The sequence below is a fragment of the Pacificibacter sp. AS14 genome (assembly GCF_038899935.1).
Lineage (GTDB): Bacteria > Pseudomonadota > Alphaproteobacteria > Rhodobacterales > Rhodobacteraceae > Celeribacter.
The window spans coordinates 1-57,074 of the sequence record NZ_JBBMQI010000008.1 but is presented as its reverse complement, the minus strand read 5'-3'; the positions used below and the strand labels follow the sequence as shown (position 1 = coordinate 57,074).

Here is a 57,074-nt window from a genome sequence, read left to right as displayed (position 1 = left end):
AAGACTGTGCGCCCGCTGCCAATGCGGCTTTTTCGATGCGACGACGGATCACGTAAAGCTCGCGCTCGAATGTTTCTTCATCCACGCCTTTAGAGTTCGAAATCAAAATTTGTTCGATTTCAGGACGTGTCAAATTGGCTTTTTCACCCAAACAATCAACGCTCACAGGGACGTGACGCCAACCGTAGATGTAGTAGCCCATCCGCAGAACTTCGGATTCAATGATCGTGCGGCATGTTTCTTGAGCACCAAAATCAGTGCGCGGCAAGAAAATTTGCCCAACAGCGATCATTTCATCTGTGCGAGGCTTGTGCCCTGTGCGCTTCACTTGGTCATAGAAAAACGAAACTGGGATTTGCACATGAATACCAGCGCCATCACCTGTCTTGCCATCAGCATCAACAGCACCACGGTGCCAGATTGCTTTCAGAGCAGAAATACCATTTTCAACAACTTTGCGAGATTTTGATCCGTCGATTGAAACAACAAGACCAACCCCACAAGAGGAGTGCTCATCTTCTTCGCGGAAGAGAGAGTTTTGCGCCATCCATTCGCGTTTTGCTTCTTCGCGAGCGACCCAGCTTTCATCAAATTTTGTCATATCGGAACCCTTTCATATCAGTGGCACTATGGCCATTGGGTCAGAGCGATTGCTCTTTAAGACTTCAGATTGGATCGATGGGGCGGCGTTATGCCCGACGGAAATTTGGCAAAAGCGAGCGAAATATCGCTCCTGAGCCAATTGCTGTCTTATCCTCTTCGACCCGTTAAGATTTATTCGGCTGCAATACTTGCAGCGGCATTGACCTGTTCGACAATGGCGTCAGCTGCTTCGCGCCCATCACGGATCGCCCAAACAACCAAAGACGCGCCACGCTGAATATCACCGCAAGCATAAACGCCCGGCAATTTGGTTTCATGCGTTTTGAAGTCGGCCAAAACTGTACCCCAACGCGTGACTTCCAAACCGTCAGCATTCCACAATTTTGGAAGCTCTTCTGGCTCGAATCCAAGCGCCTTGATCACGATATCTGCACCTTCGACATAATCGGCACCCTCGATCACTTCGGGCGATTGACGACCTGAAGCATCCGGTGCGCCCAAACGCATCTTTTGCACCATAACGCCAGTGACAGGATTGCCAGCAAAGCCTTTGGGCGCGGCAAGCCAGACGAATTCTACGCCTTCTTCTTCGGCGTTTTGTGTCTCGCGTTGCGAACCAGGCATATTAGCACGGTCACGGCGGTACAAACATTTCACCGATGTGGCGCCTTGACGGATCGCAGTACGCACACAGTCCATCGCCGTATCACCACCGCCGATCACCACGACTTTTTTGCCCTTGGCGTTCAATTCACCACTGTCAAATTCAGCAACAGTGTCACCAAATGAAACTTTGTTTGACGCTGTCAGGTAGTCTAGCGCAGCAACGATACCGTCAGAACCAGCCCCCGGCCCTTGAAGATCGCGAGACTTGTAAACACCTGTTGCGATCAAAACCGCGTCATGCTTTTCGCGCAGAGCCTCAAAAGAGATGTCTTCGCCAACATTGCAGTTCAAAACAAACTCAACGCCTGAGTCTTTCAACTGATCGATGCGACGCATCACCACGTCTTTTTCAAGCTTGAAGCTTGGGATGCCGTAGGTCAGCAAACCACCAGCGCGATCAGAGCGTTCATATACAGTGACCTGAAGACCAGCGCGACGCAAACGATCCGCTGCGGCGACGCCACCTGGACCAGACCCGATGATGCCAACGGATTCAGTGCGTTCGGTATGCGGCTTGATGGTCTCAACCCAACCGTTTTCCCAAGCTGTATCTGTGATGTATTTTTCAACAGCGCCAATCGTGACTGTTCCGTGGCCAGACTGCTCAATCACACAGTTGCCTTCGCACAGACGATCCTGTGGACAGATGCGACCACAGATCTCAGGAAACGCATTGGTTTCTTGTGAAATTTCGTACGCTTCTTTCAAACGCCCACTTGCTGTCAAACGCAACCAGTCAGGGATGTTGTTGTGAAGCGGACAATGCGATTGGCAATATGGCACACCACACTGCGAACAGCGGGACGCCTGCTCTTCGGCTTTCGCCGAAATGAAGTCACCGTAGATTTCCAAGAAATCTTCCTTACGGTCGCCTGCGTCGCGTTTTTCGGGCATATCCCGTCCAACGTTCACAAATTTGAGCATAGGCTCCTTGGCCATAACGCAATATCTCCGTAGGTTTGAAATTGAATTTGTATGCTGTTTACAAAGAACTGGCACAAAAGAAAAGTCATAAGTACTGTCCTATATGTTGTTTCCTGTCAGAAATTTCTCCATTTCAACTATAATTTCCCAACAATAATGTCAGTGCGGTTGACGTAAATTGAAGCTTCTTATTGAGTTTAAAAGAGTTTATCATTTTTTCGACAGCGCACCAAGGACAGCATTATGAGCATCTACTACTTACTTCTCGTCGCGTTAATTCAAGGTCTTACAGAGTTTTTACCCGTTTCATCCTCTGGTCACTTGATTCTATTGCCCTACTTCGTTGGAATCGATGACCAAGGCCAAGCCATCGATGTGGCCGTTCACATCGGCACCTTAGGCGCAGTCGTCGCTTATTTCTGGGCAGACGTCAAAGTCGGCCTCATGGGCATTCCCCGCATGCTTACCGGAAAAATTGACACACCAGGAGCAAAGCTTGCCTTCCTTTTGCTCATCGCTACGATCCCTGTGATCGTTCTCGGATTGATCCTCAACGTTACGGGCCTATCGGATGCCATGCGATCTATCCGTGTGATCGGCTGGACGATGCTCATTTTCGGCATCGTTTTGTATTGGTTCGACCAAAAAGGCCCTACCCACAAAACAGACACAGATTGGTCGATCAAAGACGCAATCATTCTTGGCCTCTGGCAAGCGGTCGCTCTAATCCCAGGAACATCACGCTCGGGCATCACCATCACCGGCGCGCGCGCTCTAGGATACACTCGTGAAGATGGCGCAAAAATTGCCATGTTAATGTCGATCCCAACCATTTTGGCCTCAGGCATTTTGCTCGGCGCTGAGGTTGCTGGTGAAGCTGACTGGGAGCTGATGAAATATGCAGGCATCGGCGCGGCATTCGCTTTCATCGCGGCCTTGGGAGCGCTTGCGTTGATGATGCGACTTTTACGGTCTGTGAGCTTCACACCCTATGTGATTTACCGCGCCATTCTTGGCGTCGTACTTTTGGTTATCTCTTACAGCGCATAAATATCTAAAACCGCACAAAAAAAGCGCGCCCAAAAATTGGAGCGCGCTTTTTTGTTTTTTAGTCAAACTCTTTAGGTTTTATGCAGATTTTTCGCACTGTCACGGATATCAGCATATTGCCCCGTATCTCGGTAAACCCAAAGATACTCAGGTAAAATGGCGTCCATCGTGGTTGGCGTAATACCCAAATCTGCAAAGCTTTTTGCCTCAGGCGACACAACACAGTCATTGGCGAGGTTCTTGACCTGATCACGCGTCAGAACTTTGTTGTGGAAAAGTCCCAACGTCATAGTCTGCGCAAAGCCAAAGCCCATCGCCATGAGATCGCCAACAAAGAACGGCAAATCAACAACAAGACGACGGCGCTGAATAAGGCCGAGCATTTTGTGGATCAAACCTTTGAGCGTATCCACTTCAGGGCCGCCCAACTCATAAATGCCTGCAGGCGCAACACCCAACACGCCTTTGACAGCTGCTTGCGCCACATCATCGACGTAAACGGGCTGGAACTTTGATTCTCCGCCAACCAAAGGCAAAACAGGTCCGAATTTGGTCATCTCGGCAAAGCGATTGAAGAAATCATCTTCGACACCGAAGACAACCGAAGGTCGCAAAATCACCGCAGACGGGAAGGAAGCAAGCACAGCCTGTTCACCTTCGGCTTTGGTTTTTGCATATTCACTTGTCGACGCAAGATCTGCGCCAATCGCTGACAAGTGAACCAAGTTGCCAACACCTTCTTCAGCAGCGATGCGCGCGATGCGCGATGCGCCGTCGGTTTGAACCGCTGCAAAAGAGTTTTTACCCTTTTCAGTCAAAACACCCACGCAGTTCACAACTGCATCTGCGCCCTGCATCGCGGCGCGCACTGAAGCATCATCGCGAATATTGCACAGAATAGGATCGACCTGACCGACCGCCCCATAAGGTTTTACGTGAAGCGCCTCGTTAGGGCGACGAACAGCAACGCGAACGCGCCATCCTTCTTTTGCCATACGCCGTGCGATATACCGCCCGACAAAGCCAGCTCCACCATAGATGGTGACCAATTTCGTCATCTGCATCTCCAATGCCATTTTCTATGTTTTTCTTAGCTTTTCATGATCAAATGAACAAGACGCTATAATCACCAATGAAATGCACCGAATCTGCGTTGACAGCCCCGCAACACCTCTTTACATCGCCACCTTGCGACACCTGCCCAGGTGGCGGAATTGGTAGACGCGCTAGCTTCAGGTGCTAGTATTGGCAACGATGTGGAGGTTCGAGTCCTCTCCTGGGCACCAAACACCCCCTAAATATTCACGCTTCCTTAGTTTAGAGATGCGAAACTGTCCGCACAGTCCCTTGGTTAAACTTGCCCGCATGTCGACAAGTGCTTATGTCAGATATCAAACGCAAAACTGCGCAAGGGGCCTGACGTGACAAATTTCCTATACAAAAACGATTTGCCCGATGATCTTGACCTTGGACCGATGGTGGCCATCGATTGTGAAACCATGGGCCTCAATCCCCATCGCGACCGTTTATGTCTGGTTCAGATGTCTAGCGGCGACGGACATGCACATATGATCCAAATCGCCCCAGGTCAAACTGAGGCCCCCAATCTGTGCAAGATGTTAGCAGATCCTAAGGTATTGAAACTCTTTCACTATGGCCGCTTTGACATCGCAGCCATGTTTAATGCTTTTGGAACGCTGGCAGAGCCCGTTTACTGCACCAAGATCGCGTCAAAACTTGTGCGAACCTATACAGATCGGCATGGATTAAAAAATCTGTTGGATCAATTGATCAAGGTAGACATTTCGAAACATCAGCAAATGAGCGACTGGGGCGCACGCGATCTGAGCAAAGCCCAGCTCGACTATGCAGCCTCAGATGTTTTGTACCTTCACAAACTACGCGACAGATTGAACGAGATGTTGGTGCGTGAGGGCCGCATGGCGCTGGCCCAATCTTGTTACGATTTTCTTCCCACCCGCGCACTGTTAGATCTCGAAGGCTGGCCTGACGTCGATATTTTCTCCCACTAGCGGCCCGCAAAGATATTTTCTATGCCCGACCACCCGAAGACGCCAAGGAAACACTCCCAATGACACAATCTCAAACATTCCTATCAGTTGGAAAACGTGTGATTCGTCGCGAAGCAGACGCGCTTGTGACGCTGGCGGACACGCTGGGAGACAGCTTTGTTGCCGCGACAACTTTGATTTTGGGTGCCAAAGGGCGCACCATCGTCACCGGCATGGGAAAATCAGGGCACATCGCGCGCAAAATCGCCGCCACATTTGCTTCGACAGGAACGCCTGCGCATTTCGTTCACCCTGCTGAAGCAAGCCACGGGGACCTTGGGATGATTGGCAAGGATGATGTTGTCTTGGTGCTGTCGAATTCTGGGGAGACGCCGGAACTTGCCGACTTGATCGCCTTTACACGTCGTTTTCAAATTCCGATGATCGGGGTCGCCTCCAAGCCTGATAGCTCTCTCATTCGAGCAAGTGATGTGCCGCTCATTTTGCCCGCGGCCGAAGAAGCCTGCGATCAAGGTATTGTTCCGACCACCTCGACAACTATGACGCTGGCGCTTGGGGACGCGATCGCAATCGCGCTCATGGATCACCGCAGCTTTACGGCCGACAACTTTCGTATGCTTCATCCTGGGGGCAAGCTCGGCGCGCGCCTAACAAAAGCCAGTGACCTTATGAATAAGGATATGCCCCTTGTCACAGCTGACACAGCGATGCGGGCGACGCTTGATGTCATCTCAGCCAAGGGTTTCGGCGTTGTAGGTGTTTTGGGTGACGACGGGCAACTCGCGGGGATAATCACAGACGGCGATTTGCGCCGCAACATCGATGGGCTGCTGTCCAAAACGGCAGGCGACATTATGACAGCTAATCCCATGACAATAGCCGCTGATGCGCTAGCGGAAAAAGCACTTGCGCGCATGGACGAACGCTCGATCACTTGCCTGTTTGTGCGAAATTCCGCCGAAGACGGTAGGCCTTGTGGTATTCTAAAAATTCAAGACTGCCTTCGCGCAGGCATTGTGTAAGAAAGCATTATGGCCCGTTTTGGCAATTTACACTCTCGCCTTGTTGCGCGCGCAAAAATATTTTTGCCTTTGGCTAGCCTTGCGATTTTGGCGACGCTTTTTCTGTTCTCTCGCAGCTCAGACACCTTCTCAGATATTCCTTACGCACGCGTCGAAATAGAATCTCTGGCCCGTGAACAAAGGCTTGATGGGCCAACTTTTGCTACTGTTACCGACGATGGCGCACAATTGGAAATTTCAGCGACAACAGTGCGTCCAGATCCGTCGAATCAAGATGTTGTCAACTCGACGCAAATACACGCCGAACTGAAAATGCCAGACCAAAGCGCGGTGTCCATGTTGGCAAATGATGTGGTTATTGACGGGCCAAGCCGTATCGCAGAATTGTCAGGTGGGGTGAGCCTTGAGACAACAACTGGATATTTGATCACAACAGACCGCATTGCAGCCAAACTGAACATGTCGAAAATTGAAAGCCCCGGTGCGGTGGTAGGGCAAGCCCCAGCTGGCGAAATCTCGGCTGGATCTATGGAAATTTCACAAGACACCGATACTGGTGACTATGTTCTGGTTTTCAAAAATCGCGTTAAGCTGATATACCAACCATAATCAAAATTTGGGGACCATCGTGCAGTTATTCAAATCAATTTCGATCTCGGCCTTTGTCGCAGTTGGGCTGACATTTTTTCATGCTTCTGCCTTTGCACAGGGCGCTCAAATCGCGTTTGGCGGCTTAAAGCATGACAGCTCCCAGCCCGTCGAAATCACGTCTGATCAACTCAGTGTCGATCAATCAACGGGCAAAGCAATATTTTCCGGTGATGTATTGATTGGCCAAGGATCTTTGCGTCTTACAGCCACAACAGTCGAAGTGATTTACGACACGAAAGATACAAGCCAAATATCGCAGCTGGTTGCCACAGGCGGCGTGACATTTGTCAATGGTGGCGAGGCGATAGAGGCCAAGCAGGCCGTTTATGACATCAAATCAGCTTCTGTCACATTAACGGGTGACGTCATATTGACCCAAGGCCAGAATGCTCTGTCAGGACAGCGCATGGTGGTAGATCTGGCCACAGGCACCGGTCAAATCGAAGGGCGCGTAAAAACGATCCTTCAACCTGGGACACAGTAATGACTGATACTCCGGAACTGGGCTTGCGCGTGCGTAATTTACGCAAAGGCTACCGCAAACGCACTGTCATCAGAGATGTATCTCTTGATCTCAATCGCGGTGAGGTGGTCGCCTTGCTTGGGCCAAACGGGTCAGGCAAAACCACTTGCTTTTATTCGATCGCTGGCTTGGTCACACCTGAGGCGGGCGAAGTGGTCGTCGACGGACTCGATATTGCGATGCTGCCTATGTACCGGCGGGCGAAACTCGGCATCGGATACTTGCCCCAAGAAGCGTCTATCTTTCGCGGCCTGTGCGTTGAGGACAACATCCTTGCGATTCTAGAAATTTCAGAAAGCGACCCTTTGATTCGCCGTGAACGGCTAGAAGAATTGCTCAGTGAATTTTCAATTGGGCACCTGCGCCGCGCTCCTTCAATTGCTCTGTCGGGTGGGGAACGACGTCGTGTCGAAATCGCGCGTTGTCTGGCCGCAAACCCCTTTTATGTCTTGCTCGATGAACCTTTCGCGGGTGTCGATCCTATCGCCGTTGGAGAGATTCGCGGCCTTGTGTCTGATCTAAAAAATCGCGGCATCGGCGTGCTTGTAACTGACCATAACGTTCAGGAAACATTAGGCATTATTGATCGAGCTTATATCTTGCACGATGGCCAAGTTTTGATGTCAGGCACAACACGCGAAATCGTCGAAGACGAAACAGTGCGCCGAGTCTATTTGGGCGAAAACTTTCGATTTTGATAACCGTCGCTTCAGCTTGTGGTTGACATGCCCCCCCTTTGTGCAGCCAAATACCCTTGATGCATAACCATCGTTTCACAAAATGTGGGGCGGCCTGTTGGGGCCTAGACCACGCCGACGTATCCCCAATCGCAAGATTGGGACACCAGAAACGTTTGGGCATCAAACCCCGCAATTCACAAAATCCAAAGGATCCACATTGCCGTACTTTGTGTGCGACGCGTGGCTCTAAATAACGAAAAGGAGATATCATGCGGTACCAAATTAGCGGAAAGCAAATCGACATCGGTGAGGCCCTTCAAACCCATGTCAAAACGGAACTTGGCGTTGTCGTCGACAAATACGCAGAACGCCCGACCGATGCGACCGTGGTTTTTTCAAAGAGCGGTGCAGAATTTAACTGCGAAACAGTGGTTCATCTCTCAACAGGCCTTACCGCACAAGCCAATGCGCATACGCACGATATTTATGCGGCTTTTGACCAATGCGCTGAAAAAATGGAAAAACAGCTGCGCCGCTACAAGCGCCGCTTGAAAGATCATCACTCCCATCGGTCCGAACCGGTTGAACTTGCAGGCGCTTCATCGTATATCCTCGCCGCAACGGAGCACGAAGAGGATCAAGAACCTGATTCCTTGCAGCCGATGATCATTGCTGAAATGGAAACTCACATCCCGACATTGTCGGTTGGTGAGGCAGTCATGCAAATGGAGCTTGCGGGCGCACCTGTCGTGGTGTTCCACAAAGAAGGAAAGACCGGAGTGAACGTCGTATACCGCCGCCCAGATGGGAATATCGGCTGGATCGACCCCAACAACGCGAATTGAGGATCTTGGCCCGCCTCGTGCGATAGCCGAGGCGGGTAAATATAATATGGAACTTTCTGAACTTTTGAAGCCACAGGCCGTCAAGGTCTTTGCCAAATTGACTAGTAAGAAACGCCTTTTCCAAGATCTTGGAGAAATTGCATCTGCTTGCTATGGCTTAGAGATAAATTCAGCGGTTAATGCGCTTCAGGAGCGTGAAAATCTTGGACCCACAGGTGTTGGCGATGGGGTCGCCCTACCTCACGCTCGCATTGAAGGCTTGGACCGCGTTGTCGGTGCGTTTTTGCGCCTTGATACGCCACTGGATTTCGATGCGGTGGACCGCCAGCCTGTTGATCTGATATTTGCTCTGTTTGCTCCAGCCGAGTCTGGTGTAGATCACCTGAAAGCGCTGGCGCTTGTTTCGCGTACGATGCGCAACGCCGCTACTTGCACGAAGTTACGCTCGAATACTGACGCGGCCACTCTACATGCAATTTTGACCTCTGGCCCCACCACTAAGGCAGCCTAGGCCAAAGGTTCAGCGCCAATTTTTAAATCCGAAAATCATGTAGTCTTTTTGATAGGCGGCGCGCACAGCTGCTTCAACATCTGCGTCATAGATTTCAACCAACGCAAATGGAGCATCTTCAACTGAATTTGTTGAAATCGATTTTGTATCACCAAGCAACCTAGGCAGTTCTTGTGCCAATTCGTCCTCTCGGAAAACATAGTCCGGCAAAGCAAACTCCGCAAAGCCATTGATGACTTCCGATTGCGAAGCCCAACCGCCATCAACGCGAATGGAAGTTTGCCCCCCGAGATTACCTTTCACGAAATTTGCAAATTTTATAAAGCTTTCGCGGTGGGTTTCGAGGGATATGTTTGGTCCATCAGCGGGCAACGACAGTTTATACGTGGTGCGCAGCTGATCTCGAATTTCGCCAAAAGTGTCTTCAGTCACGTTTGCGATATACTTGCAGAATGTACGGTGCAGTCGAACCACAGGGTGAGTCACAACCGTAAAGCTGCGATGGCCCTTGTTATTGCGCTTCCAATTCCTCAACGTTTTTTGGCTGAAACCCTCGATGAGGCCTTGATCGCCACCCAAAGACGCCAACCATTTTTTGAGCGCACCTTCAGGCCCGCCGCGCACAGGAAGATACAAAATCGGTGCCGCCTTTGACGCGACGAATGTGGGAACAGCTGGCCCGCGACGCGGCTCAAAGTTAGGTGTATTTGCCAAATTAAAGTGATCGACCGACGACAATGCGCTGACCATCTCTGGATAGTTCACAACCTTGTCTTCAAGGCCGGACGGGTTTTGAACCTTGGTCTTTTGCACCGTCTTTAATCGCAGCTCATTGACACCCAAATACTTAGCCAACCCATTGAGAACATCTATATCTTGAACATCTTCATAAGAGATATAGAACGCTGTCTGTCCGCTGACTTGAAGGCTTCGCAAAATCTTCTTTTGAAACGCTTTCACAGCATCAAGCATTTCTTCGAATTCCGCTGGATCAAATTTGATTTTCGCAGTGCGAGCATCTTTCAGATCACCCAAACGCCATTGACCCGTTGCCCCCGCAATTTTGCGCGACACATAGCTTTCAAGCGGGTTTCGTGTCAAAATGATCTTGGCGCAACGCGGATCATTGATGATAGTATCAAACATACGCGGGTCATGATCGTGAAAATAGCGAAATCCATCAAGTCCGTCTGACTTGTTTTTCAGCTTTTCCAAAAGTTTCAAAGGGTCCGCTTCGCGTTTATCCACCGTGATTCCATCGAAGTCTTTGTTGCTCGGTTTACCAACAAAATGCGGGTTATAGATCTCCCCCCAGCACTTAAGGCCTGAGTAGGAGTTCACATTTTCTTCTAGAAAATTGGAACCCGTCCGCATTTCGGCAAAAATTACAAAGTAGTCATAACTCTGAGGCATATTCTATTTCACCAAGTAAGGTTTTTTGCGTTCATATGGCGCATTTTCAACTTCAGGTTCCATCGGGAAGTCTCCCATGAGGTGCGGGTGCATACCCTGATTTTTCAAATTTTGAAGAAACTGCCCAAAACCCGTCAAATCGCGCATCCGTGGTGCTTCCGTCAAACGGCGTACATTACGCGGCCCAATTTCATCAATGATGGCTTGCAAAGGCTCCATGCGACTGTCAATAAAATCTGCCATTGTCCAAATGCGAACACGCGCCTTGACGTGTTGTGACCGCAAAATATCCAGATGCTCAGCTTCAACTTTTTGCAGACGCGCGGCTTCTTTGCGGATGTCCGAAAAATTTCGATTTGATCGAAATAACGTGACAGCCCATGCGCCAGAAATCACCGAAATCTGCGCATTGGGATCCGTCGCAATCAACCAATTGATCTCTTGATTATCACGCGGCCCAAACATAAAGCATTGTCGTTCGCCTCGTGTATTCCAAATTATATTGGTCAAAAAACCGCAAGGGTTATAATCACGCAGTGCCGCGTGATTTGACAATGCGCCAGAAAATACTTTTTGATCGCCTGAGAATTCCACCCCTTCGGGGGCGAACAGATGTCCATGCACCCGCGCACTCACGGCTTGTGAGAGCCATTGATCAAAGTTTTCAAACAGGTCCGAAAACCCTTCAAAAACTGAATACGGGGCTGACGTCTTCCCTTTGCCACGACCATGAGCCGGCTGACGACTTTGCATATACAAACCGTCACGCCCCATGACTCGGCGCTCGACCGCTTTTGAAAAAATGCGATCAATCTTACCAGGGTTAGGCTCTGCGCCTTGCATCGGATTGGTGTGGGTATTCAAAAACGTGTTGTACAGACGATCTGCCTTGCTCCAAATTTTGCGCGCCACAAAGCAATCGGACCGTCGCAAAAGCTGCAAATGATCGTCGTAGAAGATGTGCGGTTTACCCTGATAGTCGAATTTCGACAGCGTCAAAGATCGGCTTTCTATGTTGTTAGAATACAACCGAACAAGCGTCTGATAGTAGCTCTCATCAGGTATCCACACCTTTTTAAAATAGGCGTCGTAGACCTTGCGATCAGGGTCTTCAAGTATAGCAGACAAGGTTTGGCGCGTCAGACACCACCATTGAGAGCCCAAATGCGGAATAAGACCATCAGGAATTTGGCGCTCAAACCTCAATCGCCGCTGCAAAGACACGTAGCGGTCAAACAATTTTCGCTGGCGTTTCCAAGAGAACGGAAAGCGCAAAGTAAAGCGTTCAGCGTCTAGGCCGCCCACGGTCCAAGGCACGTCTTCTGTGGTGACGCTTTCGATGAAATTGGTCATGGGGCGCGACGCCAAATATTGTACAAGGTCATTGACCGGGCGCAGCGGCAAGCAAGACCCAGATGACAGATACACGTGGCGCACACTGGGGAAGCTCTCAAGCATCAGCTCGGAAGCATCCTGTGAAGCCGCAACCAGTGACCACGTGCCCCATTCGCAGGCATGACGTTTGGAAAATTTTACGTTGGTCAAATCAGACAGGCTATCAACGAACGGCAGATAGGTGGCCTTTGGCACGCGCTTGTCGACATGGATTACAACAGGGCATCCGTGATCGGAAAGATGGCGCGCAACCTCTTCAGCACGATGAAGCGCCTCGTGAACCAGCATCACAAACCCGACGCTCATGCCCAATTCCCTTTTGACATGAGGCCCAAAATTTCAAGTTGCCGCCAGTTGATATACTTCTCTGACCAATTACACCACAGCTCAGGATCGTCCTTAATTCTGTTATGGTATGCCAAATATTCGCGACTGCCAGCATAGTGCTGACGCCTTTGCATTTCTTCTTCGGTCTTTTGAACAAAGGTATTCAGGAACTTGGTGTGCAACAATGCGCCTGACGCCATCTCACCGCCGGCAGTCTCATACACATAATTCAAACGACGCGGCAAAAGCATGTGAGTGGAGTGCATATAGACGTAATCTTTATGCCACTTCACCAAAGGAATTTTGTTCAACGAGGGTGCGTTGTAAGGGTCGTCATTGAAAAACAATCGTGCACGTGGACCGCCTTGAATCCACAGGTTGTGAAACTCGTGATTTGCCGAAAGCATGTAGTTGCCGCTGTCGAACCACTGGGCAATTTCCATCGGGTCCTGACCGGCTTGGTAAGGTTCCGCATCAATTGGCCCCTTGGGGTACATGTCGATCAGCATCGCTGAGAATGATTTAATACCTGAACTGTCCAGCCAATCGGTCAATGCAGGAATGGGGCGCGTATCGCAAAACGGAAAGACAAAAAGTTCGTCGACATCCACCGTCAACGTCCAATGATTGTGACAGTATTTGCGCGCGATCCAATTCATCCAATGAACGCCGAACAGAGAGTTTCGATAGCTGGCCATTGTGTGCCAAACCGAGACATCATCTGCGTCCATCAGGTATTCGCGCGATCCATCATCGCTGTCATTATCAACAAACAAGAAATGTTTCACGCCAAGGTCACGATAATACTTCATGAAGTATGGCAAGCGAATGCGCTCGTTACGCAAAGTACAGACCAACAAAACATCATCTTTTTCGATGCGGTTTGTGTGGTTTTGAATGCAGCTTAACTGACGACTTTTTCGAAAGGCGCGAATAAGCCGCTGTTTGCGGCGAAGCCTAAGGCGATATTGCTTTAGTCGACTCACTTCTGCCCTTTTCCAAATCGTAGAGGTTATGCTCGCGCTCTTGTACCGCACAGGTCTTAAAATCTACTGTTCACTTACAAGTGGCATCGTTGTAAACAGGCAGAAGTCTAAGCTGGCAGTCCTTCTTTTGTCTAATTAAATAGGGGGTTATTCCGTTTTCGTAAACAATGCATTACTGAATTGGAAACAAATCTGCGGGGAAATTTGACTATTCCCAATCACCACGCGCCAAAAGACCGCTCTCTTCCAACCCTCGCCAACCACTGTAAGGCTGAGACGTATCGTTCCATAGGACAGGGTCCGACAGAATTTGATCGTAATACGTGTTGTAGTCCTGCGGATGGGTGAAATGCTCTTTGCGCACCGCTTCTGCGGTAGACTGCCTCAAGGCTTCATCTAAAAATTTTGCATGCAGCAACACGCCCGTCGGTAAATTGTGACGCGCATCAAACCCGATGTTCAGCCGCGTCGGCAACACGACGTGGGTCGAACTGGCATAGACATAGCGCCAATTCCATTTGATCAAGGGCGTTTTGTGCATATGCGGCGCAAGCTCAGGCGCGTCTTTGAAAAACTGACGCTTTCTAGGGCCACCACGAATGGAAATATTCCGATATTTTGGCTGCAGTTCCCAATCATAACCTTGGGCATCATAATAGCCCAAGGCGTCAGTGAACGGAGTTCCCACCGTATATTTAGCCTCAGACAGTCGCGTTTTAGGGTACAGGTCCAGCATCAAGGCAGAAAAAACACGTACGCCCCGCGCGTCCAGCCAATCGGTGAGATCACGCAAACTTCGGCTGTCGTGATGTGGAATTATCAGCGCCTCATCTGCATCAAGCGTGGCGCACCAATGACCGCGCCCATAGCGCATTTGCAGCCACGTGAGCCAATCCATCCCAAATCGTGATGCACGATAACTCTTGGGCGTCGCCCAAAGCGAAACATCGTTTTGGGACTTTAAATAGCCAGTGGTGCCGTCATCGCTCGCGTTGTCTACGATCAAAAAATGAGACACACCAAGCGCCCTGTGGTGCTTTAAAAAATAAGGCAACCGCACGCTTTCATTGCGCACGGTTGCAAAACACAGAATATCATCTGACTGAATGTTTTGGGTTCGGTCGACGACAGACGTCAACTCACGGCGTTTTAGCATCGCACGCAAAAGCAACCTGCGATGCTTGAGCCGCAATTTGTATTTGCGCCAAGCCTCCCGTAAAACACTCATCTGATCGTGTGGTTACTTGTCATAATGACCAGTTTGATGCCAATTCCACGCGTCTTCAATCATAGTTTTCATATTTGACCGCTCAGGCGTCCACCCAAGTTCGGTCACAGCGCGTTCTGAGCCAGACACCAGCTTGGTGCAATCGCCTGGACGACGATCACCTTCAACATGTGGCACTTCTTTGTTTGTGACAGCCCGCGACTCGTCGAGAACCTCACGCACAGAAAAGCCCTTGCCTGTGCCCAAGTTGAACAAACGACTGCCTTTGGCGTCTTGAAGCCATTTCAGCCCCAAAACATGCGCATCGACTAAATCGCACACATGCACATAGTCACGAATGCAGGTGCCATCAGGCGTATCATAATCTGTGCCGAAAATTGTCAGCGCAGCGCGTTTGCCTGCAATTGCATCCAGCATAAGCGGGATGAGATGCGTTTCTGGCTGATGGAATTCACCCACTTCGCCGTCAGGGTCACAGCCCGCAACATTGAAGTAGCGAAAGATCACGCTCTTCAAACCATGTGATTGCTCAAAGTTCGCCAAGATATCTTCGATGGCACGCTTGGACGCCCCATAAGAATTGATCGGCAGTTGCACAGAGTCTTCGTTCAAAACGACGTTGTCTTGGTCGCCATAGGTTGCGCAGGTGGATGAAAATACAAAATTCAAACAACCCGCATCTGCGGCAGCCTCGATCAACTGCAATGACCCTATGACGTTGTTACGCCAGTATTTTCCAGGGTCTTTCATGCTTTCGCCGACTTGACTAAAGGCGGCGAAATGCATCACAGCAATCGGTTTATGTTTGGCAAAAACTTCATCCAAGCGCGCGCGATCCAACAAATCGCCTTGCTCGAATGGGCCAAACTTTACAGCCTCTTCCCAGCCTGTCGACAGGTTGTCAAAAGTTACCGGAACATATCCTGCCGCACGCAATGCTTTGCACGCGTGCGACCCAATATAGCCGGCACCACCGGTCACAAGTACATTTTTTGTCATTTTAACTCTTACTGTGCTGCTGCGCGTGTCGCGGATAGCTCATCAAGGTATTCTTGCAGCTCTTCGCGAAGTTCTGGGCGTGACAACCCAAAGGAAATCGCCGCCTGAAGGTAACCCGCCTTAGAACCACAATCAAACCGCTGACCGGCGAACCGGTAACCAAAGACGTCGCGGCCAGCTGTGATTTCATCCGCAATCGCATCAGTCAGCTGAATTTCTCCACCCGCACCTTGCTTCATGTGATGCAAGTTTTTCATCACGTCAGGGGACAAAATGTAGCGACCAATGACCGCCAAGTTGGAGGGCTCAGTGCCAGGAGCAGGTTTCTCAACCATACCTTTCACTGACACGGTTGCACCCATATCCTCTTTAACATCCAAAACGCCGTAAGAGCTTACTTTGCTTGCGGGGACTTCCATGGCAGCAACCATTGAGCCACCCGTTTCCTGATAAGCTTCAACCATTTGCTGAAGGCATGGTGTTTCTGCTGCGATCACGTCATCAGGCAAGATCACCGCGAAAGGTTCCCGTGGACTCAAAAGGCGACGAGCACACCAGACAGCATGACCAAGACCAAGCGCTTTGTGCTGGCGAATATACGCAATAGCACCGCTTTCCATGTTGGTGCCTTTGAGCACCTCAAGCATGTCAGTCTTACCCTTTTTGCGAAGCTCTTGCTCAAGCACGGGTGAGTGGTCGAAATAATCTTCAAGAGCGCCTTTGCCACGCGAGGTCACAAAGATAAATTCTTTAATGCCTGCAGCGCGCGCCTCATCAATAGCATACTGGATCAAAGGGCGGTCAACGAGCGTCATGATCTCTTTGGGGATCGACTTCGTCGCCGGAAGGAAACGTGTTCCCAAGCCTGCAACAGGGAAAATTGCCTTCGTAACCTTACGTGTCATCTTTACTCCTTCGTCCTCAACCAAGAGGATTATCAATATTTTTTGGTTTGCTAACTCTACGTCTACGACGAGCGTTCGTCAGCACCCGTGGGGTAGTTTGGCTGATTTATGGCACAGTTTTGCAACGCTGCTTAATAAGTATTCATATCTTTAGTAAACGTGCTAAAAATCATGTCGTTAGATTAATTAATGTGCATTTCATTCATCATTTTTTCTAGGCGCGGAACATCCTCAGGATTGTTCAGTTCCCAAAACTGTCTACCACGCGCCTCGACTTCAACGCAAAGAACAGGCCTGTCTCGCTCCAAAAATCTCAACTGCTCCAAACCCTCAAGAGTTTCAAGCGGTCCCGCTGTCCATTTCGGATAGTCTCCTAGGGCGGAAGGCCGATAGGCATAGACTCCTACATGATGGAACACTGGAGTTGCCTCATCATCAGAAAACACTTGCGTCGTAAAAGGCACGACTTCTTTTGAGAAGTAGAGCGCCTGTTTGTCGGCACCAAATACGGCAGTGGTGCCGCCGACTCGCCCGTCACGCCGATCCGCCAAAAAACCGTTCAAAGCGCGGCCATCGCAGCGCAAGACTGGCGTTGCGACTTCGGCAATCGGGTGCGCTTTCAATCCAGCGATCAGATCTTCGACAAACCAAGCTGGCGTTAAAGGCGCATCACCTTGCAAATTGACGACAATATCATACTGCCCCCCAAGGTTTTCCAAAGCTTCTGCGCAGCGCTCGGTACCATTTGCGCAAGATTCTGAAGTCATAACAACTTCAGCTCCAAACGCTTCGGACGCCGCGCGAATACGGTCGTCATCTGTTGCGACAACAACTTTATCCACGCCAGACACCGACATCGCAGCGTCCCAGCTGCGATGAATCAAAGATTTTTTAACGCCGGATGCGCCCGTCAACTCGACGAGCGGCTTTCCTGGGTATCGTGTCGATGCAAAGCGAGCCGGAATAACAAGAAGAACTGACATTAAGCCGTCTTCAGGTCTACGCCGGGCGCATAAGCAATAAAGAATGGGTTGGCATAGTCTTCTTTGCCGTACGTCAGTGGTTCATGATTGTCGAAACGCACGACATGACCGCCAGCACCCGACAAAACAGCATGTCCGGCTGCTGTGTCCCATTCCATCGTGCGCCCAACGCGTGGGTACAAATCAGCCTCGCCTGTCGCGACCAAACAGAATTTCAAAGACGATCCCGCAGACTTGCTGTCTTTGACATTGTATTTATTGATGTAATCTTCAGTCGCCTGATCGCGGTGCGATTTGGAGGCAACAATGAGCAGGCCTGCATTGTCAGGCTTAGATACTGAGATTTTGTTCAGCGTGCCAATAGTGTCTTTCGCAAAAGGCCCCACTTCTTCATAGGATTGCCCGTCCGCGCCCGTGATGAACAAGCGATCTTTGGCTGGCGCATAAACAACACCACGTGTTGGGACGCCGTTTTCAACGAAGGCGATATTCACCGTGAAATCACCGCGGCGATTGATGAACTCTTTGGTACCGTCGAGCGGATCAACAATGAGAAACGTGTCGGCCGACAGACTGTGCGAGTCGGCTTGCTCTTCGGTAATGAGTGTCACGTCAGGAAACGCAGCGCGCAAGCCCGCAGAGATAGACGCGTCAGCCGCCTCATCAGCGATAGTGACAGGGCTATCATCTGATTTAGATTTCACTTCAAAATCATCGGAGTTGTAAATCTCCATGATCTTGTCTCCGGCTTCGAGTGCAAGTTTACGCATGAGAGGGGTAAGTTTTTCGAAATCCAAGGTCTGTCTCCTGATAAATTGTGCTGCGCATATCGAACACGCGCGCACATTGATAACTTTCACTTACGGCTTTATGCTATGTCACTAAAGGAACAGCAAGAATTCACTGCTACTCTGATGTGAAAGCTGTCACAGGATTTTTGGCCATGTTTCACTATTCTCAACAACAAAGCGGCTTAGCTGCAGCCAATACGATTTTGAAACTCGTTTTTCATAATACCGTACGCCACGTCAGAAAGTCACACGGAAACCCACTTTTGGGTCTAGTTATCAACATGTTACAAACACTTATACTGGTATTGGTTTTTGTGTTTATGTACTCAGTTCTAGGCCTGCGCGGCAACGCAATTCGTGGAGATTTCGTCCTGTACATCATGACAGGAATTTTTCTATTTTTGACGCATAATAAGGCACTCAGTGATGTTGCTGGCTCAGAATCTGCCACATCACCCATGATGCAGCACGCGCCAATGAACACAGCTATCGCCATCACGTCGGCCGCATTGAGTTCTCTTTACACCCAAGTCCTATCCGTCGTCGTCATTTTGACCGCCTATTCTTTGGGCTGGGGCACTGTTTCATTCCAATATCTGCCCGGCGCATTTATGATGATGTTGATCGCTTGGTTTTCAGGCGTAGCACTCGGTATGGTTTTGCTGGCTCTGCGCCCGTGGTTTCCGCAGTTCACAAAAATCGTACAAACAATATATTCGCGCGCAAACATGATCACGTCAGGCAAAATGTTTGTCGCCAATCAAATGCCCGGATACATTTTGGCAATGTTTTCTTGGAACCCACTCTTTCATTGTATCGACCAAGCGCGCGGTTTCACTTTTATCAATTACTCTCCGCATTACAGCTCGGTGATGTACCCGGTTATTTTTTCGCTCATCTTTATGACTGTCGGCTTGCTCGCTGAATTTTTCACTCGCAGTCGCGCATCTGCAAGTTGGGGCGCAGATCGCTGATCGCGGGTTTGATCCAGCAACATAGATGTAGAAAAAGTGCAATGTGATCCAAGCGTGTCACTCAAGAGTTCATAGATATTTTCGCTAATATTTCGGCCGTTCGGACAATTTCATCAATTATTTTACGATGAATCGACGTTTACACCCCCTGTAAGACAAATTTTCGTGCTGTTCGGCCTCACGACAACTTGCAGGGGCCAAATCGTCTCCCTATATACGCCGAGAAGCATTGATCGGGCTTACCCGATTTAAACCATGGGATTGACTAAGAGTGCCTTCGGGGCTCGGCGTCATAACATCGCCTAGAAGAGGATTTTGAGCATGGCCAAAGTCATTGGTATTGATCTCGGGACTACCAACTCCTGTGTCGCTATTATGGATGGTTCGCAACCGCGCGTCATCGAAAACGCCGAAGGTGCACGGACAACTCCGTCCATCGTCGGTTTCACCGAAACTGAACGTCTCGTCGGTCAAGCCGCGAAACGTCAAGCGGTGACAAACCCAGACAACACAGTTTTTGCTGTGAAACGCCTTATCGGTCGTCGCGATGACGACAAACATTTGGCGAAAGACAAAAAGAACCTCCCTTACGCAGTTGTCGATGGCGGCAACGGTGACGCATGGGTTGAGGTTCGCGGCGAGAAATACTCTCCGTCACAAATCTCTGCCTTTATCTTGGGCAAGATGAAAGAAACCGCTGAGTCGTACCTCGGTGAAGAAGTCACTCAGGCCGTTATCACAGTGCCTGCTTACTTCAACGATGCTCAGCGCCAAGCGACTAAAGACGCCGGCAAAATCGCTGGCCTCGAAGTCTTGCGTATCATCAACGAGCCAACAGCTGCGGCTTTGGCCTACGGTCTTGATAAACAAGAAACCAAAACCATCGCGGTCTACGACCTCGGCGGCGGTACATTCGACGTAACCATCTTGGAACTCGGCGATGGCGTGTTTGAAGTTCAATCCACCAACGGCGACACGTTCTTGGGCGGTGAAGATTTTGACATGCGTATCGTGAACTACCTCGCGGACGAGTTCAAAAAAGAAAACGGCGTCGATCTCAAAAAAGACAAAATGGCGCTTCAGCGTCTCAAAGAAGCTGCTGAGAAAGCAAAAATCGAACTTTCTTCCAGCCAGCAAACTGAGATCAACCAACCGTTTATCTCTATGGATCCAAACGGCGGTCAACCGCTGCACTTGGTGATGAAACTCACACGCGCGAAACTTGAAAGCCTTGTGAACGACTTGATCAAGAACTCGATCAAACCTTGCCAAGCGGCGCTCAAAGATGCTGGCCTGTCCACATCTGACATCGACGAGATTGTTCTCGTTGGTGGTATGACACGCATGCCTAAAGTTATCGAAGAAGTGACAAAGTTCTTCGGCAAAGAGCCTAACAAAGGCGTGAACCCTGATGAAGTTGTTGCCATGGGCGCAGCTATTCAGGCTGGCGTTTTGCAAGGCGACGTTAAAGACGTTCTGCTGCTTGACGTGACACCACTTTCTATCGGTATCGAAACTTTGGGCGGTGTCTTCACGCGCTTGATCGATCGCAACACAACGATTCCGACCAAGAAATCTCAGGTCTTCTCAACAGCCGAAGACAACCAATCTGCTGTGACTCTGCGCGTGTTCCAAGGGGAACGCGAGATGGCCGCTGACAACAAGATCCTCGGCCAGTTCAACCTTGAAGGCATTCCTCCGTCACCACGCGGCATGCCACAAATCGAAGTCACCTTTGACATCAACGCCGACGGTATCGTCGAAGTTGGCGCCAAAGACAAAGGCACCGGCAAAGAGCAGCGGATCACAATCCAAGCTTCTGGCGGCCTGTCCGATGACGACATCGAGAAAATGGTAAAAGACGCGGAAGAAAACGCAGAAGCGGATAAAGAGCGCAAGGATCTGGTTGAAGCCAAGAACCAAGCGGAAAGCCTGATCCACTCCACTGAGAAATCTCTTCAGGAACACGCTGATAAAGTTGATCCGACCACTGTTGAAGCCATCGAATTGGCGATCGCAGCGCTCAACGATCAGCTGGAAACCGAAAACCCTGAGAAGATTCGCTCTGGCGTTCAGAACGTGACTGACGCGGCTATGAAACTCGGTGAGGCGATCTACAAATCGTCCCAAGCTGAAGCCGAAGCGGCAGCGCCTGAAGGTATGGACGAAGACGACGGTGGTCCTTCCAGTGTTGATGACGATATCGTCGACGCTGATTTCGAGGATCTCGACAAGCGCTCGTAACCCGCATTGAAATTCGGTGAGCCGGCGCAAATCTACATTGTGCCGGCTGCCGCTTTTCTGGAGGACATGATCCATGGCAAAACGCGATTTCTACGAAGTGCTTGGTGTTGCCAAGGGCGCCGATGCTGGTGAATTGAAAAAAGCCTATCGTAAAAAAGCGATGGAGTTTCACCCAGACCGCAACGCAGACAACCCCGAAGCCGAAGCCAAGTTCAAAGAAGCGAACGAAGCCTACGACACACTCAAAGATCCCGACAAAAAAGCAGCCTACGACCGCTATGGTCATGCTGCATTTGAACAGGGCGGCATGGGTGGCGGTGGACGCCCCGGTGCAGGACACGGCCAAGGCGACTTCGGTTCAGCCTTCTCAGACGTCTTTGACGATCTCTTCGGCGACTTCATGGGCGGACAACAACGTGGCGGCGGGCGATCTCGTGCGCAACGCGGCTCCGACTTACGCTACAACATGCGTATTTCCCTAGAAGACGCCTATGCTGGCACGCAAAAAACAATCACCGTTCCAACATCCGTCAGCTGCGGTGGCTGTAACGGTACGGGTGCTGCAAACGGCGCAGAACCACAAACCTGTCCCTCCTGTTCAGGCATGGGCAAAGTGCGTGCACAACAAGGCTTCTTTACTGTCGAACGCGCCTGCCCTGCCTGTGGCGGTATCGGCCAGATGATTAAAGACCCTTGCGGTCAGTGTGGTGGTGCAGGTCGCGTTGAAAAAGAACGCTCCTTGTCCGTCAATATCCCCGCTGGTGTCGAAACAGGTACACGCATTCGACTTGCTGGCGAAGGCGAAGCAGGCCTGCGTGGCGGACCAACCGGTGATCTGTACATCTTCATCGAAGTGCAGCCGCATGCCCTGTTCGAACGCGATGGTGCGCATCTGCATTGTGCCGTTCCCGTCTCTATGTCATCCGCAGCACTTGGTGGCGATATCGAAGTGCCGACCATCGATGGCGGTCGTTCGCGGGTGAAAATCCCTGCAGGTAGCCAATCAGGTCGCCAAATGCGCCTGCGCAGCAAAGGCATGCCTGCGCTACGTGGCGGCGGCCAAGGCGACATGTTCATCGAACTTGCCGTTGAGACCCCTGTGAACCTGACGTCCAAGCAAAAAGAACTGCTACGCGAGTTCGAAAACTTGGGGGAAGACAAAAACAATCCTGAAAGCTCGACCTTCTTCAAAAAGGTGAAAAGCTTCTGGGACAGCATGAAAAGCTAAGTTTCACTCTTAACCCGCGGCATTCGGGCCGCGGGTTAAGAGATGTTAATCAAATTTTCAGCGAATCGACGGATCAATTGTCTTATGACAACAACTCCGCACCCCACAGAATTTCGTGAAATGCCGCAATGGCTGTTCGACCTCGACGAGGCCCGTCCTGTGGTATTGCCATCGAAACCGCCAAGCTATCTGCGCAATCAAAAGCAAAACCTGCAAGATCGTTTTGTTGATGGCGGCGCACAAGCGATGCCAGACTACGAATTGCTGGAACTGGTATTGTTTCGATCCCTGCCCCGCATAGACGTCAAACCTATTGCTCAAGCCTTGATCGATACATTTGGGGACTATAACCGTGTGCTGTCCGCACCGATCTCGCGTTTGATTGAAATCGACGGTATAGATCTGTGTATTGCGCGTGATCTAAAGATTATCGAAGCCTCCGCTCACAGGCTGGCCCGCGCCAAGGTCATGCAGCGCCCGGTTATCTCGGGTTGGGATGCTGTGCTCGATTATTGCCATACAACAATGGCACATCGCGAAACAGAACAGTTCCGTGTACTCTACCTGGACCGCAAGAACATTCTCATTGCAGATGAAGAGCAAGCAAAGGGCACCGTAGATCACGTCCCCGTCTACCCACGAGAGGTTGTTAAACGCGCGCTTGAGCTTAACGCCTCAGCACTGATTTTAGTGCACAACCATCCATCTGGTGACCCAACGCCGTCAGATCAGGACATCACGATGACCGGTCAAATTCGAGTCGCGGCAGAGGCTTTGGATATCCATCTCCATGATCACCTGATCATCGGCAAATCTACGGAGCTGAGCTTTCGCGCGACAGGGTATCTGTAAAACCATCTTTCACCCAGATCTCGACACGGCGGTTAAGACTACGCCCCCAAGCCACATCATCACAAGCCAGTGGCATGGCTTCGCCAAACCCGCGAACTACCGTTTGAAAAAGTTCGGGGTCTGCAGCTTCGCCCAATGCAGCCAATACAGAATTGCGCACAGCTGCCGCTCGCCTTTCAGACAATCGTTCATTGGCTGCAGCTGGCCCCTGACCATCTGAAAAGCCCGCGAACACCAGTTGCTTTCCGTCGTACACTCCCGCCTCAACCAAACGCGCCAAAAGCTGAACGTTAGAACGGCTTTGTGCATCCAATAGTGCGGTTCCGCCCTTAAATCGAAACCCTAAAGACAATCTACGCGCGCCGTACAAGCCATCTACAATTGCCTGCAAGTCATCAAGCGCTATTTCTTCCCCCGCATGGCGAATGGCATTGGCAAAACGACGCCCGTGGTCTCGAAAGGTCAATTCTTCGATGCTTTGGTCCACAAACGGGGACCGCGCAACTACGATCTGAGCTGCAGGTGACAAAACGTAATCTAGAAAATCTCGCGCAATTTGCGGCAGGCGTCGTGCAGGTGTGTATAAAAACAATGGCTGCGTCAGTGGGTAGTCTTCGGTTTTCACATCAGCGGACACAACATCAGTGCGAAATCCACACTCGCCGGTGAGCCCCAAAATCTTAACTTTGCCCACGGTCGACAATCGCCCAAAAGCGAACCCATATGGGTCACCTTCAGCCGCCTCAACAGCCGCCTGCGCTGTTGGTAAAATCGTCGCGCCAGTGGCCAAACTTTCAACGGTAAGGGCTGGTAAAAGTTCAAGTAACGGCGATCCGCTTTCAACGATCGCCTCATTCAAGAAAAGTGACACAGGGGCATCTTGCCCACCAACTTCGGACCAATTTTGAAAGGTCCCTGTCAAAAGCTTTTCCAAGTTCTCAAGCGAAATCGTCGACAGTGGGTTGGATGGAGATACAATTGGCACGATGGCATCAAGGCCCATAACACGCGCACGCACTGGATCACTCAAGTCACCAATGCCTGCGATCCTAGCCAGTTCTTTTTCAAAAGTATTGGCTTCACGTGAAGAGACAACAATATCAGTGTTTTCGCTTACAAGATCGGCAAAGCCTTCCTCGGTAGACGTGTGCACAAAATCGATTTGCGCCTCGGGTTGGCCTGCCACCGAATCTGTCAAAACAACCCGATATTCCGTCGGTGTCATAGAGACTTCAGTGTTGTACCCGTAGCGCGCAGCAAAGGCAGACACCAAGGCAGGCAACAAGGATGCCGACACAGCGCCATCACCAGAAAACCGAATTATAGGGTAGAAGCTGTTAAGATCAGGGCATCCAGGGCCATCACAATTAACGCCAGACCCGTCGAGGGTCAGAACCCCATACTCTGTATCAACTCGGTAAAATTCTCCATCAAAGCCGAGGAAATTACCGGACACAGAAACGGATCCATCGCGTGATGTCAAAGCAACATCTTGCGCCTGCAAGGAACTCGCCATGCTAGCAGCCAAAAGAAAGGCAGCGCATTTTGCAAAATGTAGAAAGCTCATAGCCTATGCCCCACGCAATGACCGATCGAAATCAACCTGCTGACTGTCGGTGTTTGGGTTATTTTTTTCAACTGGAGAAAAGTCACCAATCAACGTCTGGCACACGAAGAACACAGATTTTGCGACGACGAAAATAGAAAAGCCGCTGCTGAGCAACGGCTTTTCTATTTATTGTTTCATGATTTCAAAGCTATAAAGCGCCGTGGCAATGTTTAAACTTCTTGCCTGAACCACATGGACAGAGATCATTGCGCGCAGGGTTGCCCCAACTGGCGGGGTTTTTTTCATCAAAATCGCGCGCACCATCTTTTATGTCTTCAGCAATTTGCGACGCATCAGCCGCGCCTGCGGCAGCCGCCGCTGCTGCGGCTTGTTGAGCGGCAATTTGCTGCATCAGCGCATTGCGCTCTTCTTCATTCATCGGGCGAACGCGAGATAATTTTCCCGTCACTTCGACGCGCAAAGAATCGAGCATTGTTTCAAACAACTGAAAACTCTCGTTTTTATATTCGTTCAACGGGTCACGTTGAGCGTAACCACGGAAACCGACAACAGATCGCAAATGTTCAAGCGTCATAAGGTGATCACGCCATTTGCCATCAATGGCTTGCAACAAGAACTGCTTTTCGATCTGGCGCATCTGGGTGTCGCCAAAAGCGGCCGTTTTTTCGGCCATGGCTTCGTCAGACGCTTTGACGAGACGCTCAATGATGTCCTCGTCGTCCACACCCTCTTCTTCGGCCCAAGTCTTAACCGGCATATCAAGGCCGAGATTTTCCAACACAGAGACGTAAAGTTTTTCAACGTCCCACTGGTCAGGATAAGACTTTGCGGGAATTGCTTCGTCCACCAGATCCTCAATGACCTCATGGCGCATATCCGTCACGATTTCATTGATGTTATCTGATTCCATGATTTCGCGGCGCTGCGAGAAGACCACTTTGCGCTGGTCATTCATGACATCATCGAACTTCAAAAGCTGTTTACGAATATCGAAGTTGCGACCCTCGACCTTAGCTTGTGCTTTGGCGAGCGACTTATTCACCCAAGGGTGCACGATGGCTTCGCCCTCTTGCATACCAAGAGAGGACAGCATTTTGTCCAATCGATCCGAACCAAAGATGCGCATCAGATCGTCGTCCAAAGAGAGGAAAAACACAGAGCGACCTGGATCACCTTGGCGGCCGGAACGGCCACGCAATTGGTTGTCGATTCGGCGGGATTCATGGCGCTCTGTCGCCAGAACATACAGGCCGCCAGCCTCAATAACCTTGCGTTTTTCTTCGGCGTGATCGGATTCGATCTGGGCACGAAGCGCTTCAGGGTCAGCATCCGGATTTGCGGCTAGGGCGTCCATGACTTTGAGATCAACATTGCCGCCAAGCTGCACATCCGTCCCACGTCCTGCCATGTTGGTGGCGATTGTGACGGCACCAAGTTTACCAGCATCAGCAACGATTTGCGCCTCTTGCTCGTGGTGGCGCGCATTCAATACTTTGTGTGCGATCCCTTCAGCAGTCAATTTTTCGGACAGGGCCTCGGATTTCTCGATGGAAGTCGTGCCAACAAGAACAGGCTGCTGTTTGTCGTTGGCAAAACGCACTGATTTCAAAACCGCTTCGATTTTCTCGCGCTCAGAACGATACACGCGATCATGTTCGTCAACGCGCTGGATCGGACGGTTTGTCGGAACTTCAACAACACCAAGGTTGTAGATTTCCATGAACTCTTCAGCTTCCGTGGTCGCTGTGCCAGTCATGCCAGACAGCGTGCCGTACAGGCGGAAGTAGTTTTGGAAGGTCACAGAGGCCAGCGTGATGTTTTCTGGCTGGATTTTCAGCCCTTCTTTTGCCTCAATGGCTTGGTGCAGGCCTTCTGACAAACGACGACCTGACATCATGCGGCCCGTGTGCTCGTCGATCAACATCGCTTCACCATCGCGAACGATATATTGTGTGCCGTTTTGGTACAATTTATGCGCGCGAAGGCCTTGGTTGACGTGGTGGACCAAGGTTGTGCTTTCTGGATCGTAAAGGGTCTGCCCCTCTTCCAGCAAACCAGTTTCCAACAAACGCTGCTCAAGAAATTCATTGCCAGCTTCCGTGAAAGAAATGCCGCGGGTCTTTTCATCAAGGTCAAAATGATCGTCAGACAGTTCTGGGATCAGCTTGTCGATGGTCACATAAAGTTCCGAGCGGTCATCAGAGGGACCCGAAATGATCAAGGGCGTGCGCGCCTCGTCGATCAAAATGGAATCAACTTCATCGACGATCGCGAAATTATGCCCCCGCTGCATCAAATCACCGATTTCGGTTTTCATATTGTCGCGCAGGTAATCAAAGCCAAGTTCATTGTTCGTGGCATAGGTCACATCGCAATTGTAAGCGGCTTTTTTGTCTGCAGGTGACAGCTCGGAATGGACGGAGCTACAGGTCATGCCTAAAGCTGTAAACACTTTGGCCATCCATTCACTGTCACGCCTGGCCAAGTATTCGTTGACGGTTACAACGTGAACACCCTTGCCAGACAAAGCGTTCAAATAGGACGGGAAAGTCGCTACAAGAGTTTTACCCTCACCCGTTTTCATCTCGGCAATATTGCCCTGATGCAAAAAGATACCGCCTTTAAGCTGCGTGTCAAACGCACGAAGCCCTAGGGCGCGGCGCGCTGCTTCACGACAGTTCGCAAATGCCTCGGGCAAAATCGAATCAAGCATTTCGCCGTTGGCGACGCGTTCTTTGAATTCTTGTGTTTTCGCAATCAAGCCTTCGTCACTGAGTTTTTCGAACTCAGCTTCCAGTGCATTGATTTTCGCCACGATCGGACGAACTGCTTTCACTTTTCGGTCGTTGGGAGTCCCAAAGATCTTTTTGGCGATTGTTCCAACCAGCATATTCTCTCCACTCGGTGCGTCTTGACAGGATCGTGTGAGAGGGGGGATTGCCCCGCTGCCTGCGAGACCATAAAACGGTCCCGAAGGCACCTCTACCCAGACCTCACGCGATGTAAGGGGCCGTGCCTATAGTGTCAATATTGCGCCGTGATAAGACGGCGAATGGAAGGGAATTCCGCATGAAATACCACACAAATGTGATCGCCGCCGCCATTTTTGGCGCACTCACCCTTACGTCGGGTGCTTTTGCTCAAGATATGTCATCCGACACCGTTGTTGCGACTGTGAACGGTTCGCAAATCACACTGGGCCATGTAATCGCCGCACGTGGCTCTTTGCCTGCACAGTATCAAGAATTGGAAGACGCTCAGCTGTTCGAAGGCATTTTGAACCAAATGATTCAACAAGAGCTTTTAAAGCAATCTGCGGGTGATCTGAGCAAAGCTGTTGCCATTCAAATCGAAAACGAACAACGCATTGCGATTGCGGGATCGGCGCTGCAAGAGATCGCGACCTCGGCAGTAACCGACGAAGCCCTCAAGGCAGCGTATGACGCGAAATACGCTGATTTCGCCCCCGGTCGCGAGTTCAACGCAGCGCATATTTTGGTCGAAACAGAAGAAGAAGCCAAAGCTATTGTTGCAGAACTTGAGGGCGGTGCGGACTTTAGCCAGCTCGCTATGGATAAATCCACTGGCCCATCCGGGCCAAACGGCGGCGATTTGGGCTGGTTCGGACTCGGTATGATGGTCGCCCCATTTGAACAAGCCGTGGTTGAAATGGAGCCAGGTGATATTTCAGCCCCCGTGCAAACGCAATTTGGATGGCATGTCATCAAACTTGTCGACAGTCGGCTGCAAGATGTTCCAGCCTTGGAAACTGAGCGTGATGAATTGGCAGCAACAATCGAAGACGAGGCAATCCGCGCCCGCCTGGACGAACTACAAGCCGCTGCAACCCTAGAAATCGCTGAAGGCATTGATCCTGCGCTGATGCGTGACGACGCGCTTCTCAACGATTGATTGATACCCTGACAACAAGGACGCCGCACATGGCTAAGATTGACACTGTTTCCCCACTCGCACCAGCGGATGGATTTCCTGATCTGCCCGTCATCGATGGGGTGAAATTTGCAACTTTGGCTGTGGGCGTAAAGTACGAAGGGCGCACGGATGTCATGCTGGCGCAGCTTTGCGCTGGCAGCGTGGTCGCGGGCACTTTCACCAAGTCCTCGACGCGATCAGCGGCAGTTCTTGATTGTCAGGCTAAAATTGGCGGCGACACCTCTGGTGGCGCCGCTATTCTGGTAAACTCAGGCAATTCCAACGCCTTTACAGGCAAAAGTGGGCTGGAGGCCGTGTCAAAGATCACAACTGCAGTTTCTGCCAGTTTAAATCTTGACGAAAAAAGCGTCTTCACATCATCGACGGGCGTCATCGGCGAACCGCTAAAGTGGGACCGTATCACTTCAAAAGTTGATGAACTGAAAGCTGGCCTTGCCGCAAACCACATCTCAGACGCGGCCCGCGCGATCATGACAACAGATACCTTTGCTAAAGGTGCATCTGCGCAGATCAGCCTTGGAGGGCAGTCCGTCAAGATTTCTGGCATCGCAAAAGGCTCGGGCATGATTGCGCCCGATATGGCGACGATGCTGGTCTATGTTTTCACCGACGCCAAGATTGCGCAACCTTTGCTGCAAGACTTCGTATCACAAGCCACCGACACAACATTCAACTGCATCACAGTCGACAGTGATACATCGACATCTGATACGTTGCTTGTCGGTGCGACAGGACAGTCTAAAGCGCCTGAAATCGTGGCAGACACACCAGAAGCCTCCAAGTTTTTCAGCGCCCTAAAGGGCGTGATGCTTGAGCTGTCTCACCTCGTTGTCAAAGACGGTGAAGGTGCTACAAAGTTTGTTGAGGTGCAGGTCACTGGTGCTACAAACGAAGACGATGCGCGCAAAATCGCATTTTCAATCGCGAACTCTCCGCTCGTTAAAACAGCCATTGCTGGCGAAGATCCCAATTGGGGTCGCGTTGTTATGGCTGTCGGAAAATCGGGCGCCACGGCAGATCGTGATCGTTTGTCCATCTGGTTTGGCGATGTCTTGGTCGCAGAAAACGGTTGGGTGTCACCGACATATTCCGAAGAGGCCGGCGCCAGCTATATGAAAAATGAACATATCGTCGTCAAAATCGACCTTGGGATCGGGACATCGCAGTGCACTATGTGGACCTGTGATTTAACCCATGGCTACATCACCATCAACGCCGATTATCGGTCTTAAAGGTCGCTTATGAAACTCGTTCTTGTCTCTGCCGTGGCCCTCATCGACACCGATGGCCGTGTCCTGCTTGCTCAACGGCCGCAAGGGAAATCCATGGCAGGGTTATGGGAGTTTCCTGGAGGCAAGGTGGAGGCAGGCGAGACACCTGAGCAAGCCTTGGTGCGCGAACTTCACGAGGAATTGGGGATCGAGACATGGAATTCATGCCTCGCCCCGCTCACGTTTGCTTCACATGCTTATGATGACTTTCACCTTCTGATGCCCGTCTTTGCTTGCCGCAAATGGAATGGAATTCCGGAGGCGCGTGAGGGTCAGATTCTCAAATGGGTCAAGCCAAACGCACTGCGCGACTACCCAATGCCAGCCGCTGATATTCCACTGATTCCGATTCTACGCGACTGGATTTGACAAGATATTTATGCTGCATAGCAGAATTTATGTCTTTTTTATGAATTTTGCACAACATTTATGCGATAATTTAGCATTTGAGTAAAATTTGTAGGCAGGAAATTAACAAAGTTATACTAAGATAGAAACAATCATAGACAATTGGGGAATTTATTATGATGCGTTCTATCTCACTCGGAAAATACATTTCCGTACAAGGCCTCTTCGTTGGCGAAGCGTCTTCAGGTAAAATTATTGTCCGCGTTGGCGACAAAACTTTTGAAGGCAAACCAATTTCCTAAGACGGATGCATGATTGAAATCTTCTAATATGTTTCGATCTCATAAATAAAAAAAGGCGGGCCCTAAAGCCCGCCTTTTTTATATTCTCATTTGGATTCGCATCAGTCGAGGTTGCGAACAACTTCTTCACGCTCAAAGATTTCGATAACATCGCCAGCGCGAATGTCTTCGTAATTTTCGAACGCCATGCCACACTCTTGGCCGGACTGAACTTCTTTGACTTCATCTTTAAAGCGCTTGAGCGTCTTAAGCGTGCCTTCGTGGATAACCACGTTGTCACGCAGCAAACGTACACCCGCTGAACGACGCGCCACACCTTCGGTGATAAGACAGCCAGCAACTTTGCCAACGCCGCCGGACACTTTGAAGACTTCGCGAATTTCGGAGTAACCGATAAAGTTCTCGCGAATTTCCGCAGACAAAAGACCAGAAGCCGCCGCTTTCACGTCATCCACAAGATCGTAGATCACTGAGTAGTAGCGAATCTCCACACCCTTTTGGTTCGCACTGCTACGCGCAGACGCATTCGCACGGACGTTGAAGCCAATCACAGGCGCGCCGGAAGCCTCAGCAAGACCGATATCTGTCTCGGTGATCGCGCCAACACCGTAGTGCAGAACCCGAACGCGGACTTCATCGTTGCCGATTTTTTCCATCGCTTGAACGATCGCTTCAGCAGAACCTTGAACATCGGCTTTGACCAAGATTGGCAGCTCAGCCACGGTCTCATCCGCTTTTGCTTTCGCAAGCAGCTGATCAAGTGTGGTTGCAGCGCCAGCAGTCGCACGTTTTTCTTTCGCAGCATGCGCACGATACTCAGCGATTTCACGCGCTTGAGAATCAGTGTCGACCACGTTCAAAACATCGCCCGCCTCAGGTGTACCGTTAAGGCCAAGCACCTCAACTGGCACAGATGGACCAGCTTCATCCACGCGTTCACCTTGGTCGTTCACAAGCGCACGGACTTTGCCCCATTGCTCGCCCACAACAAAGATATCACCGCGTTTCAGCGTACCTTTTTGGATCAAAACAGTCGCAACAGGACCGCGACCAACATCAAGCTGCGCCTCGATCACAGCACCTTGGGCGGCGCGATCAGGGTTGGCTTTCAATTCAAGAATTTCTGCCTGAAGCGCGATGGCCTCAAGAAGTTGGTCAAGACCTTGGCCTGTGTGCGCAGAGACTTCAATGGACTGAACATCACCAGAGAATTCTTCAACAATCACTTCGTGTTGCAAAAGTTCCGCACGCACTTTTTGTGCATCCGCGCCTGGTTTGTCGCATTTGTTGATCGCAACGATCATCGGCACTTCGGCAGCTTTCGCATGCGCAATCGCTTCGATCGTTTGTGGCATAACGGAATCGTCCGCAGCTACCACAAGGATCACAATGTCCGTCACCTGTGCACCGCGTGAGCGCATAGAAGTAAACGCCGCGTGACCAGGAGTGTCGAGGAAGGACAGCAATGCGCCTGCTTCGGTTTTCACTTGGTAGGCACCGATGTGCTGCGTGATACCGCCAGCTTCGCCAGTGGTCACGTTGGTTTTGCGGATCGCGTCAAGCAGTGACGTTTTACCGTGGTCAACATGGCCCATGATGGTGACAACTGGTGGGCGTGATTGCAGGTCTTCGTCTTTATCGACGATTTGCTGGATCACATCCTCAACGTCGGCATCAGACACACGCTGGATGCGGTGGCCAAATTCTTCAACAATCAACTCAGCTGTATCTGCATCAATCGCTTGGTTTTGCGTGACCATCATACCCATTTTCATGAGTGATTTCACAACGTCAGCAACGCGTTCGGCCATACGGTTCGCGAGTTCGGACACGACGATTGATTCAGGAACCTGAACATCGCGTACAACCTTTTCGCGTGGCTCGTTATTGCCCATCGCTTTTTGGCGCATGCGATCTTGCTTACGCTTCATGGAAGCCATGGAGCGTACACGTTTGCCGTCACCGCCAGTGAGCGCTTGGTTCAATGTTAGCTTGCCGGAACGACGACTGTCGTCGGCTTGCTTGGCACGGGCGTTGCGGTTGGCGTCATCGTTGTCGCGCTTAACAGGCGCAGACGATGTACGACCGCGTTGATCTGGTGCTTTTTGCGCCGCAGCTTGTGCAGCAGCAGGATCATCAGGTTGCGTCACAGCTTTTGGCGCAGGCTTAGGAGCCGCCTCACGCTTTTTGGCCGCTTCAGCTTCAGCCTTTTCGATGGCTTCTTCTTCGGCCTTGATCTTAGCCGTAGCAAGACGCTCTTTCTCTTCTTTCTCTTTTGCTTCGATTTCAGCAAGCTTGCGCTTACGTTCCTCTTCGCGAGACTTGTCTTCCGCAGCGCGACGTTCGTTTTCCGCAGCTTCGTTTTTCTGGGCAAAGGCAAGCGCCTTCATCCGGCGTTCCATTTCCGTATCGGAAATGCCCGCAGGACGTTTGGACGGATCGCCAAGGCGCGGAGACCCGCCGCCTGTTTTAGCAGCACCAGCTTTTGGAACCACAACGCGTTTGCGTTTGGTTTCTACCACAACGCTTTTCGTCCGCCCGTGAGAGAAGCTTTGTTTTACTTGTCCGGGGCCGCCGCGAAGGCCAAGGGGTTTTTTTCCATCAGTATCGCTCATATCGTCGTCTTACCCTTTCCGGCGGAGCGCTCTCCACCGTTTATCTCGCGCACACCCATCAAACGTGCGGCGTCCTCTACAACTTTATCGGAGAGGCCACCGCGCGCGAGCGCGCCATGTATCACACTTTCACGGCCGAAAGCCAAACCCAATTCGGCGCTTGTTAGATGACCGAACCAACGGCCTCCCTCTGGCGTCCGAAGTTTGCCTTTACCGCGTTCAGATCCGTCGGAGGCTTGCATCAAAACAATCGCGTGTTCTTCGGCAATCCACCCTTTAACTTTTTCAAACCCGCACACCGCTTCGCCAGCTTTGCGCGTCAATGCAATGAGATGCACAACGCGTTTGAGAAGACCTTGTTCGATAAGATCCACAAACCCGTCAGCCACCAAAACATCTGCTCGCGCCACCTTGGCAAAGAGCTTTTTCTTGACCGCTTCATCCAAAGCAGCGCGATCTGCGCTGACCCAAATGCCGCGACCTGGCAGTTTTTCTGCCAAATCAGGGACAACCTGCCCGTCGGGGCCGATCACGAAACGGATCAGGCCAGAGCGAGGCTCCGCGTCGCGCGTAACTATGCAACGACGTTCCCCATCATCCTTCGTTTTCTTGTGGCCACCACGGGACATCAGATTCACCTAAACCGAGACCTCTTAGGCCTCAGCCTCCTGTGTTTCGCCGTCGACATCTGCATCGTCTTCGCTTGCAGCGCCTTCAAGTTCGGCAGGATCAACCCAACCCAGTTGAATGCGAGCCGTCATGACCAGCGTTTGCGCCTCTTCCAAGGACATGTCAAATTTCTCGAGCAAGCCCTCATCTTTGTGGCGCTCCCCATTGACTGTCGTCCAACCGCCAGCAAGTTCCCAATCCGCACATGTTGCAAAATCTTCAAGTGATTTCACACCATCCTCAGCTAGAGCTTCAATCATCTGGGGTGTCAGGCCGCCAAATTCAACCAAGCTGTCCAGAACACCAAGCGTGCGTGCATTTTCGAGCGCCTTGAGGTTTGCCGCCTCGAGAACATCACGAGCACGGGCTTGAAGTTCGCCAGCGGTGGCTTCGTCAACGCCATCAATCACAAGCAATTCGTCAACTTCAACGTAGGCAACTTCTTCCAAGTTGGTGAATCCTTCGGACACAAGAAGCTGTGCGAAGAATTCGTCCAAGTCGAGGTTGTCCATGAATAGTTTGGTACGGATCGCGAACTCTTTTTGACGACGCTCGGATTCTTCAGCCTCTGTAAGGATGTCGATATCAAGGCCAGTCAACTGAGACGCAAGACGCACGTTCTGGCCACGACGACCAATCGCCAAGGACAGCTGCTCGTCAGGCACAACAACTTCGATTTTACCCGCGTCATCATCAAGAACAACCTTGGACACTTCAGCAGGCTGAAGCGCGTTCACGAGGAATGTTGGCGCATCTTCGTTCCACGGGATGATGTCGATTTTCTCACCCTGAAGTTCGTTCACAACAGCTTGCACACGTGAGCCACGCATACCAACACAAGCGCCAACAGGATCGATAGAGCTATCGTTGGAAATCACAGCGATCTTTGCGCGCGATCCAGGATCACGAGCAACAGCTTTGATTTCGATGATGCCGTCGTAGATCTCTGGCACCTCCATTTTGAACAGCTCAGACATGAACTCAGGCGCAGTACGTGACAAAAACACCTGTGGGCCACGCGCTTCGCGGCGCACGTCTTTGATGAAACAGCGCACACGATCGTTCGGGCGGTATGTTTCGCGGCCAATTTTTTCATTCCGACGCAAGATGCCTTCACCGCGACCGATATCCACGATCACGTTGCCATATTCTTCACGTTTCACAACGCCGTTGATGATTGTACCAGCGCGATCTTTGAACTCTTCGTATTGACGATCTCGTTCGGCTTCGCGCACTTTTTGCAAGATCACCTGTTTCGCAGATTGCGCAGCAATACGACCAAGTTCAACGGGCGGAACTTCGTCAGTGATTTCGCTGCCGATTTCTGGATCAGCCATGAACTGTTTGGCTTGAACAACGGTCAACTCAGACTGGTAGTTTTCCAGCTCATCATCGGCCACAACAGTACGCACACGTGTAAACGTGGCCTTGCCTGTTTTGCGATCGATGTGAACACGGATGTCCATTTCAGAGCCGTAGCGAGATTTCGCTGCGCGTGCCAAGCTTTCTTCCATCGCCTCAACCACAAGGTTGGGGTCGATCATTTTTTCGCGGGCCACGGCCTCAGCGGTTTGAAGCAATTCAAGCTGGTTGGCGGAGGTGATTGCCATGTCTCAGTCCTCTCTAAGGTCGTCAGTGGAACCGTCTTCGGTTTCAACATCATCAAATTGGGTTTCGTCAATCGCGCCGGACGCTTTGCGTTGACGGAGCATTTCAGCGATCAGGTCGTCGGTCAAAATTAGTTTCGCATCTGACAGCCAGTCAAATTTAAGACCGATGGTAATCGTTTCGCCATGTTCGATAATGTTGATCAAAACATCATCTTCTTCGACGCCAGCCAATTCGCCCTTAAAACGGCGGCGGCCATCGAACATTTCGTCAGTCTCAATGCGAGCTTCATAGCCCTCAAAGGTCTCGAAATCTTTCAGACGTGTCAGCGGGCGGTCAATACCGGGGCTGGACACTTCAAGCGTGAACTCGTCTTCGATAGGATCTTCAACATCCAAAACCGCAGAAACGGCAGTGGAAATTTGAGCGCATTCATCGACTTCGATACCGCCGGTGGGACGTTCAGCCATAATCTGTAGCGTTTTCGACTTTGTCGATGACATCAGACGAATACGCACCAGCTCAAAGCCCATGCCCTCTATAACGGGGCCTACGATCTCAGCCAATCGGCGATCGATAGAGGTTTTGGCAATCAGTTCGGACATATTCCAGTTAGCCTTTCGGGCATTTGGGGGCCTTTTTAAAGGGCACAAAAAAACGGGCGCGCGGCCCGTTGATATTTCCCGGTGGAACCTTGGGGTGACCCAACGCGCCGCTGTTGAACAGGCATATACGCCGACGTGGTCGAATCTGCAAGCCTTATCGCACTACACGCCCAATATGATCCATTGTCTCGACAAGCTTAGCTGCGATTCCGGTTTCAGACAGGGCATGCCCCGCAAGCCCAACCAGATGAAGCACCGAGTTTGGCCAACGCTTATGTACGGCGTAGGCGCTCTTTGGTGGGCAAACCATGTCAAAGCGGCCTTGAACGATTGAGCCAGGCACATGCGCCATCTCATCGATATCGTTCAACAACTTCCCGTCCTGTTCAAAAAAGACATGATTTGAAAAGTAATGATTTTCCAAACGCGAAATCGCCCGCGCAAACTGGATAGGCGGATCGCCAACTTTGCCGTTAGATCCAATAGCCGCCAAAGCATTTTCCCACTTGGACCAAATCTTTGCGAAGTGATTTTCGACAGCCACATCACCGCTAAACAAGCGCCGATGAAAGGCTGCGATCAAATTATCGTGTTCATGTTTTGGGATTTCTCGCACAAAATCCTCCCACAAATCCGGCCAAAACCGCCCAGCGCCGCCGCCATAGAACCAATCCAATTCCGTTTGCATCCCCAAAAACACGCCCCGCAACACCAAATGGATCACGCAATCAGGGTGCGCTTGAGTATAGGTCAACCCCAGCGTCGCCCCCCAACTGCCACCAAAGACGACCCATTGCGCGATGCCAAGGGTAACGCGAATACGCTCTATATCTGCCACAAGATGCCACGTGGTATTGCTTTCAACTGATGCAAAAGGTGTTGAGCGCCCGCACCCGCGCTGATCAAACAAAATGATGCGGTAGATCGCGGGATCAAAAAACCTGCGCATAAACGGACTACAACCGCCACCAGGCCCGCCATGCAACACCACGACAGGAATACCATTAGGGTTGCCACTTTGCTCGACATATAGAGAGTGGCCATCGCCAACATCCAGCATCCGCTGATCGTTGGGAGAAATCTGAGGGTACAGATAACTGTATGCGCTCTTTTGGCCCGATACCTTGTTCATGGAAATCCTATATAGAGCATGATAGCTCAGAAAAAATCGATCACGACTCTGATCATATACGAATTGAACATGAAGGAACGGATCATGCAAACGCATCAGTCCACCATTGACCCAGCAGAGGTCGCAAAATTCGAAGCGATGGCCGCCGAATGGTGGGACCCTAACGGCAAATTCAAACCGCTGCACATGCTCAATCCTTGCCGTCTTGATTACATCACAACACAGATCGCTGCTGAATTCGGTCGCGACCTAAGCGACTCGAAACCTTTCACTGGCCTACGCTTGCTCGATATTGGTTGTGGTGGTGGACTTTTGTCTGAACCTATGGCGCGCCTTGGCGCCACGGTTGTCGGTGCCGATGCTGCTGCAGGCAATTTACCTGTCGCGCGCCTTCATGCGGAGCAATCCGGCCTAGAGATCGATTATCGTCACACTGCCGCCGAAGATTTGGCCGAGGCTGGCGAACAGTTTGATGTGATTTTAAACATGGAAGTTGTTGAACACGTCGCCGATCCGCAAACCTATCTGAATGCCTGTCAAACTTTGCTCAAACCAGGCGGCATGATGATTTGTTCAACCATCAACCGCAATCCGAAATCCTATGTTATGGCTATTTTGGGCGCTGAAGTTGTCATGCGCTGGTTGCCACGCGGCACGCATGAATGGGGCAAGTTCATCACCCCAGATGAGCTGTTCGATTTGATTTCCAAAGCTGGTCTATCGCCCGTGGATCGCAAAGGCTTTGTGTTCAATCCGGTCTTGTGGACTTGGTCGTTGTCAGATCGCGATCTGTCTGTGAACTATGTTACAGCCTCTATTAAGCCAGTTTAGGGTCGCATTCATACGTCGTTTTCAAGACGAATGCGCATCTCGCGGAGCACGGGAAGAGCATTTTTAACCTTATCCTGCCCAATAGATTCGACCACTTGATTTAGGATGGGTGTGATCGCAGCCAAAGCTGTATCACGCGCCGCTTTCCCAGCTGGCGAAATCGATACGAACTTACGCCGCGCATCATCCCAATCAGGGCGAATATGAATATGCCCAGCCCATTCCAGCTTGTTCAGAGTGTTGGTCATGGCACCGCGCGTCACGTGAAACGCGCGCGCCAATTGGGCTGGCGAGCGCTCTTCACCAGACCGCGCCAAATGATTAAGCACCGAAAAGTGACTGATTTCCATGCCTTTTGGCAGCGCCTTTGTTAGACGATTTCGCGCTAACTGATCCGCCATAAAAATCTCAGAAAAAAGCGCAACAGCCAATGAATCTGTTCCGGTTGATGACGTCATTTTGGGGCCTTAAATGCTCTGTCGTGTTGCAGCGACGGTATGGCACTGCGGGCTTTGGCGACGTCGTTCAGATCGTAGTCCACAATCCCAACGCCACACTCTGTCCCACCATCATAAAGCACTTCACCCCAAGGCGAAATCGCTAAGCTGTGTCCGTGGGTTTTACGTTTTCCACCCTTTGCCTCACTGTGCTGACCTGTTTGCGCCGGCGCAAAGACAAAACTTCCCGTTTCAATCGCCCGCGCGCGCAGCAAAACTTCCCAATGGGCGCGACCTGTGGCCTGCGCGAAGGCGGCAGGAACCGTCAAAATTTCGGCGCCCGCTTGCGCCAAAGCGCGATAAATATGCGGAAAACGGACGTCATAGCAAATCGTCAAACCAATTGAGCCTATATCTGTCTGCGCCATAATGGCCTCGGTTCCTGGGCGATACCCCGCGGATTCTTTATAAGATTCTGTGTCAGACAGGGTCACGTCAAACATATGAATTTTATCATAGCGCGCTTTGATTCGCCCATCCGGCCCAATCAAAAATGACCGGTTGGCAAACCGACCATCCGCATCACCCGTTCTTAAGGCCAAAGACCCAATAAGGATCCAAACCCTTAGCTTTAAAGCTTGTTTTTGTAAGGCCTGTAATGTCGCATCGTCAGCCTCAAGACAAAGCACACTCTGCTGATGCGTTCGTGACGTAGACACGCAATTGGTGACTTCAGGCGTCATCACAATCTGCGCGCCACGCGTGACGGCATCGTCAATATAACTTTGCACTTCACGCAAGTTTTGCGCGGGATCATCGCTAGAATTTAATGTGATAAGGCCAACTTTTGGCATATCTTCAACCCGCTAAAAGCGGATCAAGTTTTCCGACGTGTTCCATCTGATGCAATTCATCACAACCGCCAACATGCGTCTCGCCGATGAAAATCTGCGGCACTGTGTGGCGACCGTTGGCGCGTTGCATCATTTCAGCACGAAGCTCTGGGTGGGCCATCACATCAAGATCAGTGTATTCAACGCCCTTGCTATCCAACAGCCGCTTGGCGGCGACGCAAAATGGGCAAATCGGAGTCGTATAGAGTGTTACAGGCTGCATTTTTTTATCCTTTATGTCCGGCAAGACTATAGGGATTTAGTCCTTCTTCGCAACGCGTGCCAGTACAGCCACGGAAACTTGAATGGCACCGCCCCCCAAACAAGCCTTGGTACAGGCTGTTAAAGTGGCACCTGTGGTCATAACATCATCGATCAGCAAAACATGGCGGCCTTTAAGCGCCTCAGCACGATGGGGCCTAAGCGTAATGGCGTCAGAGACAACATCTGTACGTTCCTGCGCTGTCATGCCATCAAGTTTGCGTGTGGCGATGCGCCTTTGCAAAAGATTTGGGCAATGATCCAATTCCAGCAACCGCGATACACGGCGCGAGAGTAGCAATGACTGGTTGTACCTGCGCCTAAACCCACGAAACCAGTGCAGCGGCACGGGTGCTACAATCATATTGGTCGTCACAAGCGGACGAGCCGCTTCGGCCAACCATTCACCAACGGGATATGCAAGATCGGTTCGATCGCCGTGCTTTAGGCGCAAAACGATAGATCTGGCGTTGCCTTCATACAGTAAGGCGGCGCGCGCACGGGACCACGGACGCGATACAGCGCGACATGAATCGCACAAATCACCGCTTTCAACTTCGCCAATCAAAGGGGTTGCACACATTTCACAACCGTTTTGTTTGATAAAGGGAGTGTCGCCCCAACATTTTGGGCAAAGACCGTACACAAAATCGACTATTTCGTCGCATGTTAGGCATTGAGGGGGATATAAGAACCGCGCCAGTCTTTGCATTTTGCGCATGACTTCCTAAGTTGGCCCAACTTCACTGGAAGAGAGCTTATGTCCAATACCGCCCCTCTTGTTGATCGCGCTCAATTGATGCGCAACCGTTTGCGCGCCAAGCGCATAGGGGGAGATTTCTTTTTGCACCATGAGGCACGTCTTGAAATCCAAGATCGGCTCGACATGGTTAACAAATCGTTTACGTCGCCGGCAATTGTCACCGGTTTCCCCGAGCTTTGGCAATCTTGGTTCCCTGCTGCAACGGTTGTCGCCGATGATGATCTGTTAAACCTGCAAGAGCGCCAGCATGATCTTGTCATTCACGCCATGTCTTTGCATTGGGCCAATGATCCTGTTGGTCAACTCATTCAATGCAATCGCGCCTTGAAACCTGACGGACTGATGATCGCTGCGTTTTTTGGCGATCAAACTCTTCACGAGCTGCGATCATGTTTGTCTCAGGCCGAGATCGAATGCTACGGCGGGCTGTCGCCGCGTGTGCTGCCGATGGGTGAACTGCGCGACCTTGGGGGCCTATTGCAACGTGCCTCTTTTGCGTTGCCTGTCGCAGATAAAACGACCACAAAAGTGACGTTTTCGTCTCTAACCCACCTTATTCGCGATCTGCGCGCCATGGGCGAGACGTCAGCATTGCAGGCGCGATCACGTAAAAATGCGACGCGCGCGCTGTTCGACGCTACCGAAGTATTCTACAAAAAACACTTCTCAGAACAGGACCGACTGAATGCGACTTTTGACATGGTGTTCTTGACCGGCTGGGCCCCAGACGCCAGCCAACCCAAGCCCTTGATGCCCGGATCGGCCAAAACGAGATTGGCAGATGTGCTTGGCGCCAAAGAATTCAACTTGCCCAATGAAGCGCAACAGACTTGAACAATTTTAACTGCGCCCTAGCCTAACAGAATACAAAAAGACAGGATCACGCGATGGGAACTATGAAGCCAACACAGCTCAATACAAATGCTGCCGATGCCGTTTGCCCAGCGCATGCGGCAACCGATCACCCGAAAATTCCAAAGCAAAAAATTGGCGTGCTTTTGGCAAACCTGGGCACGCCTGATGCGACAGATTACTGGTCGATGCGCCGGTATTTGAGTGAATTTTTGTCAGACAAACGGGTCATCGATTATCCAGCATGGAAATGGCAACCAATTTTGCAGGGCATCATATTGACCATCCGCCCCTCTAAATCTGGCGCGGCCTATAAATCCATCTGGAACAACGAAGCCAATGAAAGCCCGCTTGCGACGATCACGAAACAGCAAACAACTGCTATTTCAGCTGCATTAGGATCTAAATATGGCGATGAAGTCATGGTCGATTACTGTATGCGCTACGGCAATCCATCGACCAAATCCAAAGTGGCTAAGATGGTTGCGGAAGGCTGCACAAAGATTTTGTTCTTTCCGCTTTACCCACAATACGCAGGCGCCACCATTGGAACCGCAAACGATGAGTTCTTTCGCGCGCTTATGGACGAAAATTGGCAGCCCGCATCGCGAACAGTCGAGCCCTATTTTGACAAACCCGAATATATCGATGCCTTAGCGCAATCCATCGAGCGTGGTTATGCCAATGCACCCAAAAAGCCTGATATTCTGATTTGTTCGTATCATGGCCTGCCGGAACGCTACCTGAAAGAAGGTGGCGATCCCTATCATTGCCACTGCCACAAAACGACGCGTTTACTCAAAGAGCGGCTGGGTTGGGCCAGTACAGAGATTATGACAACCTTCCAGTCCAAATTTGGACCCGAAGAGTGGCTGCAGCCCTACACCGTTGAAGAAGTTGCCCGTCAGGCACAAGCCGGCAACAAAAGCATCGCAGTCTGCGCGCCCGCGTTTTCCGCCGATTGCATCGAAACGCTTGAAGAGATCAACGAGGAAATCAAAGAAAGCTTTGAGCACGCTGGTGGCGAAGATTTCTTGTACATTCCCTGCCTGAACGATGATGACGCGCATATTTCAGCGCTATGCACAGTCATCGAAACCAATCTCGCTGGTTGGGTTTAGCATTCGAAACAAAAATGGCGGCCCCTTATTACAGGGCCGCCATCCTATAAAATTCCGATGCCGTCGCCTTAAATCAACAAAACCTGCGTGCCGTTTTTCGCCAGCTCATACAATTCGGCGATGTGTTCGTTGTACAAGCCAATGCAACCGTTTGAAGATCGACGACCGATTTTGCGCGTGTCGTGCGTTCCGTGAATACGGTAATAGGTCCAAGACAAGTACAAAGCGTGTGTGCCCAACGGATTGTCAGGACCCGGCCCAACAAAGCTTGGCCATTCAGGGTTGCGGATACGCATAGATGGCGTAGGTGCCCATGACGGACCTTCCACTTTGCGAATAACCGACGTACGACCAAGGCGGGTTAGATCCTCGGACAATGGAACAGACGTCGGGTACAATTTGTAAAGCGACTGGTCTTCACTCCAATAGTGCAACGCTCTGGACGTGGTATCGACCAAAATCGCGCCGTTGCGTGTGTTGTCGAAATATGGACGCCAATCCAAAGAGCGGAAGCTCGAAATATTGCGACGCACAACTTCAGAAATATCACGTTCGACTTCAGTGGAGTTCTCCGTTTGCGCAAAAGCGGGTGCGGCAAGACAAGCCGTTGTGGTTGTAACAAAGACGCGTCTTGAAAGTTTCTTATCGAATGTATTGGTCATGATGGACCCTAAAACAGTTATTTCGTTGAACTATGTATATGGCTCGATTGTCGCAGTCGCAAATCAAACAAACGTGGGCGGCGAAAACACGCGGACATGATTTGATCCGGCATCATTTTCAGGATAGGTGATTCTAAGATCGAATTCGGGGTACCCAAAAAAGATGACGCGTTTCATTGTTCTACTTCTTGTTTCCATTATCGGCCTAAGTGCCTGCGAAAGCAACACTTCAACATTGGGTCCCGATGGAAAACCGCTTCCACGTGTGTACCGGATCGGAGCACGTCAAGAAGCCACGGTTCAGTACCGCATGCTGGATTCAATCAATGCCTTACGTGCCGCGGCAGGCGCACCAGAAGTCACCTTAAATGCCAATCTCAACGCAGCGGCAGCCACCCATGCGCAAGACATGAAAAATCAAAATCGCCCATGGCACTTTGGATCTGACGGATCGTCACCAATCGATCGCGTAGCGCGCTCAGGCTATGCTGGCACTATGCTCGGTGAAAACATTTCGGAAACATATGAATCCGAACTGGAAACTTTGGGTGCCTGGATGGAGCAATCGGATACACGCGAAATCATTTTGGATCGTCGTGCAACGGATCTTGGTTTTGCATGGTATCAGGAACAAAGCGGCAAACTTTGGTGGACACTGATTTTGGGTGGCGCTGCGCCGCAATTCGCAAGCGCCGAGTAGTTTATCGCTTGCGACATTCTAAGGATGGATGTCGATTTGCGTTCCTGTCGTGACCATCATGTAAATTTCTTCCATGTGCCTGTCTTTGACGGCGATACAGCCCGCAGTCCAATCTTTTCCGCGTCCTTTGTGTCCGCCAGCCCGTCCATGGATAAAAATTTCGCCGCCTGGGCTGCGACCATGCTGACGCGCATAGGCTATGTCTCGGCTATTTGGGTACGAAATTCCAATCGACAGATGGTACTGTGAACGCGGATTTCTGCGATCAATAATATAGCTGCCCTCGGGTGTTTTACCATCACCTTCAAATTGCTTATGGCCCACAGGCACACCCCCAAGACCAACCTTGTATTTTTTCAATATCTTGGTTCCACTCAGCAAATATAAACGTCGCCTGCCCTTGTACAGCACCACACGGGTCACACGCGGTCCAGTATAAGGAGAAAAGGCGCTTGCAAGCGTAACTGTCGGGAAAAGGCTAACCGCAGCCAAGCCTGCCAAAAGTTTGCGGCGTTCCATTGTCGTATATCCAACCCTGCTTTTTGCTGCGTATACGCCAGCAATCACAATGCTGAAAGTAAATTTTGTGTCAGGTGCGGCTAAATTTCGCTGCAATTTCCACGTGAGGCGACCACCGGAATTGGTCCACAACATGCAGCCAATCGATTGCAAAACCTGCCTCGACAAGCGTTTTAGCGTCCCGTCCAAAAGTCACAGGATTGCACGACACAAAGCCAATAGAGCGTAGGTTGCTTTTGGCCAATTCGCCGGTTTGCGCCAAAGCGCCCGCACGTGGCGGATCAATGATCGCAGCGTCAAATTTATTGAGCTCTTCTGGCAACAAAGGCTGGCGGAACAAGTCACGCGTGGCAACAGTGACGGGCTTTAACCCAGGCGCTGTTTTCCATGCCTCTGACAGGCTTTTGAGCATCTCATGTTCGCCCTCGACCGCATGAACCTCAGCAAATTCTGCCATTGGCAAAGCAAATGTGCCACACCCCGCAAAAAGATCAACCACGCGTTCAGCACCAGACACAGCCTCTTTCATCAAAGAAATCAGGGACTGTTCGCCGTGACGCGTGGCTTGCAAAAATGCGCCTGGAGGCGGCACAAGGCGAGCGCGACCAAAGGACAAAAAGGGGCGCGTTTCCTGAACAACCTCATCGCCATTCCATGACAGGCGAATGATGCCATGTTCGCGCACAACCCCAGCCAAATCAGACCGCAATTCCATGTCGAGCTCTTTGCCATCCACAACTGAAACATCCAAGCCAGCGTCAGAATCCGTCACGGTTATCGCCATCTCAACACGGCGCGACCCACCGATTTGAACCAGAGATTCAAAAGCAGGCATCCCATCCATGATTTTTTGCGTCATCAACACACAATCAGGCACAGGCACCAAAGTGCCTGAGGCGCGCCCATGCAACCCAACCAAAACGCCTTTTTTTGTGCGACGCCCCGCAAAAGTCGCACGTCGGCGTGATTGGCTTGGCGACGTAAAAACACTCGAAATCGGCACATCGATACCTTGGTGCGACAAAGCTGTGTGCACGACATCGGATTTCCAGTTCACGACAAAATCGTCTGAGGCATGCTGCAAGGCACAGCCTCCGCAGGCTTTGAAATGCGCGCAAGGTGGTTTAACGCGATCAGGCGATGGGGTGACGACACTAGGGCTTAAAATGCGATCGCCTGTGATCTCGCCTTCAACGATTTCACCGGGCAATGTTTTAGCAGCAAAGATTGGGCCAGCCGCAATACCATCGCCGTGGTGACCAAGTCGTGTGATTTCAATGTGTGTCATGTCGACTTGGTTTCCAATATCTGCATCAATTTTGCCTTGGTTAGGGCAAAACCGGACTCCAGCCAAGCACGTTGTAACATCTTCAACGCGCCCCCAAGCTCAGCACCGGTATAGTCGGGCATCAAATCTTGCGCTTTGACGGGGAAAACCTGTTTTGACGCAGCCAAGATTTGCGCTTCTATATCTAAATGCAATGGCTGCTCGAACACAGCAGCCCGCAAGGCCGCGATGCAGAACGCAATGTCGGCCCCCTCTTCAAATGCGATCACCTCAATCGTACGGCCAAAACCCATCGCCGCTTTGAACTTTTCCAGTCGCACAAATTGCTTTTTGGACAGTTTGAGCAAAGGCCCAGCATCTTTGCCGCCCAGCGCGGCAAGCCGAGCCATGGGATCGATGTGAAATTCTTGCGACACATAGGGGTACAGCGATCGTCCAGACGCTCCGGGTAAAATCGCCTGCAACACGCCAGTCGCATCCATCGCGCCAATAGCTGTACTTGGATCGCGCGCAGATAAAAGTTTGACGATTTCTGAACCGACACGCTCCTTGGACAAGCCATTTAATCCGTCTAGGTTTTTGGCACAACCTGCCAGCGCATCCGCATCAAGGCCGGCATCATCGTCGCCGTACACAGCATGGAATCGGAAAAACCGCAGAATACGCAAATAGTCCTCGCGGATACGGTCCTGAGGCGCGCCGATGAAGCGCACTTTGCGCGTCATCAAATCGCTCATGCCACCAAGCGGATCCAACACTGCGCCGTCTAGATCTGCGTAGAGGGCATTCATGGTAAAATCGCGACGACAGGCGTCGTCTTCCAAATTATCTGCGAAAGCGACAACCGCGTGCCGTCCATCTGTGGCCACATCACGCCGAAAGGTTGTAATTTCAAAAGGTTCGCCACCCGCGACGACAGTAACCGTTCCGTGTTCGATCCCTGTAGGAATGGACTTCAGTCCTACAGATTTTGCGAGGCTCATCACATCTTCAGGCGGCATCGGCGTCGAGATATCCAAGTCAGTCACAGGCACGCCCATCAAACTGTTGCGGATACAGCCGCCAACAAAATAAGCCGATTGACCTGCCGCTTTGAACATTTCGATGACGGTTTGCGTGGCATCCGCTTGGAACCAATCGCATGTTTTGACCGACGTCACAGGATCACCTTTTGCGCGAAAGATCGCAACACCCGCGCCGTGGCGCCCCAAATGTAATAGGGGCCATAAGGAACAGTATAAAATTTACGCACCTGTCCGCGCCAAATACGAGATTGAACGGTGTAATTCGACATATCCAAAACATGCATTAAAGGCACTTCAAACATCTCGGACACCTCTGCCGCCTCTAAGCGCGGCGTGAAATCCTGAGTGATCCAACCAACCACGGGATGCATGATGTAATTCGATACGGTTTCATGAGTTGGCAGCTCACCGAGCACGTCGACGTTTTTGGGTGCTAGGCCGATTTCCTCATCAGCCTCACGCAAAGCCGCTTCGATATGCGACGCATCGCTCGGGTCCACGCGCCCACCTGGAAATGCGATTTGACCCGGATGATGCTTGATCGTCGAAGATCGCTTGGTGAGAATAAGTTGAAGACCGCTATCTCGCTCAATAATCGGCAACAGAACGCCTGCAGGCTTCAAAGAAATCGATTTTGGGCGCGCCTCGGGATTGAGATCAAAATCAGAAGACGGGCGCCCGTCATGTGACAGCGCACGCTCTATCCCTAATCTATCAATCCGCGTCACCATCAGTTTTTGCCTTTGCTTGGAACCCAAGTGTCGTCGGATCCATAACGTAATGCGCACCGCAAAATTGGCAATCCGCAGACACGATGCCCTCTTCTGTGGTCATCGTTGCAATGTCTTTCGCAGAATAGATAGAAAGACTGCTGCGAACGCTTTCCTCAGAACAGCTGCATCCAAAGGCGATCGGCTGCGCGTCAAACACGCGGGGCTTGTCCTCGTGGAACAAACGCACCAGCAAATCGGTTGGCTGCACACTCGGCCCGATCAACTCCAATGGATCAACTGTATCAAGCAAAATATTGGCGCGATTCCAGTTTTCAAAATCATTACCATCCAAAATATCATAGGCTGTCAGCAGACCATCGTCGCTCGTGCCCTCAAGAGGCGCGGCACCCGGTGAAGCTTTGGGCATTTTTTGCAACATAACGCCGCCAGCACGCCATTTTTCATCATCGCCAGCCAGCGTCGAGCGTCCGAAAGCAAGTTCAAAACGTGTTGGAAGTTGCTCCGACTGGGCGAAATACGCCTCAGCACAGTGAGACAGCGACTCACCTGTAAGCGGCGTGATGCCTTGATAAGGTTTGTTGCCCTCACCTTGGTCGATCAAAATCGCAAAATAGCCTTTGCCAACCTGATCAAAAGCAACGCCATCAAGGTCAAGACGCTCACTATCATACGAGGCATATGCACGGATACGCGCAGGTTTGCCGTCGGCGGTGGGCGCATAGTAATCGGTCGCAATAATTCGCGCGGGGCCATTGCTGCGAATTTGAATCGATAGCTTCCACCGCAGTTTAATCGTTTGACCGATCATCGCTGTCAGCAACGCGACCTCAGCAACGAGCGCCTCGATCACCGGCGGGTAATCATGTTGCTCGAGAACCTGCTCAAGAACACCATCAAGACGGGCCACACGACCGCGTACATCTGATTGATCGAGTTGAAACGGGAGAACAGTGTCATCCCAAGCGATTTTTGATCCAAGCATTTTCGGTTCCCTTGCACGTCGCAGGTTGGCATACCTTGTTCATATAAGGGCGGCAACCTCTGGAAAAAGGGCTAGATATGATTCGACGCTATGGTGATCCAAAAATAAACGGCATTTCCTACACATTGCGCCCCGGAGCCTATGCAATTTTGCCTTTAAATGGCTCTTTGCTTTTGACCCATCAAGCGGCCCCTACGCCAGAATTTCAGCTTCCAGGTGGCGGCATCGACAAAGGCGAGTCTCCAGTTGCGGCACTACATCGTGAGGTGATTGAGGAAACAGGCTGGCGCATCTCAAAACCACAATTTTTTCACGCCTTTCGCAGGTTCGTATTCATGCCTGACTACGATATGTGGGCGGAAAAAGTTTGCAAAATATATATTGCCCGCCCTGTTCGCTGCCTCGGCGCCCCAACTGAAATTGGTCATACCGCAAAATGGGTACCCTTTGCGCAAGCCATCGAACGCCTTGGAAATCCAGGCGATAAGGCTGCCCTTACTCAGTACTTGGGCCTGTGTACTCAAGCAGAATAGCTGAAATATCGTCGGGGAAGTCTTTGTCATTGTTGAAGTTGTTGAGATCCCAAAGCATCGTATCAAAAAACGCACTGCCCGTCAGATCTGCAATATTTTCAACCAAGGTGATCAGGCCATCTTCACCCAACATACCATCAGCGCCATCTGGGCATTCAGTGACGCCATCGGATAGAAGAATAATTCTTTCTCCTTCTGAAATTTGAATTTCAAAATCATCAAAGATCGCGTCAGGGATCAAGCCAATCGGTAGCCCACCGCCCCCGAAATACTCAACCGTTCCGTCTATGTGTTGAATCGCAGGATGTGGATGACCGCACTGGGTCATAACAAACTTGCCATTTGTCCGATCAAAATGTCCTAATATCATGGTGAAATAGAGGTCCGTCTCCATTTCTTTCAACATCAAAGTATTCAGTGTTTTCGCAACGTCCGCTGGAGATCTGGCGATGTGGGTCCCATCATCGGACTGCGTAATTGCGAGATTTTGATCAGATGTAGAACCAGTCAAATAGGCCGCTAGACGCGCAGTCATTAGGGCCGAGGCAACACCATGTCCCGATACGTCTATCGAAAACACACCAAACTGATTGTCATTAATTGGGAAAAACCCGACAAGATCGCCACCCACATGGCCACTTGGGCGCAGCAAAAGTGACACTTGGGCCGTACCAAAGTCTTTAAACCGATCCTTTACAAGCGATTGCTGCAGTTTTCGTGCCTCAACCAGATCACGGTCAAGCGAATCATAAAGGGCAGAAATTTCTTGCAATGTTGAGGTGACAAGTTCGTTTTTGGCAGACAATTCGCGCTGCATTTTCAAAATGCGCTCACCAGCTCGGATACGCGCCAAAAGTTCGTCGCCTGCAACAGGTTTCGTCAAAAAATCGTCAGCACCGACATCCAAACCTTCCGCCACCTCCGCCTTGTCTGATTTTGACGTCAGTAAGATGAAGTACCCATAATCGTCACGCTCTAATGTGCGGAAAATGCGGCAAAAATCGAGACCACTTAACCCTGGCATCATCCAATCCGAGACAATGAGGTCAATTTTTTCCATCTCGCAAATCACTAAGGCGGTATTGCCGGACTCTGCTTCGAACACGGTATAGCCCCACCGCCCAAGATAGGACGACAATATCCGCCGCTGCGCCCTAGAGTCATCGACAACCAAAACGTTGTTAACGACACCTCGCTCAGGAACGACTTTGAGGTATGCTTGCTTTTGTTGCGCGATAGCCAATAGAATTTTCCAACCTAAATATCGTGGTTTTCGCTACATTGACCTGCGCAACTTAATGACGCCTTAAATATAAAATTGATTGTAATTATTGTAGAAAGTTACGCGATCTTAAGTCTCCCCTGCCAAAAAGAATTAAAGGAGTGCTCAGATGATTGATTGGAACCGCGTTACCGAATTGCGTGATGAAGTGGGCGCAGAGGATTTTGGCGAAGTTGTTGAACTCTTCCTTGAGGAAGTGGATGAAGTTATTGAGCGACTTGAGGCAACCGATGATCGCACCAAACTCGAAGAAGATCTGCATTTTTTAAAAGGCAGCTCTATGAATTTGGGATTTGCGACCTTTTCCAGTCTTTGCCAATTTGGGGAAACAGCCTCCGCCGCAGGTGCCTCTGACACCGTCGATTTGAATAAAATTTTGGTGTCTTTCAAAGCTTCGCGCGCCGAATTCACGGCCAAAACTGACATCATATTGCGAAGTTAAAGCACGAACTCAGACAGCGCTTGATCATTGGTAATGTCTTTGTACACAAGGCCAGCTTGATCCATTTTATGAAACAAGCGTTCAAAATTCTTTGGGTGATCCGTTTCAATTCCTATCAAAACAGACCCAAAATTGCGTGCGGATTTTTTGAGATACTCAAACCGTGCAACGTCGTCTGTATCTCCCAATAAATCCAAAAAATCGCGCAAGGCGCCTGGTCTTTGCGGCATGCGTAAGATGAAATATTTTTTAAGCTCAAGATACTTTTGCGCCCGCTCCTTCACTTCAGGTAGCCGTTCAAAATCAAAATTCCCGCCCGATGCAACGCATAAAACCCTGCGCCCGCGGATCACCTCTTTCAAATCTTGCAAAGCGTCAATCGCAAGCGCGCCCGCAGGTTCTAGAACGATACCTTCAATGTTGAGCATCTCGATCATTGTCGCGCAAATGCGATTCTCTGGCGCCGTCAACAACTGACGTTGCTCGACCTGCTTCAATGCAGAAAAAGGGATCGCGCCAATCTGGGCAACAGCGGCACCATCAACAAAACTATCAACCGAAGTGAGCGTCACAGGTTTGCCTGCGGTCACGGCTGCAGCCAAGGAAGGCCCTCCGCTGGGTTCAACAAAATAGATTTCCGTGCTCGGCGACACTTTGGCCAAATACTGAACAACACCGGCAGACAATCCACCACCACCGACGGGCAAAATAACCACATCTGGCGCGTCTGTCATCTGATCCATGAATTCAACAGCGACGGAGGCTTGCCCTGCGATGACATCAACATCGTCAAAAGGCGCCAAAAAGTACCCAGATGCGTCATCGCAAAAGGTTTTGGCCGAGGCCAAAGTATCATCGAAATAATCCCCAACCATGCGCACTTCGATATTATCGCCGCCAAAGATTTTGGTCTTTTCGATCTTTTGCTTGGGCGTGGTGACAGGCATAAAAATGACACCTTTGACCCCAAAATGGCGACAGGCAAAGGCCACACCTTGCGCATGATTGCCAGCAGAAGCGCAGACAAATAGATCAAGTTTTGGGTCTTGCGCACGGGCGCGGCTCATCGCATTCACCGCACCGCGAATTTTATAGCTGCGCACAGGGGTAAGGTCTTCGCGTTTCAGCCAAATGTCGGCATCGTATTTTTGCGAAAGGTGATCATTGCGCGCGCAAGGCGTCGGCTCGAACAATTTGCGCACCAATTGCGCGGCCTCGCGGGCGGGTCCGGTGATATCTACGCTTTGCGTCATCTGTCTGCCTTTGATGCTGCGAGTTCATAAATCGAAGACAAAAGGCTGACGCCGACCATCAAAGCGATCCATCCTGTGACAAGCGAATAGATCAACCCAAATAAACCTTGCCCAAATAGAATACCTAAAACTTGCATTGCAAAGGTGCCCATTAGAAGCAAGATTGCGGCTTGCGAAATCTGTGCCGTGTAAGGTTTGGTTGCCGCCCACGCAGCTGCGAGCTTCATGTCTTCGCCCATAGCCGCAGCAGGCAGCAACGGCGAAATTCGATAGAAAACAAGAACAACAAAAACAAGAACAACAAACACCAATGCAAATGAGATTGCACCAAAACCACCCAAGAGCGCTGTCAACAGCATCAGCACCATAAGGCCAGCCATCATGACCCCAAACAACACAAGTAGAATCAATAGAGACTTCACAAAGTAGTCGACCAAATGTGATCTGCGCAAAGGTGGCAAAATCGTTTGTGGCCGTTCGCCGAGCAGTGCAAACCGATGCCATTCGACTGCAATCCAGATGCTCACGAAGATAACAGTCATATTGCTTCCAATGTTGATCCAGCGCGCAAAAGGCGATGCTGCCGACCAATCATCGACCGTCAAAAGAGGGGGCGCGATGGCCGATGACAAAATAAGTACGGCCATGGTCGCGATCCAGATCAAACCAGAGATCGCCAATGCATCGTCCAGATTTCGAAACACGCGTTGTACAGCGTGCTTAAACAGCAAATATCCAGTCATCTTGGTCCATTCCCAATTGTATTAGGCAACACTTAGGGCTTTTACACGCAAACAAAAAGCTTTCAGGGCGTGAAACCTTGCTCTTGGCGCAAAAACTCGGTAATCGCCCAAGCGATATCCGCAAAAGGAAAAAGCCAATGTCCGCGCCCAAAAAAGTCGTCCTCGCCTACTCAGGCGGTCTTGATACATCGATCATTTTGAAATGGCTTCAGACCGAATACGGTTGCGAAGTTGTGACCTTTACCGCCGATTTGGGTCAAGGTGAAGAGCTTGAGCCTGCTCGTGCAAAAGCTGAGCTGCTCGGCATCAAGCCTGAGAACATCTTTATCGAAGATGTGCGCGAAGAATTTGTGCGTGATTTCGTATTCCCGATGTTCCGTGCCAATGCGATTTATGAAGGCCAGTACCTCTTGGGCACCTCTATTGCGCGTCCTTTGATTTCCAAACGCCTTGTTGAGATCGCGGAAATGACGGGCGCTGACGCTGTGGCCCATGGCGCGACAGGCAAAGGCAACGACCAAGTGCGTTTCGAATTGGCCGCCTACGCGCTGAACCCAGAAATCAAAGTGATCGCCCCATGGCGCGAATGGGATCTGACATCTCGTACACGCCTTCTTGAGTTTGCGGAACAGCACCAAATTCCAGTTGCCAAAGACAAGCGCGGCGAAGCACCATTTTCTGTCGATGCCAACATGCTGCACACCTCATCCGAGGGCAAAGTTTTGGAAGATCCAGCCGTGATCGCGCCAGAATACGTGCACCAGCGCACTGTGAACCCAGAAGATGCACCAGACACGCCTGAGTTCATTGAGGTTGGATTTGAGCAAGGCGACGCAGTGTCCATCAATGGCGCGGCCTTGAGTCCAGCGACTGTTTTGGAAACTTTGAACGAATATGGTCGCAAGCACGGCATCGGTCGTTTGGACTTTGTTGAAAACCGCTTCGTGGGCATGAAATCTCGCGGCGTCTATGAAACACCAGGCGGCACGATCTTATTGGAAGCCCACCGCGGCATCGAGCAAATCACGCTCGACAGTGGTTCTGGCCACCTCAAAGACAGCCTAATGCCACGCTACGCTGAGCTGATCTACAACGGTTTCTGGTACTCACCTGAGCGCGAAATGCTGCAAGCCGCGATCGACAAGTCACAAGAACACGTAACAGGCACCGTGACTTTGAAGTTGTACAAAGGCTCTGCCTCCACTGTTGCACGTGCATCTGATCACTCGCTGTACTCAGAAGCGCATGTGACCTTTGAAGACGATGCTGGCGCATACGATCAAAAAGACGCGGCTGGCTTTATTCAACTCAACGCTTTGCGCTTGAAGCTTTTGGCGACACGCAACCGTCGTTTCAAATAAGCTTTGAGACATATGAATTGAAAAAGGGGCGCAACTTGCGTCCCTTTTTTTATTGTTGCTACGCTGTGCTTTAGCTGGCTTGAAAAGCAGCAACATCTACCGCTTTAGGGATCGCATCCGCCGTGCCATGGCGCGTGACTTTCAGCGCTGCGGCCTGCGTCGCCCAATCCATGGCTTTGCGTGTGGATAGACCCAAATCCAGCCCAGCAGCGAAATACCCCGCAAAAGTGTCGCCTGCCGCAGTTGTGTCAACGGCTGCCACTTTGGGCGCTGTCACCTCGATTACCTCGCCAGTTTCATTGGATCGCCACATCGCGCCCTTTGCGCCCAGCGTGACCAGAACTTGCGGTACTGGAATTTTATCTAACGTGACACCCATCTCGCTGCACAACTGCTCGGCTTCGACCGCATTCATCACCAATATCGACACATGCGGCAGCAATGGCCTGACTGCTTCTACCGAAAAAGGCGCTGCCGAATAGATTACGCGCACCCCCTTGGCCAAAGCCAACTCTGCGGCCTGTGGCTGTAGATTGGTTTCGTTTTGCAACAACATCGTATCGTGAGATTTCGCGGTCTCAATAGCTTTGGAAATACAATGCGTGTCCTGCTGCGTATTGGCGCCTGCGTCCAGCACGATGGTGTTTTCGCCATGGGCGTCGACATAGATAATCGCATGCCCTGTGTTGTAATCCAGTCCGTGCAAATAGGTACAATCGACGCCATAGCTTTCGATCCGCTCCCGCACCCAATTGTCTGATTGTCCAATAGCACCAATATGATGCACTTTAGCACCCGCCCGTGCGGCGGCCACAGATTGGTTCATCCCCTTGCCACCTAAGCCAACAGAATAGTTCGAAGCACTAAGTGTTTCGCCCGGCTGCGGCAAATGGGGAAGCGCATAGAACCGATCGATGTTCACCGACCCAAGATTGAAAATTGTCATGCGATTCCCTGCTTTTTTGTTAGCTAATCTGTCCGACCTTACACGCTGCCAAGATCGCCATGTTCAAGATATCATTAACAGTCGAAACCGTCGAACAAACTTGAATAGGCTTATCAACACCCGTCAAAATCGGACCAATAACAGTCGCGCCTGCCATCTCTTGCATCAGTTTCACAGAAATTGATGCCGAGTGACGCGCCGGAACCACCAAGATATTGGCAGGCCCTGTCAGGCGGCAGAAGGGATAGTTCGCCATAGCATCGGGGTTAAGTGCCACATCAACAGCCATCTCGCCCTCGTATTCGAAATCAACATCACGACCATCCAGAACTTTTGGCGCCAAATGCATTTTGCTTGCGCGCTCAGACACAGGATAGCCAAAGGTTGAAAACGACGCGAAAGCCACACGAGGCTCGATGCCCATCGCGCGCGCAACACGTACGGCTGCTTCTGCGATATCAGCGAGATCATTCTCATCAGGCCATTCATGCACCAAAGTGTCCGAAATAAAGACAATCCGCCCCTTATGCAAAAGCGCTGTGACCCCAACAGCCCCATCCGCAGCGGTGGCATCGAAAACAGAATTTATCCGATCCAAAACATGCGCCGATTTGCGTGTCGCCCCCGTTACCAAGCCATCCGCATGGCCGTGGGCCAACATAAGCGCCGAAAACGAGTGACGATCACGGGCCGCTAGGCGGTGAATGTCCTTTTGATCATGACCAGAACGTTGCAACCGATCGTACAAGAAAGACTTATATTCCGACAGATGCGCAGTATTGGCGGCATTGACGATTTCAAGACCTGTGGCGGTTTCGGTCAAGCCCTCGTCCTTTAGCTTTTGCTTCACGTCATCTTCACGGCCCACAACCAAAGCTCGGCCAAACCCGCCACGTTGATAGGCCACAGCCGCCCGCAACACGCGCGCATCATCGCCTTCGGCAAAAACCATGGTCGCCTGTGCTTGACGGGCCCTTGCGTAAAGCCCCTGCAAAATCTGCGCTGTTGGGTCCATGCGCGCTTTGAGATCGTGCTCATACCCCGCCATGTCAACAATCGGGCGACGTGCCACGCCCGTATCCATGCCAGCTTTGGCGACAGCTGGCGGAATGGTGTATATCAAACGCGGATCAAACGGCGTCGGAATGATGTAATCACGTCCAAACGACAGCTTTTGCCCGTAAGCCAATGCGACCTCGTCAGGCACATCTTCGCGTGCGAGTTGCGCCAAAGCGCGGGCGCAGGCGATCTTCATTTCGTCATTGATGGCGCGCGCATGAATATCCAGCGCCCCACGGAACAGATACGGGAACCCCAAAACATTGTTCACTTGGTTCGGATAATCAGAGCGCCCAGTGGCCACAATGGCGGGCGATCTCAACTGGTCGACGCAACACACTGTGCGAACTTCTCTGCTGGCGTCTGATATTGCAAGGTCTTGAGAGGCCGTTCGTTGAGTTGTCTTGCAATTGCGCTGAGTTTTGCTTGGGAATGGACTGATAGATCCGTTCCGCGCGGCAAGTACTGCCTCAAGAGCCG

General features: G+C 51.0%; 55 protein-coding genes, 1 tRNA gene and 2 pseudogenes (1 of these 58 running past the window's edge). 24 read left to right on the top strand and 34 right to left on the bottom strand.

What is annotated here, in order from left to right; all coding sequences use genetic code 11:
- Nucleotides 1–601, bottom strand: partial view of a glutamate synthase large subunit gene (gltB, locus tag WNY38_RS09765; RefSeq protein ID WP_342857152.1) — the start only. 3,935 nt of this gene lie to the left of the window's left edge; the window shows 601 of its 4,536 coding nt (coding positions 1–601); it begins with the start codon at nt 599–601; its stop codon lies off the left edge, out of view.
- A gap of 173 nt (nt 602–774) precedes the next feature.
- Nucleotides 775–2,208 carry an NAD(P)-dependent oxidoreductase gene (locus WNY38_RS09760; protein WP_342857151.1) on the bottom strand — a complete coding sequence of 478 codons (1,434 nt, stop codon included), beginning with the start codon at nt 2,206–2,208 and terminating at the stop codon, nt 775–777.
- A 228-nt stretch (nt 2,209–2,436) separates the two neighbouring features.
- On the opposite strand from WNY38_RS09760, the gene WNY38_RS09755 reads away from it, so the two are divergent.
- Nucleotides 2,437–3,243: an undecaprenyl-diphosphate phosphatase gene (locus WNY38_RS09755; RefSeq protein WP_342857150.1), complete on the top strand. Its 807-nt coding sequence runs from the start codon at nt 2,437–2,439 to the stop codon at nt 3,241–3,243.
- 71 nt (nt 3,244–3,314) lie between these two features.
- Here the strand turns inward: WNY38_RS09755 and WNY38_RS09750 are convergent, their stop codons facing one another.
- Nucleotides 3,315–4,301: a complex I NDUFA9 subunit family protein gene (locus WNY38_RS09750; RefSeq protein WP_342857149.1), complete on the bottom strand. Its 987-nt coding sequence runs from the start codon at nt 4,299–4,301 to the stop codon at nt 3,315–3,317.
- Nucleotides 4,302–4,442: 141 nt separating this feature from the next.
- On the opposite strand from WNY38_RS09750, the gene WNY38_RS09745 reads away from it, so the two are divergent.
- The 8 genes from WNY38_RS09745 to WNY38_RS09710 all read left to right on the top strand — a co-directional run bounded on the left by WNY38_RS09745 (nt 4,443) and on the right by WNY38_RS09710 (nt 9,508).
- Nucleotides 4,443–4,529, top strand: a tRNA-Leu gene (locus tag WNY38_RS09745).
- A 135-nt stretch (nt 4,530–4,664) separates the two neighbouring features.
- Nucleotides 4,665–5,276 (top strand): ribonuclease D, encoded by a 612-nt coding sequence (locus WNY38_RS09740; protein WP_342857148.1) that lies wholly within the window; start codon nt 4,665–4,667, stop codon nt 5,274–5,276.
- A gap of 59 nt (nt 5,277–5,335) precedes the next feature.
- Complete coding sequence (locus WNY38_RS09735; protein ID WP_342857147.1) at nt 5,336–6,298, top strand: KpsF/GutQ family sugar-phosphate isomerase; 963 nt, start codon at nt 5,336–5,338, stop codon at nt 6,296–6,298.
- 9 nt (nt 6,299–6,307) lie between these two features.
- A complete protein-coding gene (lptC, locus tag WNY38_RS09730) occupies nt 6,308–6,907 on the top strand; it encodes an LPS export ABC transporter periplasmic protein LptC (RefSeq protein ID WP_342857146.1) in 600 nt (199 codons plus the stop codon).
- A 19-nt stretch (nt 6,908–6,926) separates the two neighbouring features.
- Nucleotides 6,927–7,433 (top strand): lipopolysaccharide transport periplasmic protein LptA, encoded by a 507-nt coding sequence (gene lptA, locus WNY38_RS09725; protein WP_342857145.1) that lies wholly within the window; start codon nt 6,927–6,929, stop codon nt 7,431–7,433.
- Nucleotides 7,433–8,170 (top strand): LPS export ABC transporter ATP-binding protein, encoded by a 738-nt coding sequence (gene lptB / locus WNY38_RS09720; RefSeq protein ID WP_342857144.1) that lies wholly within the window; start codon nt 7,433–7,435, stop codon nt 8,168–8,170. Before lptA ends, lptB begins: the two co-directional genes overlap by 1 nt.
- Nucleotides 8,171–8,421: 251 nt before the next feature.
- A complete protein-coding gene (raiA, locus tag WNY38_RS09715; protein ID WP_342857143.1) occupies nt 8,422–8,997 on the top strand; it encodes a ribosome-associated translation inhibitor RaiA in 576 nt (191 codons plus the stop codon).
- Nucleotides 8,998–9,043: 46 nt separating this feature from the next.
- The gene (locus WNY38_RS09710; RefSeq protein WP_342857142.1) at nt 9,044–9,508 is read left to right on the top strand and encodes a PTS sugar transporter subunit IIA; all 465 of its coding nucleotides are present in this window, start codon (nt 9,044–9,046) and stop codon (nt 9,506–9,508) included.
- Between the two features lie 9 nt (nt 9,509–9,517).
- On the opposite strand, the gene WNY38_RS09705 is transcribed toward WNY38_RS09710, so the two are convergent.
- The 8 genes from WNY38_RS09705 to cysQ form a co-directional block, all read right to left on the bottom strand.
- The gene (locus tag WNY38_RS09705) at nt 9,518–10,921 is read right to left on the bottom strand and encodes a nodulation protein NodH (RefSeq protein WP_342857141.1); all 1,404 of its coding nucleotides are present in this window, start codon (nt 10,919–10,921) and stop codon (nt 9,518–9,520) included.
- A gap of 3 nt (nt 10,922–10,924) precedes the next feature.
- Complete coding sequence (locus WNY38_RS09700) at nt 10,925–12,622, bottom strand: beta-1,6-N-acetylglucosaminyltransferase (RefSeq protein WP_342857140.1); 1,698 nt, start codon at nt 12,620–12,622, stop codon at nt 10,925–10,927.
- Nucleotides 12,619–13,629 carry a glycosyltransferase family 2 protein gene (locus WNY38_RS09695; RefSeq protein WP_342857139.1) on the bottom strand — a complete coding sequence of 337 codons (1,011 nt, stop codon included), beginning with the start codon at nt 13,627–13,629 and terminating at the stop codon, nt 12,619–12,621. Before WNY38_RS09695 ends, WNY38_RS09700 begins: the two co-directional genes overlap by 4 nt.
- A gap of 208 nt (nt 13,630–13,837) precedes the next feature.
- The gene (locus WNY38_RS09690; RefSeq protein ID WP_342857225.1) at nt 13,838–14,785 is read right to left on the bottom strand and encodes a glycosyltransferase family 2 protein; all 948 of its coding nucleotides are present in this window, start codon (nt 14,783–14,785) and stop codon (nt 13,838–13,840) included.
- 84 nt (nt 14,786–14,869) lie between these two features.
- Nucleotides 14,870–15,856, bottom strand: coding sequence for a UDP-glucose 4-epimerase GalE (gene galE, locus WNY38_RS09685; RefSeq protein WP_342857138.1), 987 nt, complete (start codon nt 15,854–15,856; stop codon nt 14,870–14,872).
- 8 nt (nt 15,857–15,864) lie between these two features.
- Nucleotides 15,865–16,761, bottom strand: coding sequence for a UTP--glucose-1-phosphate uridylyltransferase (locus WNY38_RS09680; RefSeq protein WP_342857137.1), 897 nt, complete (start codon nt 16,759–16,761; stop codon nt 15,865–15,867).
- A 182-nt stretch (nt 16,762–16,943) separates the two neighbouring features.
- Nucleotides 16,944–17,744 carry a manno-octulosonate cytidylyltransferase gene (locus tag WNY38_RS09675; RefSeq protein WP_342857136.1) on the bottom strand — a complete coding sequence of 267 codons (801 nt, stop codon included), beginning with the start codon at nt 17,742–17,744 and terminating at the stop codon, nt 16,944–16,946.
- Nucleotides 17,744–18,541 (bottom strand): 3'(2'),5'-bisphosphate nucleotidase CysQ, encoded by a 798-nt coding sequence (gene cysQ / locus WNY38_RS09670; RefSeq protein ID WP_342857135.1) that lies wholly within the window; start codon nt 18,539–18,541, stop codon nt 17,744–17,746. The genes WNY38_RS09675 and cysQ overlap by 1 nt, the downstream gene beginning before the upstream one ends.
- A gap of 146 nt (nt 18,542–18,687) precedes the next feature.
- Between cysQ and WNY38_RS09665 the strand changes: the two genes are divergently transcribed.
- The 4 genes from WNY38_RS09665 (at nt 18,688) to radC (ending at nt 23,833) form a co-directional block, all read left to right on the top strand.
- Nucleotides 18,688–19,509, top strand: coding sequence for an ABC transporter permease (locus WNY38_RS09665; RefSeq protein ID WP_342857134.1), 822 nt, complete (start codon nt 18,688–18,690; stop codon nt 19,507–19,509).
- A 321-nt stretch (nt 19,510–19,830) separates the two neighbouring features.
- Complete coding sequence (gene dnaK, locus WNY38_RS09660; RefSeq protein ID WP_342857133.1) at nt 19,831–21,753, top strand: molecular chaperone DnaK; 1,923 nt, start codon at nt 19,831–19,833, stop codon at nt 21,751–21,753.
- A 73-nt stretch (nt 21,754–21,826) separates the two neighbouring features.
- Complete coding sequence (gene dnaJ / locus WNY38_RS09655) at nt 21,827–22,981, top strand: molecular chaperone DnaJ (protein WP_342857132.1); 1,155 nt, start codon at nt 21,827–21,829, stop codon at nt 22,979–22,981.
- A 120-nt stretch (nt 22,982–23,101) separates the two neighbouring features.
- Complete coding sequence (gene radC, locus WNY38_RS09650; protein ID WP_342857224.1) at nt 23,102–23,833, top strand: DNA repair protein RadC; 732 nt, start codon at nt 23,102–23,104, stop codon at nt 23,831–23,833.
- Here radC and WNY38_RS09645 read toward each other — a convergent pair.
- Together WNY38_RS09645 and secA are read right to left on the bottom strand one after the other, a co-directional pair.
- The gene (locus tag WNY38_RS09645) at nt 23,796–25,400 is read right to left on the bottom strand and encodes a phosphate ABC transporter substrate-binding/OmpA family protein (protein WP_342857131.1); all 1,605 of its coding nucleotides are present in this window, start codon (nt 25,398–25,400) and stop codon (nt 23,796–23,798) included. The two genes, radC and WNY38_RS09645, sit on opposite strands and share 38 nt — an antisense overlap.
- Nucleotides 25,401–25,590: 190 nt before the next feature.
- Nucleotides 25,591–28,293, bottom strand: coding sequence for a preprotein translocase subunit SecA (gene secA, locus WNY38_RS09640; protein WP_342857130.1), 2,703 nt, complete (start codon nt 28,291–28,293; stop codon nt 25,591–25,593).
- Nucleotides 28,294–28,472: 179 nt separating this feature from the next.
- On the opposite strand from secA, the gene WNY38_RS09635 reads away from it, so the two are divergent.
- The 4 genes from WNY38_RS09635 (at nt 28,473) to WNY38_RS09620 (ending at nt 31,278) form a co-directional block, all read left to right on the top strand.
- The gene (locus WNY38_RS09635; RefSeq protein ID WP_342857129.1) at nt 28,473–29,315 is read left to right on the top strand and encodes a peptidylprolyl isomerase; all 843 of its coding nucleotides are present in this window, start codon (nt 28,473–28,475) and stop codon (nt 29,313–29,315) included.
- A 29-nt stretch (nt 29,316–29,344) separates the two neighbouring features.
- Nucleotides 29,345–30,589 carry a bifunctional glutamate N-acetyltransferase/amino-acid acetyltransferase ArgJ gene (gene argJ / locus WNY38_RS09630; RefSeq protein WP_342857128.1) on the top strand — a complete coding sequence of 415 codons (1,245 nt, stop codon included), beginning with the start codon at nt 29,345–29,347 and terminating at the stop codon, nt 30,587–30,589.
- A 9-nt stretch (nt 30,590–30,598) separates the two neighbouring features.
- On the top strand, nt 30,599–30,997 hold the full coding sequence (mutT, locus tag WNY38_RS09625; protein WP_342857127.1) for an 8-oxo-dGTP diphosphatase MutT: 399 nt from the start codon (nt 30,599–30,601) through the stop codon (nt 30,995–30,997).
- A gap of 155 nt (nt 30,998–31,152) precedes the next feature.
- A complete protein-coding gene (locus tag WNY38_RS09620; protein ID WP_290122926.1) occupies nt 31,153–31,278 on the top strand; it encodes a hypothetical protein in 126 nt (41 codons plus the stop codon).
- A 101-nt stretch (nt 31,279–31,379) separates the two neighbouring features.
- On the opposite strand, the gene infB is transcribed toward WNY38_RS09620, so the two are convergent.
- From infB to pip, 5 genes are all read right to left on the bottom strand, one after another.
- A complete protein-coding gene (gene infB, locus WNY38_RS09615; protein WP_342857126.1) occupies nt 31,380–33,893 on the bottom strand; it encodes a translation initiation factor IF-2 in 2,514 nt (837 codons plus the stop codon).
- Nucleotides 33,890–34,522: an RNA-binding protein gene (locus tag WNY38_RS09610; RefSeq protein ID WP_342857125.1), complete on the bottom strand. Its 633-nt coding sequence runs from the start codon at nt 34,520–34,522 to the stop codon at nt 33,890–33,892. The genes infB and WNY38_RS09610 overlap by 4 nt, the downstream gene beginning before the upstream one ends.
- 24 nt (nt 34,523–34,546) lie before the next feature.
- Nucleotides 34,547–36,172 (bottom strand): transcription termination factor NusA, encoded by a 1,626-nt coding sequence (gene nusA, locus WNY38_RS09605; protein WP_342857124.1) that lies wholly within the window; start codon nt 36,170–36,172, stop codon nt 34,547–34,549.
- 3 nt (nt 36,173–36,175) lie between these two features.
- Nucleotides 36,176–36,775, bottom strand: coding sequence for a ribosome maturation factor RimP (gene rimP, locus WNY38_RS09600; RefSeq protein WP_342857123.1), 600 nt, complete (start codon nt 36,773–36,775; stop codon nt 36,176–36,178).
- Between the two features lie 154 nt (nt 36,776–36,929).
- The gene (pip, locus tag WNY38_RS09595) at nt 36,930–37,907 is read right to left on the bottom strand and encodes a prolyl aminopeptidase (protein WP_342857122.1); all 978 of its coding nucleotides are present in this window, start codon (nt 37,905–37,907) and stop codon (nt 36,930–36,932) included.
- 84 nt (nt 37,908–37,991) lie between these two features.
- On the opposite strand from pip, the gene ubiG reads away from it, so the two are divergent.
- Nucleotides 37,992–38,738, top strand: coding sequence for a bifunctional 2-polyprenyl-6-hydroxyphenol methylase/3-demethylubiquinol 3-O-methyltransferase UbiG (ubiG, locus tag WNY38_RS09590; protein ID WP_342857121.1), 747 nt, complete (start codon nt 37,992–37,994; stop codon nt 38,736–38,738).
- An 8-nt stretch (nt 38,739–38,746) separates the two neighbouring features.
- On the opposite strand, the gene WNY38_RS09585 is transcribed toward ubiG, so the two are convergent.
- From WNY38_RS09585 to WNY38_RS09570, 4 genes are read right to left on the bottom strand one after another with little or no spacing between them, the layout of a single operon-like run.
- Complete coding sequence (locus WNY38_RS09585; RefSeq protein WP_342857120.1) at nt 38,747–39,196, bottom strand: MarR family transcriptional regulator; 450 nt, start codon at nt 39,194–39,196, stop codon at nt 38,747–38,749.
- On the bottom strand, nt 39,193–40,029 hold the full coding sequence (locus WNY38_RS09580) for a carbon-nitrogen hydrolase family protein (protein ID WP_342857119.1): 837 nt from the start codon (nt 40,027–40,029) through the stop codon (nt 39,193–39,195). The genes WNY38_RS09585 and WNY38_RS09580 overlap by 4 nt, the downstream gene beginning before the upstream one ends.
- Before the next feature lie 4 nt (nt 40,030–40,033).
- On the bottom strand, nt 40,034–40,291 hold the full coding sequence (gene grxC, locus WNY38_RS09575) for a glutaredoxin 3 (protein WP_342857118.1): 258 nt from the start codon (nt 40,289–40,291) through the stop codon (nt 40,034–40,036).
- Between the two features lie 36 nt (nt 40,292–40,327).
- Nucleotides 40,328–41,041, bottom strand: a complete 714-nt coding sequence (locus WNY38_RS09570) for a ComF family protein (protein WP_342857223.1) — start codon at nt 41,039–41,041, stop codon at nt 40,328–40,330.
- A gap of 48 nt (nt 41,042–41,089) precedes the next feature.
- Here WNY38_RS09570 and WNY38_RS09565 point away from each other — a divergent pair, with 48 nt between their 5' ends.
- Nucleotides 41,090–41,926: a methyltransferase domain-containing protein gene (locus WNY38_RS09565; RefSeq protein WP_342857117.1), complete on the top strand. Its 837-nt coding sequence runs from the start codon at nt 41,090–41,092 to the stop codon at nt 41,924–41,926.
- 53 nt (nt 41,927–41,979) lie between these two features.
- Nucleotides 41,980–43,065, top strand: a complete 1,086-nt coding sequence (gene hemH / locus WNY38_RS09560) for a ferrochelatase (protein ID WP_342857116.1) — start codon at nt 41,980–41,982, stop codon at nt 43,063–43,065.
- 68 nt (nt 43,066–43,133) lie between these two features.
- Here hemH and WNY38_RS09555 read toward each other — a convergent pair whose 3' ends face one another.
- Nucleotides 43,134–43,727, bottom strand: a complete 594-nt coding sequence (locus WNY38_RS09555; protein WP_342857115.1) for a L,D-transpeptidase — start codon at nt 43,725–43,727, stop codon at nt 43,134–43,136.
- Nucleotides 43,728–43,890: 163 nt separating this feature from the next.
- Here WNY38_RS09555 and WNY38_RS09550 point away from each other — a divergent pair, with 163 nt between their 5' ends.
- Entirely contained in the window at nt 43,891–44,427 is a 537-nt protein-coding gene (locus WNY38_RS09550) for a CAP domain-containing protein (RefSeq protein ID WP_342857114.1), read from the top strand.
- An 18-nt stretch (nt 44,428–44,445) separates the two neighbouring features.
- On the opposite strand, the gene WNY38_RS09545 is transcribed toward WNY38_RS09550, so the two are convergent.
- The 5 genes from WNY38_RS09545 to WNY38_RS09525 form a co-directional block, all read right to left on the bottom strand.
- Nucleotides 44,446–44,946, bottom strand: a complete 501-nt coding sequence (locus WNY38_RS09545) for a L,D-transpeptidase family protein (RefSeq protein WP_342857113.1) — start codon at nt 44,944–44,946, stop codon at nt 44,446–44,448.
- 70 nt (nt 44,947–45,016) lie between these two features.
- Nucleotides 45,017–46,234, bottom strand: coding sequence for a class I SAM-dependent RNA methyltransferase (locus WNY38_RS09540; protein WP_342857112.1), 1,218 nt, complete (start codon nt 46,232–46,234; stop codon nt 45,017–45,019).
- Complete coding sequence (locus WNY38_RS09535) at nt 46,231–47,394, bottom strand: CCA tRNA nucleotidyltransferase (RefSeq protein WP_342857111.1); 1,164 nt, start codon at nt 47,392–47,394, stop codon at nt 46,231–46,233. Before WNY38_RS09535 ends, WNY38_RS09540 begins: the two co-directional genes overlap by 4 nt.
- The gene (locus WNY38_RS09530; RefSeq protein ID WP_342857110.1) at nt 47,391–47,990 is read right to left on the bottom strand and encodes a CoA pyrophosphatase; all 600 of its coding nucleotides are present in this window, start codon (nt 47,988–47,990) and stop codon (nt 47,391–47,393) included. Before WNY38_RS09530 ends, WNY38_RS09535 begins: the two co-directional genes overlap by 4 nt.
- Entirely contained in the window at nt 47,974–48,975 is a 1,002-nt protein-coding gene (locus WNY38_RS09525) for an Hsp33 family molecular chaperone HslO (protein ID WP_342857109.1), read from the bottom strand. Before WNY38_RS09525 ends, WNY38_RS09530 begins: the two co-directional genes overlap by 17 nt.
- A gap of 77 nt (nt 48,976–49,052) precedes the next feature.
- On the opposite strand from WNY38_RS09525, the gene WNY38_RS09520 reads away from it, so the two are divergent.
- Nucleotides 49,053–49,508: an NUDIX hydrolase gene (locus tag WNY38_RS09520; RefSeq protein ID WP_342857108.1), complete on the top strand. Its 456-nt coding sequence runs from the start codon at nt 49,053–49,055 to the stop codon at nt 49,506–49,508.
- Here WNY38_RS09520 and WNY38_RS09515 read toward each other — a convergent pair.
- Nucleotides 49,471–50,751: a SpoIIE family protein phosphatase gene (locus WNY38_RS09515; protein ID WP_342857107.1), complete on the bottom strand. Its 1,281-nt coding sequence runs from the start codon at nt 50,749–50,751 to the stop codon at nt 49,471–49,473. The genes WNY38_RS09520 and WNY38_RS09515 overlap by 38 nt on opposite strands.
- Nucleotides 50,752–50,899: 148 nt before the next feature.
- On the opposite strand from WNY38_RS09515, the gene WNY38_RS09510 reads away from it, so the two are divergent.
- Complete coding sequence (locus WNY38_RS09510) at nt 50,900–51,232, top strand: Hpt domain-containing protein (protein WP_342857106.1); 333 nt, start codon at nt 50,900–50,902, stop codon at nt 51,230–51,232.
- Here the strand turns inward: WNY38_RS09510 and ilvA are convergent.
- Together ilvA and WNY38_RS09500 are read right to left on the bottom strand one after the other, a co-directional pair.
- Complete coding sequence (gene ilvA, locus WNY38_RS09505; protein WP_342857105.1) at nt 51,229–52,485, bottom strand: threonine ammonia-lyase IlvA; 1,257 nt, start codon at nt 52,483–52,485, stop codon at nt 51,229–51,231. The two genes, WNY38_RS09510 and ilvA, sit on opposite strands and share 4 nt — an antisense overlap.
- Nucleotides 52,482–53,228: a hypothetical protein gene (locus tag WNY38_RS09500; protein ID WP_342857104.1), complete on the bottom strand. Its 747-nt coding sequence runs from the start codon at nt 53,226–53,228 to the stop codon at nt 52,482–52,484. Before WNY38_RS09500 ends, ilvA begins: the two co-directional genes overlap by 4 nt.
- Nucleotides 53,229–53,365: 137 nt before the next feature.
- Here WNY38_RS09500 and WNY38_RS09495 point away from each other — a divergent pair, with 137 nt between their 5' ends.
- Nucleotides 53,366–54,589 carry an argininosuccinate synthase gene (locus WNY38_RS09495; protein WP_342857103.1) on the top strand — a complete coding sequence of 408 codons (1,224 nt, stop codon included), beginning with the start codon at nt 53,366–53,368 and terminating at the stop codon, nt 54,587–54,589.
- A gap of 70 nt (nt 54,590–54,659) precedes the next feature.
- Here WNY38_RS09495 and WNY38_RS09490 read toward each other — a convergent pair whose 3' ends face one another.
- The 3 genes and pseudogenes from WNY38_RS09490 to WNY38_RS09480 form a co-directional block, all read right to left on the bottom strand.
- A complete protein-coding gene (locus tag WNY38_RS09490) occupies nt 54,660–55,535 on the bottom strand; it encodes a ribokinase (RefSeq protein ID WP_342857102.1) in 876 nt (291 codons plus the stop codon).
- A 19-nt stretch (nt 55,536–55,554) separates the two neighbouring features.
- A pseudogene (locus WNY38_RS09485) lies at nt 55,555–56,916 on the bottom strand (phosphate acyltransferase); the annotation flags it as partial.
- Nucleotides 56,913–57,074: pseudogene (locus WNY38_RS09480) on the bottom strand (IS30 family transposase); the annotation flags it as partial. The pseudogenes WNY38_RS09485 and WNY38_RS09480, both read right to left, overlap by 4 nt.

Bases quoted from the DNA above. Each gene is read 5' to 3' on its own strand.
- WNY38_RS09760 (WP_342857151.1), bottom strand. From the start codon at position 2,208: ATGGCCAAGGAGCCTATGCTCAAATTTGTGAACGTTGGACGGGATATG.
- WNY38_RS09755 (WP_342857150.1), top strand. From the start codon at position 2,437: ATGAGCATCTACTACTTACTTCTCGTCGCGTTAATTCAAGGTCTTACA.
- WNY38_RS09750 (WP_342857149.1), bottom strand. From the start codon at position 4,301: ATGACGAAATTGGTCACCATCTATGGTGGAGCTGGCTTTGTCGGGCGG.
- WNY38_RS09735 (WP_342857147.1), top strand. From the start codon at position 5,336: ATGACACAATCTCAAACATTCCTATCAGTTGGAAAACGTGTGATTCGT.
- lptC (WP_342857146.1), top strand. From the start codon at position 6,308: ATGGCCCGTTTTGGCAATTTACACTCTCGCCTTGTTGCGCGCGCAAAA.
- lptB (WP_342857144.1), top strand. From the start codon at position 7,433: ATGACTGATACTCCGGAACTGGGCTTGCGCGTGCGTAATTTACGCAAA.
- raiA (WP_342857143.1), top strand. From the start codon at position 8,422: ATGCGGTACCAAATTAGCGGAAAGCAAATCGACATCGGTGAGGCCCTT.
- WNY38_RS09710 (WP_342857142.1), top strand. From the start codon at position 9,044: ATGGAACTTTCTGAACTTTTGAAGCCACAGGCCGTCAAGGTCTTTGCC.
- WNY38_RS09705 (WP_342857141.1), bottom strand. From the start codon at position 10,921: ATGCCTCAGAGTTATGACTACTTTGTAATTTTTGCCGAAATGCGGACG.
- WNY38_RS09700 (WP_342857140.1), bottom strand. From the start codon at position 12,622: ATGAGCGTCGGGTTTGTGATGCTGGTTCACGAGGCGCTTCATCGTGCT.
- WNY38_RS09690 (WP_342857225.1), bottom strand. From the start codon at position 14,785: ATGCTAAAACGCCGTGAGTTGACGTCTGTCGTCGACCGAACCCAAAAC.
- galE (WP_342857138.1), bottom strand. From the start codon at position 15,856: ATGACAAAAAATGTACTTGTGACCGGTGGTGCCGGCTATATTGGGTCG.
- WNY38_RS09680 (WP_342857137.1), bottom strand. From the start codon at position 16,761: ATGACACGTAAGGTTACGAAGGCAATTTTCCCTGTTGCAGGCTTGGGA.
- WNY38_RS09675 (WP_342857136.1), bottom strand. From the start codon at position 17,744: ATGTCAGTTCTTCTTGTTATTCCGGCTCGCTTTGCATCGACACGATAC.
- WNY38_RS09665 (WP_342857134.1), top strand. From the start codon at position 18,688: ATGTTTCACTATTCTCAACAACAAAGCGGCTTAGCTGCAGCCAATACG.
- dnaK (WP_342857133.1), top strand. From the start codon at position 19,831: ATGGCCAAAGTCATTGGTATTGATCTCGGGACTACCAACTCCTGTGTC.
- dnaJ (WP_342857132.1), top strand. From the start codon at position 21,827: ATGGCAAAACGCGATTTCTACGAAGTGCTTGGTGTTGCCAAGGGCGCC.
- radC (WP_342857224.1), top strand. From the start codon at position 23,102: ATGCCGCAATGGCTGTTCGACCTCGACGAGGCCCGTCCTGTGGTATTG.
- WNY38_RS09645 (WP_342857131.1), bottom strand. From the start codon at position 25,400: ATGAGCTTTCTACATTTTGCAAAATGCGCTGCCTTTCTTTTGGCTGCT.
- secA (WP_342857130.1), bottom strand. From the start codon at position 28,293: ATGCTGGTTGGAACAATCGCCAAAAAGATCTTTGGGACTCCCAACGAC.
- WNY38_RS09635 (WP_342857129.1), top strand. From the start codon at position 28,473: ATGAAATACCACACAAATGTGATCGCCGCCGCCATTTTTGGCGCACTC.
- argJ (WP_342857128.1), top strand. From the start codon at position 29,345: ATGGCTAAGATTGACACTGTTTCCCCACTCGCACCAGCGGATGGATTT.
- mutT (WP_342857127.1), top strand. From the start codon at position 30,599: ATGAAACTCGTTCTTGTCTCTGCCGTGGCCCTCATCGACACCGATGGC.
- WNY38_RS09620 (WP_290122926.1), top strand. From the start codon at position 31,153: ATGATGCGTTCTATCTCACTCGGAAAATACATTTCCGTACAAGGCCTC.
- infB (WP_342857126.1), bottom strand. From the start codon at position 33,893: ATGAGCGATACTGATGGAAAAAAACCCCTTGGCCTTCGCGGCGGCCCC.
- WNY38_RS09610 (WP_342857125.1), bottom strand. From the start codon at position 34,522: ATGTCCCGTGGTGGCCACAAGAAAACGAAGGATGATGGGGAACGTCGT.
- nusA (WP_342857124.1), bottom strand. From the start codon at position 36,172: ATGGCAATCACCTCCGCCAACCAGCTTGAATTGCTTCAAACCGCTGAG.
- rimP (WP_342857123.1), bottom strand. From the start codon at position 36,775: ATGTCCGAACTGATTGCCAAAACCTCTATCGATCGCCGATTGGCTGAG.
- pip (WP_342857122.1), bottom strand. From the start codon at position 37,907: ATGAACAAGGTATCGGGCCAAAAGAGCGCATACAGTTATCTGTACCCT.
- ubiG (WP_342857121.1), top strand. From the start codon at position 37,992: ATGCAAACGCATCAGTCCACCATTGACCCAGCAGAGGTCGCAAAATTC.
- WNY38_RS09585 (WP_342857120.1), bottom strand. From the start codon at position 39,196: ATGACGTCATCAACCGGAACAGATTCATTGGCTGTTGCGCTTTTTTCT.
- WNY38_RS09580 (WP_342857119.1), bottom strand. From the start codon at position 40,029: ATGCCAAAAGTTGGCCTTATCACATTAAATTCTAGCGATGATCCCGCG.
- grxC (WP_342857118.1), bottom strand. From the start codon at position 40,291: ATGCAGCCTGTAACACTCTATACGACTCCGATTTGCCCATTTTGCGTC.
- WNY38_RS09570 (WP_342857223.1), bottom strand. From the start codon at position 41,041: ATGCAAAGACTGGCGCGGTTCTTATATCCCCCTCAATGCCTAACATGC.
- WNY38_RS09565 (WP_342857117.1), top strand. From the start codon at position 41,090: ATGTCCAATACCGCCCCTCTTGTTGATCGCGCTCAATTGATGCGCAAC.
- hemH (WP_342857116.1), top strand. From the start codon at position 41,980: ATGGGAACTATGAAGCCAACACAGCTCAATACAAATGCTGCCGATGCC.
- WNY38_RS09555 (WP_342857115.1), bottom strand. From the start codon at position 43,727: ATGACCAATACATTCGATAAGAAACTTTCAAGACGCGTCTTTGTTACA.
- WNY38_RS09550 (WP_342857114.1), top strand. From the start codon at position 43,891: ATGACGCGTTTCATTGTTCTACTTCTTGTTTCCATTATCGGCCTAAGT.
- WNY38_RS09545 (WP_342857113.1), bottom strand. From the start codon at position 44,946: ATGGAACGCCGCAAACTTTTGGCAGGCTTGGCTGCGGTTAGCCTTTTC.
- WNY38_RS09540 (WP_342857112.1), bottom strand. From the start codon at position 46,234: ATGACACACATTGAAATCACACGACTTGGTCACCACGGCGATGGTATT.
- WNY38_RS09530 (WP_342857110.1), bottom strand. From the start codon at position 47,990: ATGGTGACGCGGATTGATAGATTAGGGATAGAGCGTGCGCTGTCACAT.
- WNY38_RS09525 (WP_342857109.1), bottom strand. From the start codon at position 48,975: ATGCTTGGATCAAAAATCGCTTGGGATGACACTGTTCTCCCGTTTCAA.
- WNY38_RS09520 (WP_342857108.1), top strand. From the start codon at position 49,053: ATGATTCGACGCTATGGTGATCCAAAAATAAACGGCATTTCCTACACA.
- WNY38_RS09510 (WP_342857106.1), top strand. From the start codon at position 50,900: ATGATTGATTGGAACCGCGTTACCGAATTGCGTGATGAAGTGGGCGCA.
- ilvA (WP_342857105.1), bottom strand. From the start codon at position 52,485: ATGACGCAAAGCGTAGATATCACCGGACCCGCCCGCGAGGCCGCGCAA.
- WNY38_RS09500 (WP_342857104.1), bottom strand. From the start codon at position 53,228: ATGACTGGATATTTGCTGTTTAAGCACGCTGTACAACGCGTGTTTCGA.
- WNY38_RS09495 (WP_342857103.1), top strand. From the start codon at position 53,366: ATGTCCGCGCCCAAAAAAGTCGTCCTCGCCTACTCAGGCGGTCTTGAT.
- WNY38_RS09490 (WP_342857102.1), bottom strand. From the start codon at position 55,535: ATGACAATTTTCAATCTTGGGTCGGTGAACATCGATCGGTTCTATGCG.